Raw genomic sequence first — 48610 nt, 5'->3', positions numbered from 1 at the left:
TTTTGCTGATGCGAATATGAAAACATTAACAATATCATTTTGTGTGCTTTTTCTTTTGATGCGTTCCACTGTTAATCCCACTGCAACAAAAGCCGCAGATGATTCTGCCACAAGCGTTGCAACGGTATCTGGAGGAGAAGCATATGGAGAAGGTGTTGTTGCCGAATCCACAGAAATTGCAGACGAGACTAATGGGTCGTCCGGGGAAGATAATAAGGGTATTCCAGGGTTTCAGTTTACTTGCAGGTTTGCTGGGCTTGTTGATCACAATGCAACTATTGCGGAAAAAGAAATGATAAGATAAGATAGGTCAAACAAAATTATGATGGAATTTTAAATGTTAATAAAGATGTTGATGTATATCATGCTTTATTTGGTGCTTACACAAATGGTATCAGCTTCCGGGGTAGGCGTCACTCCTGGTAATTTGAACTTCAGTGCGCAGATCGGGGGTTCAGATACTAAATCGCTGTTCGTGTTCAATACCGGCACCGAAATTTCAGACTATAAAGTATATGTGGATAAAGATTATGCTGAATGGTTTGATATCTCGCCCGATAACTTCACATTAAGTGCAAATGAGAACCAAGAGGTGATTTTAACATTAAAGCCACCGATTTCTGTTATAGGGGATTTCAATTTCATGGCGTATGTGGCTGTTTCCTCCACATCTTTAGATATTGGTATAGGTCATGGCATCAAGGTACCAGTTCATGCCAACGTATCAAATTCAGGAATTATACTAGCCATATTGATAATATTAATAATCACTGGTGTGGGAGTGTTCTACCGCATTAAAAAAAGGAAAAGCAAGTGACAATTAGAAAATTAAAGCTGCACAAATATCTTGTAATCATCGTGATAGCTGTGCTGCAGCTATTATCTGTTCATCAGGCATTGGCAGAATATAACTTCGACGGTTATCCATCTACTGATAAGCTTGATGGAGTCAAACAAGGTATTGTCAAAGGTGGCGTATATGTGGATGGCGGCCATGGATTACCCGATAAAAATGCTCCTTATACCCAGTCTTTTAATGTCCCTGAAGGTAATGTAACATGGGCAAGACTGTATGTGGGAGTATGGGGAGGCAAACAGACATACAGCGGCACATTGCAGACCACATTCAATGGGGATGATCTTGGCACTCTCATCCTTGAGGGGTCATCAGATTCGAATCCAGATGTATGGTGTGCCGGTAATGGTGTCTACTGGGTGAACTATGATATTACTTCCCTGACCACCAAAGACTCCCTGACTGCAACAGCAACCACTGAGGAAATCAGTACCGGCTTTGACGGCAGGGTGTATGGGATAATGCTTGTGGCAGTATACGAAGCATCGGAGGGAGAGGAGGTAAAATACTGGATTAATGAAGGGAATGTGAATCTGCATGACACGAATGATGAAGCATTAGCAAAATTTACCGGTTCAGTAGATGTGGATAAGTTCCCTGTTGCCAGACTTACAGCAATTTATCTTACAGGTTCACCTTACGAGAACGACTATCTCTATTTCAACGATGAAAAATTATGTGATGGAGACAACTGTGACGACATAGCAAACTCTATGGCAAACTCTATGGATTATTTCGATTTCAAAACCTTTGATGTAATAGACTATCTCGAAAAAGAAGCAAATGAGGCAAGGTTCGAACGGGTTGAAGAAGGCAATTTACATCCTGTGCTGGCTGTGCTGACCTTGCACACAGAAGAAGAAGGAGATACGGATCTTACGGTTTCCAGTGTTAAAGTTCCTATTCTGTATGCAGGCAACAGCAATACCATTACTGCCACCATAGAAAACATCGGTGAATATCCAGCTTATGGTTTCCAGGCAGCTCTATATGCAGACAATGAAATTGTGTCCACAGCTTCCATATCATCATTGGCCGCAGGCAGGAACAGAAGCATTGATTTTAACTGGAAACCGGACAGTGATGGTGAATATATACTGTGGGTCTATGCTGATCCCAATGATAGAAAAACAGAGCTGTGCGAGTCAAATAATAATAACACGCCCCTGATTTTGAATGTCATTGATTTCACACCTCCCGAAATTGAAATCGACCAACCCGAAGATGGGGAAATTGTAGAAACGGATGTTATTACAGTCAGCGGAACTATTGAGGATACAAGCAGGAATATCACAGTTCTGGTAAACGAAGTGGCAGCTGTTGTCTCAGGTTCCGGGTGGAGTGCACCGGTTTCACTGTATTATGGATACAATAAGATTATTGTAAGTGCAGTAGATGGTGCAAATAATTCAGCAACAGAATTCGTTGTGGTAAAATCACTGGTACAACAGAACAGGGAATCGGGCGGCATACCATCTGAGGGAAGAGGGAGTATTATTAATACAGACACTTCAGTTGTCGAATCTCCTGTTGATAAGACCAGGGGATTATTTTCAGGGCCTGCAGTAATAATTTTCATTGTATCAATAGCCGCCTTATATTTGTGGAGGAGGGGATCGAAGTGATAAAAAGGATCCTTTTCCTCGCATTTTTCATAATCACCATTGCATTTCCAACGGCCTCTGCCACTGAATGGGACAGCGCCACCTTCACGCTCAGTCTTGAGAATCCTGCTGTTTCAAAGGGAGATTATACGATAAATGTGGTTGAATTCGATGGATACGGCATGGTTGGAATAAATGTATCCTGCAATGGAGTATTTATCGGGAATACGGTGCTGGCGAATAATGATTCAAATTGGAATTATTTGGATAACAGCAGGATCAGGCTAAAGGGCATTAATGTTACAGACCAGAGGATTTTACCAATGTACGGCAGTGTTTATTCCCCGGGGGCTGAAATCGTGTTTGATACCGAGAAATCGTCGAAAAATCCAGGGTCTCTGGCTCTGAGTATTTCCACAGACAAAGATGAATACCTGATCGATCAGCAGATAATTGCCGCCGTGCTGATCAGAAACATTGGAGAGGTAAAGATGGATGATATTCATCTTGATGTTGTTACAGATGGTTTGACCATTCAAGGAGATCTGCCATCCGGCTTTAGTCTTTATGAAGGGACATACCGGTCTGAGGATATCAAGTTAAGGTTCCCGGCTGCTCTGCAAAAAGGATTCTATAACATATCGGTAAATATGAGCTGGATCGATGCTCACGGGACACGAAATTTCCTGACAGAGTCCAACACAGTCAGGATTACACAGCCTATTAAAATATTTAAAAGCACAACAAACGAAGCACATCCGGGACAGACTGTATATACTTCCATAAGTGTGGTAAATATCCAATCCCGACCGGTCAGGATCAGATTGGATGATGCCCTGCCGATATTTTTCACATTGATCAATGGAACGGTAACAGATAACAAACCGGATCTGGATTGGGAGTTTGTTCTGGCACCCCGTGAGAGAAGAGTGCTTTCATATCAGATGATCCCCGAACAGGTTGGAGCACACCGAGTGCCCCAAGCACATGCAACCTGGAACCTCTGGGGAGAGGAATACACCAATAGTACAGATTCGGATAATGTAATCGCTATTTATAAGGGTGTGTCTTTTTTGGACCGGAATTTTCCTGAGGCCACCCCTGCGTCAGAAGCTGAAGTCGCTTCTCCGGAAATATCAATGAGTGCAAAAATACGTTCGGCTAAACAGATGTAGTTGAAGAGGAGGATATTTTCAAGCGCATGTAGCATTGCATGTTCCGGAAAACTACAAAGGAGTGAATTAGTTAATGGAATTAAATATACTTAAAAGAAATATAATTTTATGCATAATATTGCTGAGCTTACTAACTGTTACGGCAGCAGCGCAGGAACCGGAAGTGAATGGATATATAGCCGATAAACCGCTTTCAACTTTTGGCCATGACACCATAAGAGGCGGATTGGATTATACGATAGGGGACAGTTATTACAGCGGGAAGCTTTGGACTGGTGAAACATATACCGTGCATTATGCCGTATCGTTACCAGAAGGTAGGGTAGTGAAGTTCGCACGGCTCTATAATTACTGGACCTGGAGTGCCAAGGGTTCAACTGGCACGTATCCGGATATGGAACTGACCTTTGATAATAAAAAGCTTGAGCCGGATCAACAGTACAGTGACAGAAAGGGGTGGGGAATATATGACTATCCCGCCGGCACATGGGCGTATGATATTACGAGTATTGTAAGCGGATCTGGCAGTCATACAGCTGTCATTGAGAATATCGGTCCTGATGGTACATATTTCTGCATGAATGGTATTGGTTTGCTCGTGGTATACACTGATGTGAATGGAAAGGATATCGAATACTGGGTCAATGAAGGAAGTGATATGCTCAACTCGCAAGCAGAGGATGACGGCACACCGACCTACACAACACCTGACCAGACCATCACTGAGATGATGAACCCCACAATTTCACATGGTCCGATAAAGAAAGCCACCTTGTGGACCATTGTCCAGTCAGGCAACTGGGATGCGAACATGTTGTATGTCAATGACAGGAACTGGTCGGGCATCTGCAACGGTACACCTTATCCTGACCTGGATATTGATACGCGGGACGTTACCGAGCATCTAACGGTTGGAAAGAACACCATATATTTTCAGGCGGTTGAAGACTATGCTATCCCGTCGGGTTCATTTCTCGTAGTTGAAATAGAGCCAACTGCTGAGGGGGCATCGATGTCTACATCTTCACAACAGTTAGTAAAAGAGGCATCGGGACCGAGAGGGACTCCTGGATTTGAAGCAGTACCCACAATTGCACTGATCATAATTATCTCTTTATTAACATTCAGGAAATACAACTGTTGATCGAGATTAATTATATCTATTAATGAGTGCCTCCTGAATATGAGTCAATTACAGCAATGTTGTGATGGTATGATTCCTCTGGGACTACGTCCGAGGTCTCTTGTGCGTCATATGAAATCTTCGATTTCATGGGTGTTCGAATCTTCAATTTGGAACAAAGCACAACAAAAAATGATAGCCTTTGGATTCTACCCTCACACCCGGAGGTTAAGATGACTTCAGAAGTCATAGTAGTAGGTTCTGGCGCAGGTGGTGCAACAATAGCACGCGAGTTGTCACGAAGAATAAAGGGCAAAATACTCTTGCTCGAATCCGGTAATAGGGTGAACACAAAACAGGCGTATACCCGGTACGAGAACCATTTAACACCCACTGTTGAAGATCCGGTACATGAGGGAATGCCGTTTTGGCCTGGGCAGGGATTAGAAATAGCACGACTAACGTGCCTAGGGGGCACTACCCTCGTTACCGCTGGAACTTGCGTGAGAAAATTAGAAGATGAATTGAAAAAACTCGGAATTGATCTCAGTCACGAGTTTGAATCCCTTGAACATGAGCTAAAAGTGAACAAAACCCCTGACTGGATTTTAGGCAGGGGCACGAAAAAAATCCTGGAAGCAGCAGAATCCCTCGGATATGACGTGACACCAATGCCAAAGTTCATTGACTTTAGTAAGTGCAAGTCCAAATTGTGCGGAAGATGCACCTTGGGCTGTCCTGAAAATGCAAAGTGGAATGCTCTCGAATTCTTGACAGAAGCTGAAGAACACGGATTAATTCTACAACAAAATACACGAGTTGATAGAGTTTTAATAAAAAACAAAAGAGTGGTTGGGGTAAGGGCAAATGGCAGGGATATATTTTCAAGTGAAAATATTAACGCAAAGGGGACTAAAAGTCAAAGAAGAGGATGTAATTGGAATAATGGTGAAAATAGGAGATGAAAACCAAGGTGAAGTAAAAAGTGATGGAACTATAGTCAAATACCTGACAGAAAATGATTTTATTACCCTTTCAGATGGGGTCCGGGCTGCTTCTGAGATATTAGAAGAAGCAGGAGTCAATCCATCAAGCATTGTCTGCACGAACCCAAGGGGTGCACACCCGGGAGGGACTGCAAGAATTGGCGGATTTGTGAGGGCTCCGGAACTTGAAACCGAAATTGAAGGTCTTTATATAACTGACGCTTCCTTATTGCCTGAGTCTACCGGTGGCCCCCCAATACTAACTATAATGGCCCTTGCAAAGAGGATTGCGAGAAATATGCTATCCGATCATTGCAATGAATAATAATATTCACCCAGAGATTTTTGCTCTCTATCAAGTTTTGAATCCGGTTTGTTCACCCTGGGCCTGCGTGTCTCTTCATCCCGTCTGAATGTAATATTAATATTTTTCAGAAAATGGTTCATGCCCTGACGCATATTGAACGGGCCGTGTATCTCGCCTCTTATTGCAGGTTGGCCCATAAATACCATAAGCCTCTCGGCCAGCATATCGATCATATAAATGTCATGATCCACTACCATGGCAGTCACGTTATTGTTCTCAGCGAACCGTCGGATCACTTTTGTGGCCATGGCCCTTTGTTCTACATCCAGGTGTGCACTGGGCTCATCAAAAATATACATATTTGCAGTCTTACCTAAGCAACCTGCAATAGCTACACGCTGGAGCTCACCGCCTGATAGTTCAGGCAGCATCCGGTCCAGCAATCCATCCAACTGTAAGGGTTTAATTATCTCAGTCTGGTAATAACTGGCATCAAATTTCGTATTGATACTGCGCAAAAAATCCCTGACCTTTAATGGATAATCCCCTGTTAAGTACTGGGGTTTATAGGAAATGGTAAGATTTGTCTCAAGTTTACCCGTGGTGGGTGTTTCCGCTCCTGCCAGCATCTTTACAAACGTGGACTTACCAATGCCGTTAGGCCCTACGATCCCAATTACTTCGCCGTGTTTGATCTCATTCCCGAGCGTATCACTACCAACAATCAGTTCGAATCCATTGTCTCCATATTTTTTTGTAAATCGATGGAATTCCAATAGAGTAGGAATATCCTTCTGCTCTCTTGGTGGATGTTCCTCGAATTCAATAGCCTCTGTACGTAGGCGGATGTTCTCTTCAGGCAGGAAACCTTTCAGGTATTCGTTAATGCCCACCCTAACACCTTTGGGATGGGTGGTCACACCATATCCGCCTGGGATACCATATGTTATATGAACAGTATCTGCAAGCAGATCCAATAGTGCCAGGTCATGTTCAATCACCATCACTGCACTATCATGAGCCAGTTCCTGGACAATCCTGGCTGCATTGATTCTCTGGTAGATGTCCAGATACGGGCTGACCTCGTCTATAAAATAGAAATCTGCATCGCGGTTGACACAGGCAGCCAATGCCACCCTTTGAAGTTCTCCACCTGAGAGATCGCTGATATCCCGATCCAGTATATGGATAATCTCAAGTTTGTCAACTGTTTCATCCATAATCCCCCGTTCATCAGTCCTATCCAACAATCTGGAGACCGTGCCTTTGACGACTTTTGGTATATTATCCACATATTGAGGTTTATGTGAGGCTTTTATCGCGCCCTCTGATAGGGTTTTCATATATTCATACAATCCTGTGGAGGAATAAATATCCAGTATCTCATCCCAGGTTGTATCAGGCTTACCCAGATTGGGCATAAGATTTCCACTCAAAATATTCACAGTTGTGGACTTACCAATACCATTTTGACCCAGGATACCGGTCACTTTACCTTTTACAGGGGTGGGCAGGCCGTAAAGAGCGAAACCATTCTGGCCGTATCTGTGGATGGGATCGTCTAATTCCTCTGGCAGCCCTATTATCATAATAGAATGGAAGGGACATTTCTTAATGCAGATCCCACAGCCTACACATAATTCTTCAGAAATAACAGCTTTGCCATCCTCACCCTGGACTATAGTTTCATCTCCGGTCCGCACCCTGGGACAAAAGTGTATACATTCCAGGTTGCACTTCTTGAACTGGCACCTGTCCTTATTTACAATAGCGATCCTCACGATTTCACCTGAAAAATATTGTTTTGGTTAATTAAGTAATAATGTCCAGACCACTAACCAAAAATCAACTGTAATGAATTCCACATACAACCAGTCTTTAGTCCCAAATTCTTTGACATCGATCTTTATTAACGGGTAGATGATCCGTTGAGCATAATACGAGGAAATGATGACCAGAAGCATTATGGAAATCCATGGAAATTCGGTACCGTCCTTTAGTTGGTAAAAACAGAATAAACCAGCTAACGTCCCTATCAAGGCTGGTACAATTGTCTTTATAATACCATTTATATAATTTTTCTTTTTTTCTTCCGGGGTCTTATCAACAACCGGGACTGGTTCTGATACTACTACTTCCTGCTTCTGCTTTTTAGTCTTTCCACGTTCTGCTGTTGCCTGCTGCTGAGAGGCTGCTGCTCTGGCCCTTTCGAGGAATCCTTTCTTAGCAGGTTGCTTTTTCTTACTCAATAATAAATCTCCTGATAATGAGGTTTGACTTTATAGACTTCGTATACTTTATATGTTTAACTCTTTCAAAGAAGAGATTTTATTTTTGATCAATGGTAGATCATTGTCCCAATGCCCAAATCAGTAAACAATTCCAGCAGTATGCTGTGGGATTTGCTGCCGTCTATTATATGTACTTTCTCAACTCCACGTTTAACACCATGTGCTGCAGACCTGACTTTGGGTATCATACCACCGGAAATAATGCCCTCCTGTATCAAGTCATCAATTGTGTCAATCTGAATGCGGGAGATTCGGCTTGACTCATCACCCGTTTTTTGAAGCACACCAGGCACATCAGTCATGAGTATGAGTTTCTTGGCCCTCATAGCAACTGCAATATCACCAGCTACTGTATCTGCATTGATATTCAAACTGTTACCTTTCTCATCAACAGCGATGGGTGCTACGACTGGAATATATCCTTTTCCTGATGCCATCATGAGTATCTCGGGATTTATGAACTCAACGTCACCAACCCAACCCAGGTCAACTTCATGTTCTTTTCCCTCATAGGTAATTCGTTGAAGGGCTTTCTTCCTGGCCATTATGAGCTTTCCGTCCTTTCCAGAGAGGCCCAGACCTTTTCCTCCATTCAGCCCGATCAGGGATACAATTCTAGTATTGATGTTTCCTACAAGTACCATTCGGGCAATCTCTAACGTTTCGTCATCAGTGATCCGAAGTCCTGCCACAAACTCGCTTTTCTTGCCCATAGTCTCCATTTTTTGGGTTATCTCAGGCCCGCCACCGTGGACAATAATGGGATGGATGCCAACATAACGCAGGAGTACAACATCCTTGACTATATCTTCCATGATTTTAGGGTCAACCATTGCATGACCCCCTACTTTGATCACCATGATGGAATCATGGAACTCCCTGATGTAAGGAAGAGCTTCAATTAAGATCAGTTCTCTTGCTATTACCATTATTGGATAATCCTCTTTTAGGGGGTTAATATGTGGTTGTGGCATATAAATGTTTTAATGGGGTATATTCTTCTTAATATATTATTGGTTATCCATCATCACCATCATATTATGGGAAGGTATTTATACTTATATGTTAATAATAATATTTGTCGAGCAGGATTGGAGTCTTTTATTACTAACCCCCCCCTCCCTAACCTCTCTTTTTCTGCTCGACATTCCGAATTGCTGGAATTTACTTATTTCAAGCTTTTTTTTGAAAATTTTATCAAATATAGAAAGATTAAATTACCTTACTGTATAATTCACTTTCCAGGTAAATGAATCGAGGTATAATATTTGTCAACCAGAGATTACCTTACTATTGATGATTTTGATCTTTCGGGAAAAACAGTTCTTTGCAGGCTGGACTTAAATTCGCCCATGGGTCCTGAAAACGGGATACTTGATGATAAACGGTTCAGGAGTTCTCTTACTACAGTAAAGGAACTGGAGGAGTCAAAGCTGGTACTTATGAGCCACCAAAGCCGGCCAGGTAAAAGTGATTTTACTACAATGGAACCCCATGCAAAGCAATTGTCACGACTTCTGGACAGGGACATAACATATGTAGATGATATTTTCGGCTCTAATGCCATTTCAGAGATAAAGAAACTTAAGAAGGGAGACATTCTTATGCTGGAGAATGTCAGGTTCTTTTCTGAAGAGAGTTTGAAACGGTCAGCCCAGGAACATGCCTCGTCTCATATGGTAAAGCGTTTATCCCCTTTTATGGATTTTTATATGAATGATGCATTTGGTGTCTCTCACCGCTCGCACCTGTCTATTATGGGATTTACATGGACTCTTCCTAGCCTGGTGGGCAGGTTGATGGATAAGGAGATCACATCTTTGAGCAGGGGAGAACATGACAGTGACGGACCCACAATATTTGTGCTGGGAGGCACTAAGGTGGATGATTCATTAAAGGTCACGGAATTTGTATTGGCAAATAATAATGCTAACAGGGTACTGCTGACAGGAGTAGTAGCCAATGTTTTCCTCGCAGCCAAAGGTGTGGATATCGGCAAAACTAATTTGGAATTCATTCAGTCACAGGGTTATTTTGACCAGATAAAAATCGCCAAAAAGCTCCTGAAAAGATTCAATGATAAGATCGGACTTCCCATTGATGTGGCTCTGGATAAGAATAATGAACGTATTGAGGAATACATCGATGTGATTAATAAGAACCATAATTCTGGCCTGCCCATCCTGGACATAGGACTGGAGACCATTGTGGCATTCTCAGAAGAGATCAAGGCCGCAGGGACAGTTATCATGAACGGCCCGGCTGGAATGTTCGAGAAGGATGCTTTCGCTTTAGGCACGGTGGAATTGATGCAGGCAGCCACCCGGGCGGGGTTCAGTGTGATCGGGGGCGGCCATAGCGCTGCAGTAGTGCAACAGCTGGGTATGGATTCAAGGTTGGACCATGTATCCACGGGCGGCGGGGCGTGTATCGATTTTCTGGCAGGAGAGAAACTGCCTGGTATCGAAGCTTTGAAAGAGGCTGCGGCCCGGTATCGTTCAAAAAAATAAATATTATTTCCCGGAACCGAACACCTTTCTAAACAGACTGCTTCCTTCCGACTTCTGAGGTTCCTTTCTGGGAGGCACATTCACTGGCTGCATATCAGGTTTAATAACCTGCCGTTTTGGCTCCTCTGCAGATAACTCTTCCTGGATAGGTATCGGTTTTACCATCTTCCCTGCTTCCCCGCCGTGCTTGCTCTTTCTCACTCTGATATCCACAAGTACCGGATGCTCAATATCATTAGAGACAAGCATTGCCACCCCGGGCGGCAGGCGTTTCAATTCCTCCTCCACCTCACTGCTGATACCTTCCAGACCCTTGCTGATTGCCTTCAGATCGTTAGGATTGGTCATCTTCATTATCACCTGGGTATTGCACTGGCTCAGAACGTTCTTATCCACCCTGGCCGGCCTCTGGCTGATCACCAGCAGGCCCAAACCGAATTTCCGGCCCTCTGATGCGATGGTTCGCAGGATCTCAGTACTTGCGGTCTTATCAAATCCCCTTTCAGGACAGAAATTATGGGCCTCTTCCACCACCAGCATTCCGGCCGGGATCTGCCCCAATTTCCTTGCCTCGAATAGGTCAGTGCACAGCTTTGCAACCATCATATTCTGCAGTTTTGGCTCAACACCTTTCATATCGATAATGGCAGCCCGACCCGGGACAAACAGCTCACTGATAGTAGTGGGTTGGTCTGATAAGATATCGGCTTCCCGCAAAGATTCCAGGGATGAGATCACATTCCATTTCATCTTGCTCTTATTATTCCCCACTTCAAAAATAATATCTTCAAGATCATAAGATTCCTGCTCGGCCTTGATCTTAGTAATAGCTTCATACAGCAGTCCCTGCTGATTACTGGATTTCTCATCAGGAAGGATCTGCATAAGGTCCTTTGGAGCCATATTTTTGCCATCCAGCCTGAATAATTCATCAGCATCCGGGTTCAGTACTTTATTTGCCGGAGTATATACAGTGATAACTGACTCATATCCTTTCGGCGATACTCCGTATTTTTCATAAAAAGCTTTCTGGTCAAATGAGCCCGGTTCCTTCAGTGACCCATACTCTCCGTGGGGATCAATGATAAGCAGCGGAACCTTTCTCTCAAGCAATTCCTCAAGTATCACGCTGGCAGTATATGATTTCCCGCTGCCCGTCTTTGCAAGGATACTGCAATGTTTCTGTATCAGGTTGTCCATGCCAAGATATACCTTAATACCCTGCCCTTCCAATAACCCGATATAAATATCACCGTGCGACAATCCAAGGGTCGAGCGTATCAGGTCATGATCTGCTGCAAACACCTTATCCCCGGGAGAAAATGGAGTACGTGGCGCTCTTAATAATCCATCCTTGCTCCGGCTTCCAATTACTGAAGCTTCAGCCACAAGTTTGCTTTCAGGACTTTCAACATTTGCGCCTCCGGCTGCTTCGGAAGCCTGATTTAGCTTAAAATCTTCACTGCTGCTTGTCATTGATATAACTTGTGCCAATGTCCAGCCTTCATTCTCATGCCATACTTTCACATAATCAGTACGTTTTACCAGGCTGCTATCAGGCACAGCAAAACTAAATTCATGTGTTCCGGTTTTCCCGAAAATTACTCCGATCGAATCTCTTGCCAATGTTATTTTCCCCTCATTGTTATTCTATTGAATTATATTCCACATCAATTTAAAGGTATTTAAATAAGAATATATCTTTATAATAATAATAATGTATATAATAACATCGGTAACCTTATATTGTGTTTAATTTATGAGCAAAGATAAATTCATAATTATCAAAAATGCCTGTAAAAAGGTATAATGGGTTTTATCTATGGCACAAGACCTCATATCAAGTTTAACAGAACTGGTGATCAGTTTTAAGACTATTGGGGGAGTTGAAGCCTCGCTTGTCACAACCCGCAGCGGAGTTAATCTTGCGTCATTGCACTGCTGAATGCGTTGTTTGTGGAAATGGATATTCCCGCCGAAAAATTTAAAGAAATAATGCTAGCCTAGAAACCGCTTTATTAATCCTGACCTATGGAATTTATAATAATATTACTGATCGTTTTTTTTGTTTCTATTGTATTTTCCATTGTAGGTCTGGGGGGTGCAATAATTTATGTGCCCTTGTTCTACTGGCTTGGAATTCCTTTTGAAATTGCCATACCCACGGCTTTGCTGCTCAATTGCATCACAGCCGGTTCGGCTTCTGTGACATATTATAAAGAGAAAATGATCGCTTTGGGCTTCGCATCTCCATTGATAATAACATCAGTGTTATTTGCACCCTTAGGGGCATATACATACCAATTCTTGAACGATAATATCATTCTGGCCCTGTTTGCAGTTGTTCTTACAATAGCTGGCATAAGGATGTTCCTACCATTTAAACCAAAATTAATGACCCCCACCTCTACTAACAAAACCATTCTAATAGCAGGAATTTCCGGAATGGTTATCGGTTTTGCGGCCGGTCTATTGGGCCTTGGCGGCGGCGTGTTTGCCATACCTTTACTTTTATTGATTGGATTTAAAGCAAAGACCGCTTCAGCGACCTCTGCCGTTTTTGTTTTTTTCACGTCTCTTTCGGGATTGTTAGGCCATGTTGGAATAGGCAATATTGATTCCGATATTATGGTATATACAGGGATTGCAGCATTTGTCGGTGCACAGATAGGGTCCAGGATTATGGTTTCTCATGTAGAATCAAAAACGATTCTGAAAATATTGGGCATTGTCCTCCTGATAATGGCTGCAAAGATTATTTACAACTTAACATAGATAACAAGTTTACGATCATGCCTGAAACACCTATGAGAATATTTGAAGAAAACAGTGAATGCACCATCCCGTACCAACTCTCACATGATCTGGAAAATAAAGTCAAAAATGTGATGCAAGAAGATATGGACCAGATTTCATCATTATTTAAGGTCTTATCCGATCCTGTAAGGATTCGAATCCTAAAAGCTCTGGAACTATGTGACCTGTGTGTTTGTGTATTGGTGGAAATTACTGATTATAAATATCCTGCTCTTTCATACCATCTTAAATTATTAAAAGACGCCGGGATAGTGGATTCCCGTCGTGATGGTAATTTTCAGATATATTATTTAACTGGATCTGGTATTAAGATCATATCTATGCTTAATATTCTTACTGAATAAAATACATTAGTCACAGGGGATAGGTTGGACAACCTTCAACGATATATTTAATAACGATGAGTATGAATGGTTTTGGAACATGAATACGACGGATAATGGAACATTGGAGATGTTAAAAGCAAGGTTAGGTGAGGGAAATTACCAGAAACTCATTAAAATAGATAATCCTAATCTATATCAATTTATTGCAAAATATATTGAGCTTTGCAACCCTGAGAAAATATTTGTCTGCACAGATTCACCTGAGGATATCCTGTATGTCAGGCAGGAGACGATCAAAGCAGGAGAGGAAATGGAGCTTGCAGTAGAAGGTCATACTTATCATTTTGACGGTTATCATGATCAGGCCAGGGATAAGGATAATTCTAAGTACCTTTTGCCGCAGGGTGTTGAATTAGGACAAAATATAAATGCTATGGACCGAGAGGAGGGGCTTAAGGAAATTCGCCAGAATTTAAAAGACATAATGCAGGGGAACCAGCTGTTCATACGTTTCTTTTGTCTGGGACCACTCAATTCACAATTCTCCATACCCGCAGTTCAAATTACCGATTCAGGTTATGTTGCGCACTCAGAGGATCAGTTATATAGGCAGGGATACGAAGAGTTCGTAAGATTGGGGCGATCGGCACGTTTTTTAAAGTTTGTACATTCAGCAGGAGAGCTGGATGAGAGAAAGACTTCCAAGAACATTGATGAACGCCGGGTTTATATTGATCTTGAAGACGAGATTGTATTTAGTACGAATACACAATATGGCGGGAATACATTAGGGCTTAAAAAGTTAGCTATGCGCCCTGCGATAAAAAGAGCCTCAAAAGAAGGCTGGCTCACAGAGCATATGTTCATCATGGGTGTGCATGGGCCATCCGAAAGGGTAACCTATTTTACTGGTGCGTTTCCTTCGCTCTGCGGAAAAACATCTACTTCCATGCTGCCCGGAGAGTCGATTGTTGGTGATGATATAGCCTACCTCAGGAATATGGATGGCGTAATACATGCAGTCAATCCCGAGAACGGTATGTTCGGGATAATTCAGGGCGTAAACTCAGTAGACGACCCCCTGATCTGGAAAGCGCTTCACAACCCGGGTGAGGTAATATTCTCCAATATACTTGTCACAGAAGAGAAAGACGTCCACTGGATAGGCAAAGATGGTGAAGAGCCTGAAAAAGGGTTCAATTATGCAGGGGAATGGACACCTGGAAAGAAAGACGAAAACGGTAATTTAATAACGACTTCACATCCGAATGCCAGGTTCACACTTGATATGCAATTATTGGATAATGTGGATCCAAAACTCAATGATCCTGAAGGTGTGCTGGTAGGTGGGATAATATACGGTGGACGTGATTCGGACACAAAAGTGCCTGTTGAGGAATCTTTTGATTGGGTACATGGTGTTATCACTATGGGTGCTGCACTGGAATCAGAAACTACTGCTGCTACACTGGGAAAAGAAGGTGTTAGAAAAATCAATCCAATGTCAAACCTGGATTTCCTGTCTATACCTATTGGAAGATACATAGAGAGTCATCTGGATTTTGGTGCTAAATTGAATAATTCACCGTCAATATACTCTGTTAATTATTTCCTTAAAGACAGGGAAGGGAAGTTCACAAATGATAAAACAGATAAGGCTGTGTGGCTTAAATGGATGGAACTGCGTTCGCATAACGAAGTTGAGGCAATAGAAACGCCCACCGGGTTCATACCAAAATATGAGGACCTTAATAAGCTGTTCCTGGAAGTGCTTAATAAAGACTATTCAAAAGAGGATTACATTAAGCAATTCTCTGTGCGTGTACCGGAAAATTTAGCCAAGATCGATCGAGTGCAGGAGTTCTACAAAACAAAAGTAGCTGATACACCACAGACATTATTTGAGGTGCTGGAAAAGCAAAAGCAAAGACTGATTGCAGCACAGGAGAAATATGGTGATAATATATCACCATTACAACTAAAACGTGCCTAAATAATATTCCAAGTTTCATATTTATAAATGCGAGCTTCTGCGAGTATTTTCTCATGAAATAGCAATCCGAAGAGAAGGTTATCTTCTCCTGATGTGATGTTTATTATAATATAATACGGAATGCGTGGGTTGCGGGTGTTGGTGAATAAAATAGTTACATTAATTTCCCCACACATATTACCATAAGTAATATATATGATGCACATTTATTACATCATGTGTGATTGCCATGGGAGAAAAAACTATACAGGATATTAATGCAAGAATCGCAGACGGCAGCGTCCATGTGGTTACAGCCGAAGAGATGCCACATATCGTGGCAGAACTGGGGCCAGAAGGCGCAGCCAGGGAAGTTGATATTGTTACTACAGGCACCTTTGGAGCTATGTGCTCTTCTGGTGCATGGTTGAATTTCGGACACTCTGACCCACCCATCAAGATGCAGAAGGTCTGGCTTAACGATGTTGAAGCATATAGCGGCCTGGCAGCAGTGGATGCTTATATCGGAGCCACCCAGATGAGCGAGACAAGGGGTATGGAATACGGAGGAGCCCATGTCATTGAGGACCTGGTTTGTGGTAAGTCTGTGGATATCCATGCTACAGCGCACGGGACCGACTGTTATCCCAGAAAAGTATTGGATACCACTGTCACTATTGATGACATTAACCAGGCAGTGATGATGAATCCCAGGAATGCTTATCAAAAATATAATGTTGCTACCAATTGTTCTGATAGAACACTTTATACTTATATGGGAACCCTGCTGCCCAACAATGGAAATGCTACATATTCGGCAGCTGGCGTACTCTCACCCATATTCAATGATCCAACCTACCAGACTATTGGTGTAGGTACCAGGATATTCCTGTGCGGGGCTCAGGGGTATATCACAGGGGAGGGGACACAGCATGACCCATCTAACAATTTCGGGACGCTCATGGTTCAGGGTGACCTGAAGAAGATGAACAAGAAATATGTCAGGGGCGCAACCTTCCATAAATACGGAGTATCGCTGTATGTGGGCATCGGCATACCTATACCCATATTGAATGCCGATATTGCAAAAGCCACAGCAGTCACCGACGCAAACATTACTACAAATGTACTTGATTACGGCGTAGCAAGGAGAAGTCGTCCCGTATTGCGACAGGTGACATACGAAGAACTGAAGTCGGGGATGATCGACATTAACGGTAATGAAGTGACCACATCACCCATGTCAAGCTTCCATGAGGCCAGGGGTATTGCCCTGGAATTAAAGGAATCTATCCGGAAGGGGTTATTTTATCCAACTCTGCCTGTTGAAAGGTTGCCAAACGAGGGTGTATCCAAACCCATGAAGCAGATCAAGGAACAGCCCACCGTAGCCGATGTAATGGCTTCAAGGGTCACCACCATCAAACAGGGACTTACAGTAGAAGATGCAGCTAAAGTCATAATGGAAGGCAATTTCAACCACTTGCCAGTGGTGTCAGATGAAGATAAACTGGTGGGCATAATTACAGCATGGGACGTGGCAAAAGCAGTAGCGCAGAATAAACGGGATAAATTGGATGATATCATGACAAGGACAGTGATCACTGCTGATATCACTGAACCTATAGAAACTACAGCACGTAAGCTCGAGCAGCATAATATCAGTGCCCTGCCTGTTATTAATAACAAAAATATAGTAGTTGGGATTATTACTAGCGATGATATCAGTAAACTGATGACAAGGAGGTAAGAATTATGAAGATCACATTATACGCTACTCCGGAAATCACAGCTAAGCCATTAATAGCAGAAGTGATACTTGAGACTAAGGCACTGTTGAATATCGATAGGGCAGATGTTAAACCAAAAGGAGGCGAAGTGGTAATAGATGTGCCACAGGACAGGTATGATGAAGTCACTAAAGCCTTTGAAAAACGCGGTGCAAGGATCATACGACTTGAGCTGCCTGTTATCAAGGACGATGATGAGTGTGTCAATTGCGGTGCATGTATTTCGGTATGTCCTACTGGCGTGATATCCTTCAAGGATGACTGGAGTATCGAGATGGACGTTAGCAAATGCGTCCAGTGCGGGACCTGTGTGACCATGTGTCCCCATGGTGCCCTAACATTGTCCGAATAAATCCAGCCAGAAGGCGGGAGCATCAAATTTTTAATATTTTAGATTTATTTAACCTAAGATGTCTTACCAGGAATACATCACAGTACGTGAAGCTGTGACCACCATAGGTCAGCCCATAATTACTGTAATTTTCCTAATTTCATTGTTCCTTGGTATAATTTCCATTTATCATATATTATCCAATGATACCCGCGCATACATATTTGCAGAAAAGCTCAGGATTGTTGATACACTGTTACTGTTTTTGGGATTTATTATTATTGCATGGTTCCATCTTCGCATCTATCAGGCAATTGAACTTGTCTACCCTGCCGAACTATCCAATTATTTTGCCCAAACCACAGGCGTAAGGATAAACGCCATGAGATTTGCCATTCCCCTCTGGATCGAGACCGAAAAACTCTATTTCTGGACCTTATGTATCTCAATATTCCTGGCAATTTCAAATTTAAGGTATGATTTTCTAAAAACCAAGATGACTGCAATATTCTCATCAAGCCTTAATATAATGTTTGCCGCCTTTGCTGTGCTTACTTATTTCATATCTAATCCGTTCAGGGAACCACTTCCCGGTGTGCATCTGGAGATTACGAACTGGTACCAGGCAAGCAATATGGGAGACCCTGATGTGCTGTTCCAATTTCTCATTCAGATGTATTTCCGTTTAACATATTATTATAATTCAGAATACATGTGGACCCACCCACCCATGCTTTTCATAGCTTATGCATCTCTTGTTGTTACCTTTGTCGGATGTGTATTCATGTTATTCCGGCGTGAGAAGATATTTGACAGGATATCTTACAGCCATGCCAGGGTAGGGTACCTGCTGCTGACCGTGGGGATGCTCATCGGTTATCCCTGGGCTGTAGTGGCCTGGGAAGGTAAGTCGTGGTGGTGGGACCCGAAGGTCAATGGCAGCATCATGATGTGGGTGCTGTACTCTGCTTATCTGCACACCAGGATTTATTTGAAGAAGCGCAACATGTGGCGTGCCACGGCAATAATCGGTATATTATGTTTCATGGCCCTGGTCTTTACATATCTACTTACATATATTGCACCGGGTATACATGCTGTAACACAATAACAACACAATAATAATAGGATGATCAGAAGATGAACCTCAAACTGACCATGAAACCAAAAACCTATAATTTCTATATTATGGTTGTTACCGCAGCAGTGCTAACTGCTATAGGATTAGTGTGCCTATATGGTATAGGATATTACACAATTACAACTGAATCAATGCCCAATTGGATTGAAACACCTCTATACGGGCATTATATCGACAGCATGAACCTATACATTTATCCATTCGTTGTATTATTGTTGGTCATCCTGGGATTATGCATACCAAAAAGGATCGTGCCCCGGCAGACGCTGCTTTCATCTGGAGCAGGAATCCTGGCTTTGAACATCATCATCGCGCTTGTCCTCAATATTGAGGCCAGTCTTGGGTTTTTGCTTGGGATTTCGATCGTTATCCAGACCGCGGTTATGATTCTGACAATAATAAAATGGGGTGGCCTGACCTTTGAGAGGGATGGATATTTTATCCAGGTCGGGTCTGCTATGCTGCATATGGGAATCGTGATTTTTGTGTTTGATTTTGTGATTATGCGCACCAGTGGCCTTCACTTACCATTGTTCTGGGTGGCCACAATTTTAATAACCATTGGTACAGTATTGTCTTTTTATCCTGAAGAAATTGGGAGAATGGTCAGGTTTCATTAGAATATTATTATTATTATCATTCAATCCAAAAAATGCATGTGGGAATATATATGGACAGAACACTTACCTTCGGAGGAAAGACACAGGAACCTGGCATAAGGATGTTATCAGATATGTCTTCCGTCCTGCTTGATCCGGACATTTTGCAGACTGGAGACCGGATACTTTATTACATGTACCGGGACCTGGCCCTCAGCATCAAAGACCGTGAGATAATTCAAGAACACGGTCTTCGGTATGATATTACTATTATTCCTCCTGCCATGCTTGGTAAAGAATATGTAAAGACCCAGGGTCATTATCATCCTATTGTACCAGATACCAACACCTCATATCCGGAAGTATATGAGGTCCTGAACGGCGAGGCACATTACCTGCTGCAGAAACGGGATGCTGGGGTTGTATCTGACGTTGTATTGATAAAAGCTTCAGCCGGAGATAAGGTGATCATCCCACCTGATTACGGACATGTGACGATAAATGCCAGTAACAAGGAACTGAAAATGGCCAATTGGGTGTCCAGAAATTTTTCATCGGTTTATAAGCCATATATTGAGATGCATGGGGCCGCTTATTATTTAACAAAGGAAGGGTTGATACCAAATCCTAATTTTAGGAATGTTCCTGAAGTCCGGAAAATAAAGCCAGGGAATTTTAATGATGTTGGATTGACCAGGTCACAGGAGATGTACGGACTTGTACGTTCCATTAATAATCTTACATTTTTAATTCGTCCCCAGGAATTCAAGTGGTTATTTGAAGAATTGACAGTATAATGCAAAGTAAGAATTAACGCTATTACTTTCACCTCACTTACCCAATATTTTTCTTTATTTTTCACCTATCATTGTATGTGAAATTTTCCAGGTTCGGGACAACTATCAATTCCCATGAGATCGTTAACTCGATCCATCAGCATGGTACGCCGGTCTTTCATACATCAGAGATGCATCTGAAACCCTTCGTGTGCAGAAAGAGTGTATGCAACCTTGCAGACATCATTGCGGTTTTCAGAAGTTCTGAAAGACATTACATAGTAGGTATAGAGATCAAGGAATGGAAGGAAAAAGTGCATCCAAAACTTGCTGTTGAGTATCTGGATACATACGGGCGGACATGCGAATACTTCTACCTTGCAGCGAAACATTTCTCAAGGCATATTCTTGAGATGGAAGGACCTGGGTTGTTCGACCTGAACAGGATGGAGGTCATTAAGAATCCTATATATCTTTTCCCTGAACCAAATTTCAGGGCACATCTGATGAAAAGGATCAAAAAACAGTTTGATATGCTCCTGGAAGTTGTGGATGACCCGTATCAGAGAACGTTGCTGGAGTTTTGAACAAATATCTAAAGAGAAGGGATGAAACGTGGACGTAATCGATCTTACAGATGAGTATAAGCCATTATATTTAATGTGCCTTGAGGATTGGTCAGACGAGATGAAGGAAGCAGGCACTCGTAAGGAACTTTGGTATGACAGAATGAAGAATAAGGGGTTAAGAGTTAAGCTTGCCAGAGATGATACCCAAAAAGTAGGTGGAATGATTCAATACGGTCCCATCGAGCACTCATTTGTAGAAGGGGAAGACCTGTATTTCATTTATTGTATCTGGGTCCATGCTCATAAAGAGGGGAGGGGAAATTTTAAAAAAAAAGGGATGGGAAAAGCATTGCTGCAAGCAGCAGAGACCGATGCAAAAAATCTCGGTGCAAAAGGCATAGTTGCATGGGGTATATTCCTTCCCTTCTGGATGAAAGCATCATGGTTCAAGAAACAGGGATATTCCAACGTTGACAGGGAAGGTATTTCTATGCTGCTGTGGAAACCTTTTGTAGATGATGTCACTCCTCCCAGATGGATAAAACAAAAGAAAATGCCTGATAACATACCAGGTAAAGTGACAGTAACTGCATTCATCAATGGATGGTGCCCGGCCCAGAACTTAACGTATGAGAGGGCAAAGAGGGCCGCAGCAGAATTTGGTGAAGATGTTGTTTTCAGGGAGATTGCTACCAATGAAAGGAATGTATTGGAGGAATGGGGTATAGTAGATGGCCTGTTCATTGATAATAAAAAAGTTAGAACCGGGCCGCCACCTTCATATGATAAGATCATAAAACTTATCGATAAAAAGGTTAAGAAACTCTAGGAATTTACATTCCATCCAGGAGACCTATAAACGGTCTTGTAACCCATTATTTGCTTTACTCCCTGCATCCTTTGGGCTGGTACTCAAAGGAACTGTCTCTATATTAAAAAAGCAATCAAATCTTTGCTTAACTGAGTTTCTTTGCTCAATTGAGATGTTATCTGATCTTTTGAATGTCCAGCATCTTTTAGTTCATTAATTCTTTCAAATACGTTGGGTTTAATCTCATAATATTCATTAATATCTTTTCTATGACCCCACACATCACCTTCCATTAATGTAATATTTTGCATTTCAAGGAACATTAAAGTAGAATTTGATATTGTTTTTTTATAGGAAGTTGGTATGTGAATAGCTTTAAGATTCTTACATCTCTGAACCAGTTGGAAAATATCCTTATTAGATGGTCTGAATGTTAAATGAATAAATTCTTCATTTTTTCCTACAGTACCGATTTCATTTTTTGAACTTACTACTCTTATTTTCATTTTCTTTGCCCCAAAAATTAATATGTAATATTGTTCGAAATCGTATAAAAAAGTTTCTAGAATAAATAAAACATGGACGGAATAATTTAATGTTTATATAAAAAAAATGAAAGGTATACTTCAGAAATAGGGTATTAATAAAAAATGGATTTCAATATCTAATATCATTTATGCTTGTTAACCCGGAATCAATACAAGCGTCGAAGAAAACATAAAACCCTTGCAGATCATCTTTCAGAAGCCGGTCCGCAGGTTAAGAACCAATCCCTAGTACATCGATCAAACCAGGACCAGAAGCAAAGCCCCTGTTGGTAACCTCACCGGCAAACACGTTGTCGGGTCCCCGGGAGGGGCAGCTGTAACCATAGCAGTCCCCAACGCCATGCGGCGCATAGGCTGGGGTGTATGCTAGTGAGAGTGGAGGGAAAACTGTTATTTCATCTTTGTTGTCAGCGGTTTCAAATTATTTTATATCACCACTGCCTTTGATTCAACCAATATGGTTGAAAAAAGTATGGCTTAGCAAAGGTATTATGACTATCAAATCTGAGATTATTAAATAGAAACCTTTTTAAATGTTAAATCTACTTATCAAGTTTACTTGTTATAAAACAAGTAAACTTGATTTGGAGAATCACTATGCATATTATGGAAGGTTTTTTACCCGGTCCCTGGTGGCAATTCTGGTTTGCAGTATCGACTCCTGTAATATTTTATGGTGTCTATAAGTTAAACAAACTCATATCTGATAAACGTGAGATATTACCTTTACTGGCTGTAGCTGGAGCATATATATTCGTACTCTCCTCCCTTAAACTACCTTCAGTAACAGGAAGTTGTTCTCATCCAACAGGGACCGGATTGGCTGCTATTCTATTTGGGCCGGCAATATCAGCGGTTCTTGGAGTTATAGTATTGCTGTATCAGGCCATGTTTCTGGCCCATGGCGGTCTGACAACCCTGGGTGCTAATGTTTTTTCTATGGGTATAGCTGGCCCGGTAGTTGCCTATATTATATTCAAGTTCGGTATGAAATTAAATCTTAATTTCTATCTAACTGTGTTTCTGGCGACCGCACTGGCCGATTGGGCTACATATGTTGTTACTTCCCTGGAACTTGCCCTGGCATTTCCGGCACAAACCGGAGGTGTGCTTGTATCGTTCAAAGCATTTGCAGCCATTTTTGCCTTGACACAGATTCCTCTTGCTATTATCGAAGGAGCTTTTACAGCGCTTATATTCAAATATGTAATCCAGGTCAGAAGTGATGTTCTGGTAAAACTTGAAGTGATCAATGAAAAGACCATTCATAAGATCAAGGAGTTGTGGGTATGAAAGGAGAACTTATTGTCGCTGCAATTATCCTGATATTCGTGGCCCAGTTCCTATACATTTCTTCTTCTACCGATGCTGAGTTTAGTGGTGCAGATAGTCAGGCCGAGGGTGTGATTGAAGAATTGACAGGGGGGGCCTATGAACCAATAGCTGAACCTATATGGGAACCTCCAAGTGGTGAGATCGAAAGTCTTCTATTTGCACTTCAAGCTGCCATAGGAGCTTTGATCATAGGTTACTTCTTTGGATATTATAAAGGGAAAAATCAATCCACATGATTATGGAATTTCAATGTGAGAATTCATTATGAAAAATCTTATTGATGACTATGCGTTAATGAGCCCCTTAAGATATAGCAACAACTGGCTCAAACTGGCTATTGTAGTCTTCGGGTTACTTTTCGGTGTGTCATCCACATCACCCGTAATTATTTTTATTATCGCCATTTGTATGAGTTTCGCAACGGTTTATATCGGAAAAATTCCCATTCGATTTTATATAAAGCTCATATTTGCACCGCTGGTATTTGCCGTGATGGGATCGATCATCATATTGTTATTCTTTGGATCAGGCAATGAAGTATTCCGTATCAGCATTGTAAATACTACTCTATCTGTAAACAGGGAAGGATTCAATATGGCAGTGCTGGTGATATCAAGGACAGTAAGTGGAATGTCCTGTTTGTTCTTTCTTGCTCTTTCAACACCCATGGTCGAGCTTTTTTCTGTTATTAAGACATCAAGGATCCCAGAGCCTTTGATCGAACTATCAATGCTGATGTATCGCTATATATTCGTATTTCTGGATGTAGCTATGAATATTAAGTATGCTCAGACTGTTCGACTGGGATACAAAGATTTTAAAAGTTCAATTCGTTCGATGTCCATGTTGCTGAGCACTCTATTCATACGGTCATGGGAACAGGGAGAAAAAACATATTTGTCTATGAATTCCAGGTGCTATGATGGTAAATTGACCATCTCCACCCCCAATAGACCGGTTAAAATATCTGAAGTAATTCTAACCTCTTCATATTTCGTCTTCATCATGGCCACTTCGTATGTCATAAATTATGTTTCTATTTGAGGAAAAATCATGAATATTTTAGAGACAAAATATCTTACATACTCATATCCGGATGGAACTCTGGCCGTTGATGGTATTAACATTGAAATTAAAAAAGGAAAAAAGATAGCTTTTATAGGACAGAACGGATCTGGAAAATCCACACTATTTTTACTATTGAACGGGACCTTGAAGCCTAAAAGTGGTGAGATTTTGCTAAATGGCATACCATTTGGATACGATGCAAAATCGCTTCGTGAGATCCGGAAAAAAATCGGGGTCGTTTTTCAAAATTCAGATGACCAGATATTTGCACCCACAGTATATGATGACGTGGCTTTCGGTCCAAGGAACCTTGAATTTCGAACAGAAGAGGTCGCAAACAGTGTAAACAGTACTCTTGGATATATGGGTCTTACCAAATTCAAGGACAAACCACCCCATTATTTAAGCGGCGGGCAGAAAAAGAAAGTTGCAATAGCAGGCGTTGTTGCCATGGAGCCGGAAGTGATAATTCTTGATGAGCCCCTATCCAATCTTGATCCGGTGGGTGCGGACGAGGTTGTGGATATGCTAAATGAGTTCAATCATTTAGGAAAGACCATTCTCATCTCGACCCATGATGTTGACCTGGCATCAACCTGGGCTGATATCATATATGTCATCAATCGTGGTCAAATCCGTGCATCCGGACATCCACGCAGCATTTTTTCAGATCGGACACTTATCGAGCAGTCAAAATTAAGACTTCCGACCATTGTTGAGACCTACAGGGAATTCGAAGCCCGGGGGATAGCTGAAGGACATGTTCCCATGACTATACTGGACCTTGTGGATTCCATGGAAGCCCCCATCACGGATGTCAGATGTGCGGTGGCTGACTGCCCCTTACAGGAGGGGCAAAAGGTAGGCCTCATAATGAGTGAAGGTACAATTTTGGCTGTTGCAGATTTTCAAAATCATGTTACAGGCAGAACGCTGTCGGATGCAGCAGCAGGCAACGAAGTGCTGGTAGAGGATGTTACTGGATCACTGATATCTAAAACAGGGACTATCCATGTGCTGAAAATCCCACGTGTCATTGAAGGCGGGTCTAATCAGGTTAACATTGAAATGATCTGTGGAATGATGTTAGGATTTGACAGGGTGGGTGCTATGGGTACATCTGCCAAGGTAACATCCAGAAAGGCAGCTATTCACCTGAATTTTGAGGTGGATGTTATACAATCTGCCATGCTGTCTGCACTGAGGGGGCTTAACTGCCTGGTATTGGCCAGCGGTGGTATGGCCGAACTGGTGATGGAACGGGTAAGTGAGCGCAATAAGAAAGGTATTCGCCAGATATACTGTTCAATTGAAAACATCTGATTTCTGTTGCTACCGCCTGGATTCCTGAAATGTCCAGTGCGAGATCGATGACGTCAGCTACTTCAGCCGGATGAGTGGTGACCGCATCTACTGGCGGCCTGGGTGCCAGAAGGTTGACCTTAAGCAATACCCGATCACCCGGGAAAACAATACTTTCCGGCCGCAGTGTATAAATGGACACTTGTGTGTCTTCAAAATTCGATGCCATCTTTCTCATTTTCCCTGAACAAGCATAATTTTGAAAAATTAAATATTTTTCCAGCAAGGCATTTCAAATATGCTTAAATACGAGTATTTCAATATATTTTGAAATGATGAGTGTAGACATATTATTCTATGCAGGTATCAATGCTTTGAAAGAATATCTGGCCCTTCATGTAATCCTGTGCCTGGTGCCGGCTTTTTTTCTGGCAGGTGCCATTGCCTCCCTATTTTCCAGAGAATCAATACTAAAATATTTTGGTGCTGATTCCCCAAAATACATCACCTATTCAGTAGCCGCAGTAAGTGGAATACTATTAGCGGTATGCAGCTGCACTGTCCTGCCTTTATTTGCCGGGATCTACAAGAGGGGAGCAGGGATCGGCCCAGCTACTACCTTCCTGTATTCAGCTCCCGCCATCAATTTGCTGGCTATTGTATATACTGCCCAGATACTGGGTCTGGATATCGGGGCTGCCAGAGCCATTGCAGCTATAGGACTGTCCATTATTATCGGTTTGGTCATGTCGGTTGTATTTGAGAAGAAGAAAAATAAGTCAAATTTCAGTTTTTCAGGAGATGATAAACACCTGAAGACTACAATAATTTTCCTGCTTCTGGTAGCCATACTGGTATTTGCAGGTACGGTTCAAACACTAATTGGAAAAGCTGGTGTGTTATTAATTGTGCTTTTGACAATTGTTCTTTCCTGGCGCTGGTACAGCCATGAAGAGTTAAAGCACTGGATGCAAGAGACCTGGTTCCTGGTTAAACAGATCACTCCGCTACTGTTAGTAGGCGTGTTCATGGCCGGGGTTATTGTAGAACTGCTGCCCGGCTCATTGGTGGCTGCGCTGGTTGGAGGGAACAGTATTTCCTCTAATTTGATAGCCTCGGTCTCGGGTGCGTTAATGTACTTTTCAACACTTACCGAAGTGCCCATTATCAGTGCTTTGACAAAGCTGGGAATGGGAAGGGGACCGGCCCTTACAATGCTGCTGGCAGGCCCGGCACTCAGCCTTCCAAATATGCTGGTGATAGCCAGGATCATGGGTACCAGAAAAACAGTTCTTTATATCTCGCTTGTGATCGTGGCGGCAACAATTTCAGGATTCATTTTTGGAATAATTGATTGAGGTGTTATATTTGAAAAATATCGAAACAATATCGGTCATTTGCGATTTGGGAAAAAAATAATCAGAAAAAGACAGATGAATCAATGGTGGGACAGCGCGGATTCGAACCGCGGTCCAAGCGTCCCAAACGCTCGAGGATCGGCCAGGCTACCCTACTGTCCCATTGTGAAATGTAGCCTTCTGTAATCGTTACTCAATTAAAAGCCTTTCCATTAGAAAAACGAAAATCCTCACATTAAATGAATTTTGGTCTGGTTGACAGATGCACAGGCAATGCCAATCCTTTATAGGGCAGTCCGGCAGTTTCGGCCTGTATCCTGGCAGACAGGTCCCAGGGCTTAATTTTTACCTGCTTCGGTTTCTTTGGTTCACTTTCTGAGCGGATGGTAACGGTCAGTTCACCCTTTTCAAATTCTTCGTCACCAAGCACCGCAACATAAGGGATCCATTCCATACCTGCGTCTCGTACCTTTTTACCCACGCTCTCGTCCCTGTCATCAATATCCACCCTGCAACCCAGCATCATGGCCACCTCCTCTGCCGCTTCCCTGTGCCTGTCTGCTATGGGGATCACCCTGACCTGGGTTGGTGACAACCACACCGGGAACATGGGCACTCCTCCTGCCTCGGTCCGCATATAGTTCTTCTCAAGCAGTCCATAGATTATACGCTCAATAGCGCCGCTGGGCGAGCAATGCAGAATAGTGGGACGCTTTGCCTCCCCGTCCTGGTCAATGTAACTGATATCGTACCGTTCTGCATTCTCTACATCGATCTGGACCGTTGATAGTGCACTGGCTTTATCCAGGGCATCAATGTAATTGAATTCGAATTTAAGTACGAAATAAAAGAATCGCTGGTCCCACATCTCGATAATTACCGGTTTATTAACTGTACGGGCCAGTTCTGTTATGAATTCCTTGTTTTCCTCATAGAAATCGCGAGTAAACCGAATGGCTACCTCATAATCATCAAGTCCCAGGCCCATGTCATTCAACACGCTGATACACATATCATACTGCTGTCTGAACTCAATTATGGCTTGCTCCATTTCACCAGCAAGGGTGTGCATATCTGGCATGGTAAAAGCACGAAGACGCCTTAAGCCTACCAGCTCCCCACTCTGTTCCTTACGGAAACTGTAGCGGGTCATCTCGATCATCTTCAGGGGCAGGTCCCTGTAGGATATGGTCATATCGTGGTTCATAAGGAACTGACCGAAACATGCGGCGAAGCGCAGGAACAGACTCTTCTTGTCTGCATCAATGGAATACTGCCTGGCCGGAAAGCGGTCCAGGTATTTTTTCAGGGTAGGGTGATTCATGTCATACATGATCGGAGTTTCCACTTCCATAGCTCCCATTGCCGCCGCCCTGTCCAGCACATAGGTCTCGAGCAAACTTTTGATAAGACGACCCTTGGGATAGAAACGCATGTTACCGCTATCACTTCCCGGTTCATAATCAGCGATCTCAAGCCGCCTCATCAGTTCCACGTGGGGAGGTGTGCGGTCCACGGCACGACTTTTAGATACTTCATAGTCCCTGAACTTACTAAGGTTGTCATGGCCTGAAAAATCAAAATCCTCAAAGCTGTGCAATTCCCCGTCAGGGGTCAGGATATGCCAGTATGATTTTGCTTTTTCCTCGGCTTTGATGGCCTCGCTTATCACTTCTTCTTTCTCTTTGCCGGGAGTAGCTGTCGTTTCTGCAGATTCATCAACCTTGATGGTTCTGGAAAGTTCAGACAATGGATGACCTTTACATTTAATTTCAAAGGCCTTGTAAAATCCGAATGGTGCCCGCTTAACATTGAACTCATCCTTCAAGGCGGCTTCCAGGTCCTTTAAGACTTTGACTGCTACTTTTGGCGAAGACAGGGAACTGCTGAGATGGGCGTAAGGATAGAGCATGATATTTTCAGCTTTTACCTGTGCTGCCACCTTTTTTATCTCTTCAAGAGTTAGATTGACAGCTTTTTCAGGGTCTGATTCATCTGCTTTTTCAACTGCTATAAACACTGTGAGAGCTTCGTCAAGTCTGCCATGGCGCATTTCATCCTCTATCTTCTCAGCCACGGGAGTTTCTTTTTTGACCTCATATTCTATATAATCTGAATGGATGAGTAGTATCTGCATAATATTGTCACCGTAATTTTGGTATGAGATACTGTTTAGATTAAATAAGGATTTTGTTTAAGGCTATGGTATTGAATTCAAATTGAAGATGTGTTGAAAATCTTGTTCTTACCAACAGTACGAATTAAAAAAGAATAAATCGATATATAGTTCCAGTTATTAACGCTTCTGTCCCAGGTATACCCACTGATCATATATCCCGTTATTATCAGTGTTGTCAATCAATTCACCCACTGCCCCTAAGCTGTCCAGCACCTCTTTTAAGATATCCATTTCTTCCCGCTTGTTAACAGTGAACAACAGCTGTCCACCAGGCTTGACCACTTTCATGGACTCCCTCATAATGGTTATCCAGATATCTTTATTGAAAACGTATATGGTCCCGAGCATGAATCCGATAACCGAATCAAAGGAATCCTCTGAAAAGAAATGTGTTAACCTTGTAGCATCCATCACAACCGAGCGTTCAGGTTTCAACACCATATGCTCAAGTCCCTGGCATATTTCGCAGCGGTCATAATCTGTTGTCAAAGGAAAGATGCCCAGTTTTTCCAGCGACATGGTTGCCATCCCATTCCCGCAGCATATTTCCAGAACCTGACCCGAAGTATCAAATCTACTGCCCAATTTTCCGAAGAGTTCAACGAGTCTTAGAACCCGGTTCTCAAAAAATACCATCTCATATGTTTCAGGCCCCTTTACGCACCCATCGCATAACTGGCGATTAACAAGGTTTATAGAAAAATATTCTCTTAGAGCAGTGTCCAATTCCTCTGATGTGGTTTTCATCGTTTTCAGGGAATTAACAGGATTAATTATTTTCTCAGCCAAACTGGAAAAATGTTCTGCAGCAGGAGATCGAATGCCGTTTCTTGCCACCTGATTGGTGAATATTGCCCAGAAAGCAGGATATTCTTTTGTTTCAGAATTAAAAATCGCCAGGCATACAATCTCATCCTCCTGTGTCTTCAATACCCGAATCTCTGAGTTCACCTCTCCTGATTCTATGATCTGGTGCATGAACCCCAGAGTCTGGTTAAGTTCATTTAGACTGCTGCAGCCATCTTCCGGTAAAAATAAGTTCTCATCCTCGGAAAGTTCCAGGATATTATGAAGCAGCACAGTATCCTACCTTTAAATATTAAAACCTGAAAAGATCGTTATTATTCATCAGGTTCGTCGAATTTGTAACTGTCATCCCCCATCATGGCTGCTGCCAATGAATCCAGACCGTCCATCCATTCTGCCACCAGACCATACGGAATATCCGATATCATTTCATCTGATATCTCAGCCCCTTTCAAAACGTTGGCTCCAAGGACTGCAATATAACTAAGGGCCGCACCGGGGTCATTCTTCTCTTCTGAAGAAACAGCATTTTTAACAAGTTCAACCAGATCAACAGAATTATCGGCACCTTTTTCGATATAATATTCGCAGGAGGCAAACACACCGATAAGTGAGGTCTGCAATGAATCGACCATAAGGTCTATGGATTCACTTATTGGATCGAGGGGTTTTAACACAACGTCCCGGATCTCAGTCAATGCATCGAAGGCCCCATCCAGTGAGAGTTCTTTACTATCGAATTTAGCGATTAGTTTCAAGCATGCAAGTATGATATCATCTCCCATGTTGACAAATATCTCACCTGATTTTCCCGCATCCTCATCATCTTCCTTGAGTTCAAACCCACTTTCTTTGACCTGTTCTATCCAGTTGTTCCATCTTTCGTTTGAATAAAATGGGAATATGATCTTAGACTTGGGGCTAACTGCTGGCTCTTTTTCTGCTTTTCCTTTTTTCTTTTTTTTCGCCATAATTGTAATGCTCCTGCAATTTGCTATTCAACCTGGACCATATTATATTTTGCGACTCACCATGGTGAATAGATTGAACCTTCCTTCTTTAGTTTAAATGCCATATAAAGCCCGAACAGTAGTCCGGACAGGTGAGCGCCATGTGCGATCATATCGTCGGCACCAATAAATAAGAGATCATATAGACTGAATAATATCAACGCATTTATAATTTTCATTGGAAAGAAATATACCCTTATTTCAGGGTCAAGAACTGCCAGGCATGCAAAAATCCCGTATATTGCTCCGCTTGCACCAAGCACTGGTGAAGGGGAGAGGATCATATGTCCGATAGCAGATAACAGTCCCGCACCAAAATATACCTGCAGGAATTTTATACTGCCGATCTTTCTCTCAAGTGTAGGGCCAAAAAAGAACAATACCAACATATTAATTAATATGTGGCGAGTTCCTCCATGTAGAAACATGTATGTAACTATAGTCCAGGGACGGTTAATGATTAATTGAGGAATTAACAAAAATAAATTGGTAAAACCAGGAATCAATAATTGAAGAAAGAACATCACAACTGAAATTATAATAAGGTAAATGGAATAATTCCTGGATATGGGAATTGCATAAGGAGATTTTGACCTTCGTTCAAAAAATGGAAGTCCAATTTTTCGCTTTCTGAATGTCTCTGAAACCGGCTGGTAAATGATCTTTCCGCTTTCTTTTGAATGTTCTTTAAATTTTTCAAGACCAATACAATCATGATTCTCTGGCAGGCGGTGTTCAGAGCAGTATGTCCACCCACAGAATTTGCATTTGTATGGCAGCATCTCTTTTTTTCCACAAATGGTGCATAGATTTGCCATTATTGGTTCGCCTCGCTGTCTTGGTTACGCACTGCTACCACATATATTTCTCTCTTTTGCGGCTCGATTACATGCTTTATCGTAAGTTCCAGTTCTTTTATCCTGCTCAGGTAATTATCATGTCCCGATCTGTTTGAAAGTTTTAATACCTGCAAAAGTCGTCCATCCGGTTTTAATAAAGGCAGCACTTTTTCAAGCACTTTGATAGAATCCTCTGGTGCTACAGTAATATCATTCAGGATCACATCTACTGGCTTTTCAGACATTTCAGATATTGGCATAGTGAACACATCACCTTTCATTATTGTGATATTATTCCTGGAAGCTGACAATTCTTCAAGCAAGTGTATGAAATCATTACTGTATTCGATACCTTTTACACGTGCGGCAATCTCTGATGCGTACTGAAGGAAACCTCCTGCACTGGAACCCAGGTCCAGTACATAGTCCCCTGGATGAATAATATTTGTCGTATCCTGAATGGATTTTAGTTTCAGGTATCCTGCTGGCACATCAATGTTTTTAACAACCTCGATCTTATTTGAATAACTCACCTGTTTGGAGGGTTTGTTTACAGGTTTGCCGTCAACTCTTACACCACCTTCAATGATGGCCTGCTTTGCCCTGCTCCTGCTTGCTACTTTCCCCAATTCAACTAAAAAGGAATCCAGTCTCATAATACGCCCGGTTTCAATACTTTCATAATAATGTCATTAATTTTATATAAATATCTATAATCTTATTTAATGCGTCTGCTTTATCCTTGGTCAGAGATCAGAATAAAACCAATATGCTTTTAAGCCAGTAAAGATTCAATACTTTTACAGTTAATGGAGGACATTTAATGTTTGGGATAGAATTTGTACCTAGCGATCCTGTTTTAAAGTTGGCTCATTATACGAAGCTGGCTGAAACTCAGGGTTTTGACAATGTGTGGATTACGGACCATTACAATAACAGGGATGTATATACTACCCTGGCTGTATTGGCCATGAATACTAATAAAATAAAACTAGGGACGGGAGTTACAAATCCCTACACTAGAAATATTGCAGTTACTGCTTCAAGCATAGCAGCAATTAACGAAATATCAGGGGGAAGAGCAATCCTGGGTATAGGACCCGGAGATAAAGCCACTTTTGATGCCATGGGTATCGAGTGGACAAAACCACTGTCCACTTCAAAGGAATCCATCCAGGCATTAAGAGAATTCTTTGCAGGTAAAAAGGTCAACCTGGACGGAGAGATGGTTAAGATCGCAGGCGCTAAAATGGCGTTCAGTGCTGGTAAAATACCCATCTATCTGGGTGCACAGGGACCCAAGATGCTGGAATTAGCAGGCGAAGTGGCAGATGGTGTACTGATCAACGCATCCCATCCAAAGGACTTTGAGATTGCTATCGCAGCCATTAAGAAAGGAGCCGAAAAAGCAGGCAGAGATCCAAAAGAGGTTGATGTTGGTGCATATGCATGTTTCTCAATAGATAAGAATGAAGAAAAGGCCATTAATGCTGCCAAGATCGTAGTGGCATTTATTGTAGCCGGTTCACCTGATGTGGTACTTCAACGACACGGTGTCGATGTTGCTGCAAAAGGAACAATCGGAGCAGCCATTGGAAAGGGTGACTTTGGTACTGTTATGGGTGCAGTCACTCCTGGAATGATGGATGCCTTCAGTATCTGCGGCACACCAGAGGTCTGTAAAGAGAAGGTCGCTGCATTGCAGAAGATCGGTGTGACCCAGATCGTTTGCGGATCCCCAATCGGCCCTGATAAAGAAAAATCCATAAAACTAATAGGAAAGGAAATAATCGGAGGAAATTAATTGAGCGCTGAGATCCCGGTTCCTCAACTGGGGTTCCCGAAGATATATCAAGTAGTGAAAAACGTGCTGTGTACAGCATGCGGCGGATGCGAGGCCATCTGCCCCATGCAGGCAGCCCGGGTGAATTTATACGACGAAGCAAACTATGATAAGTTCAGTCCAACAGTAGATGAACCCTCTATTATCAAGCTGTTCAGCGAGATAAGCAGGGAGGACAATTACTGTGAACACAGGCAGTGCTATGTGGATTGTAAAAATTGTGTCACCTGCCAGAACTGTCTTGCATGCCAGCGGATCTGCCCAATTCTGGATGGTTTCCCTGGTGATGATGAGTTCGATAATATCATCGAACAGCGGGTAGGTAAGAGTTCCCTGCATGGTCAGGATGGTGCTGTAGTTACCGGTATACTGAAATCTCTGTTCGAACAGGGCGAGATCGATGCTGCTCTCAGTGTATCCCGAAACGAAGATTGGGAGACCGAGGTTGTGGTGCTGACAAGAGCTGACCAGGTTACCAGTGTTGGTGGTACCAAATATACCTATGAACCGGTCATCTCAAAACTGCGGGATGCTCTTAAGGATTATGAAAAGATAGCTGTAGTTGGCACTCCATGCCAGGCACATGCAGCGTCCTTGCTCCGTGAGAACCTGACCGATAAGATAAAACTGGTCATTGGACTGATCTGTATGGAGAGCTTCACCTATGATGACATGGGCGAAAATATTATCCCTAATGTCATGGGACTGGATCGAAAAGCTGTCAGAAAACTTGACTTTGCCAAAGGAAAGTTCGTGGCAGAGACTGCTGATGATAAAAAAGCGGTCCCCATTAAGGAAATAGCTCACATGGCCCGTAAACCCTGCCATCACTGTATGGATTACACATCCTATTATGCAGATATCAGTGTGGGTAGCGTAGGCAGTCCTGACGGCTGGAGTACCATATTTATCCGCAACGAGATCGGTAAGGAATACCTGGATAAGGTTCAGGGAATGGAATATGACGAAAAACCCATTTTCATGGAGATCATCCAGAAGCTCGCAGCCCAAAAACACAAGAACAATTCTTGGGACTACCAAAAGTTCAATGAAGTGGTCTGGGCTGGCGGAGAATGGACTCCAGAAGAGCATTCTACATAGGACGATTCCAACCGTATCATTTGGGACACCAGACAGTACTTGAATCCATCGCACATGAAGTAGATGAAATCATAATCGGCATCGGAAGTGCCCAGGCCAGTCATGAGCCGGATGATTTATTTACTGCAGGTGAGAGGGTACTTATGATGACAAAGGCACTCCAGGAACTGGGTGTCAGGCATTATATTATACCCATTGAGGATATCAAGCGCAATTCTGTCTGGGTATCCCACATTATTTCTATGACCCCTCCTTTTCAGATTGTATATTCTAATAACCCGCTAGTAATACGCTTGTTCGAAGAGGCCGGATTTGAAGTAAGGCAATCACCTCTGTACCAGCGCGATAAATATTCCGGTACTGAAATTCGCCGCAGAATGCTGAACGAAGAAGAATGGGAATCTCTGGTGCCGCCTTCTACTGCAGACATCATTAAAGAAATAAGCGGCGTTGAGAGATTAAAGATAATTTCTGGTAAAGACTCTGTTTAAGGATCTTATTAATTTTTGATTAACTAAATCCCACGTGAAAAAAAAAGGAAAAGAGGCCTATTTTTTAAATTGTGCGTATGCAACAACCGCCTCTTTTACTCCCCATCTAAATGCCACTACTATGGCGAATCCCCAGGCCAATGGTCCCAGGAATATATAGAATATGCTGGTATTCACCAGCATGACATCCAGGGCCATCAGGATGATGATGATGAACAAAAATCCTTTTAATAATGGTGTAAACACATCGGCACCTTCTACCTTCATGCCTTTCATTATGGAACTGATATAATCCATAAAGAAGTCTATTGCTAGCATTCCTATGATTAATATGATTATACCAGTGAAAAGACTTGGCAGGTAGTTCATTACCTGGATCATGAAATTTGTTATCATGTTAAACTGCAGGATCTCTACAGATGCTGTGATAAATAGCAGGTATCCAAATAATTTAACCAATCCTGCTATTATGGATGATGGGGTCAACCCGCTTGCAGATAGGGGCTTTCCAATATCACTTTTCACTATCTGATCATCAATACCTGTGGCAATTAGTACATTTTTAATTAAGCCTGATATAAAATCAACTAGTAATAATCCAATAATCAATACTATTAAAGCAGTAATAATAAGAGGAATGTATTGAATTAGCGTTGTAATAAATTCAGCAACCACTTGTATATCTAACAGCTCAATAATGATCACTGCAAAGATCAGATAAATAAACCATTTGATTACAGCACCGAAAAATCCGACAGTACTATATCTCCGATCATGGTTTTGTTAATTAGATCGTCAAGGCCGATTTTGTCCAGGATTCTTGATCCAATCTTACCAAATAATTTTCCTAAAAACAATCCTAAAATTAATAGAATGATGACTGCGACCAAAACCGGAATAAAGGCAATGAACTGATCAATCATTCCATATATACTATTCAATATCTGTGAATCTACCATAATTAACCCTCCTTTCAATATTAATTATTCCCAATATACAGGGAAACCCTATACAAATATTCAATTTAATTGTATTTTAATTTACCTCTTACCAGTGAGGTCAAAACACCAATACCACAAATAAGTGCGGCTACCATAAGGGCATCATGAAACCCACCTAAAAATGCCGATTCTGGGGTAAATCCAGCGGTCTTAAGGGTTTGGGAGCTTCTGGTAAATATTACTCCAGCGATGGCAATACCGGTTACCATTCCAAGATTGCGGACCATTGCAAGCATGCCTCCTGCTATACCAAGCCTGTTTTTGGGCACAGCTCCCATGACTATACTGTTATTTGGGGATTGGAATAATCCCATACCTAAACCAACAAGAGCAAGCCTGATAATAATATCATAGAAACTCGACCCCATCCCCAGATCGCTAATAAGCCACAGGGCCAGACTTGTGATACCCATCCCAGCACTGCTAAGTTTGAATGAATTCGTCTTATCAGAAATCCAGCCGCTGACAGGTGCCACCAATGCCATGACCAGAGGAATTGCCATATATATCACACCTACATGCGTGATATTGTAGCCTAATATATTCTCCAAATAATAAGGGATGAGAAGAGTTACGCCAGACATTGCCACGAAACTGAGGAAACCGCTCATATTTGAAGCTGAAAACGGTCTGTTCCTGAAAAGAGACAGTTCAACCATAGGCTGACTGGTTCTGTTTTCCACGATTAAGAACAACAGTAAAAATACAGTAAAAAGAATAAATAATCCTAATATCTCCAGAGATCCCCATCTCAGTTCCTCTCCCTGGGTAATTCCCAAAAGCAGTGCAGTCAGGCTAATGAACATAAAAACAGCACCCAGAACATCGAATTTCTGTTCAGCTTGAACCTCATCCGGATGTAACGTCTTTAAAGCATAAACCGTTCCCAATAAACCGATCGGGATATTGATATAAAAAATACTCTGCCAGCCTATCCAGCCTATCAAGAAACCGCCAAGTGCCGGTCCTGCCATAAAACCGATGCTCACCACAGTACCTATTAGTCCCAAAGCCTTGCCTCGTTCTGTATGGGGGAAGACATGCGTGATAATTGCCGGACCATTGGCCATGATCATGGCGGCTCCCAGACCCTGTACTACACGAAATGCGATCAACTGGCCAGCTGTAGCAGAAAAACTGCATAGCCCGGACCCCAATGTAAAGATCAAGAGACCAAGAATAAATACGGGTTTTCGGCCATACATATCCGAAATCCGTCCCAGGGTGAGCAGCAGGGCCGTTATGGTCAATAAATATGAAAGTATCACCCATTGAATAGTGGTAATATCAGTCAGGAAGTATTTTGTTAATGTAGGCAATGAAATATTTATGATACTGCTGTCAAGAGTGGCCATGAACACTCCGATAGAAACCACGAACATGGCCTTCCATTTATAATTAGGATTTTCGTTCATTGAAATCTCGATCTCAGGATGATTTAATTGTGCTTTATTGTTTTCTTAATTCTGTTTACATAATTGTGGGCAAGAAAGCACGGTTCAGGCAGTTTGTGACCTTTTAACATATTCTGAGTTATCTCAAGTGATCCTTTCATGCTCACCCGGTGACCTGGTGCTACCACAATGGACCTGCACCTCTGGCATGATTTGATGAGCCAGCCCACCTGCTGTGCTTTGAACATCAAAGGATTCACGTCCCCGACCTGTATCGGCTCATCTCCCTCTCCGCATAATATATTCTTTGCTACTCCGATGGTAGGTAAGTCCAATGCCACTCCCACATGAGTGGCAAGCCCGGCGCCCCGGGGATGGTTGATTCCGCATCCATCTACCATCAGGATATCTGGTTCATGGTTCAATTTGGAGAAGGCAGATGTGATGGCTGGCCCTTCCCTGAAGGAAAGAAAAGTGGGAATGTAAGGATATTGAGCAGTGTCTTGATGATAAACTTCCTCAATAATCTCCAATGATCCATAATCAATTACCACAATACCGGATATAATGTTGTTTTTATAGAATGCCTGATCCACACCACCCACAATAGCAAGATCAGGATAATCATCATATAAGATGACCTTCTTTCTGACCAGTTCCTGTGCATGGATAAGGGATGGAGTTGAAAGGTCATCCGGAAATAGTGAAGTGCTCATAATTACATCACTTTATCTATTGTTTATGTGATCATTATAAAAGGACAAGCTTCATTTTCTAATTATTTCTTTTAATTTCATAACAGGACTAAAAATGTATAATCCAATCAGGATACACGTAATACCTGCTATTGCATGTGTTTTTTCTAGATCCCCTAAATAGAAAAATACAATTAACAATAATAATAAGAATAAAGTTGAATACATTACCCTGAAATCTTTGATCTTTGTATATGGTACCCTGCTCACCATCAATCCACCAAGAAGTACCATTAATCCCAGGAGACCATAGGAAAATAACTTAAAGTTAAGTCCTTCGAATGTTAGTATATATAATGTAACTGCAAGACCAGATGTTGTAATGGGCAAACCTCTGAATCCGGATTTATAATTGATAGCATTAAACCTGGCCAGTCTTAAAATGCCGCAGGCCAGGAATGTCCCTCCAACTATACAGATCAAATAATGGTATTGTGTTGCAAGTAAAGAATATGCAATAACAGCAGGTGCAACTCCAAATGAGATCATATCGGCCAGTGAATCAAGTTGTTCGCCCAATAATCCATATTCTAATCTTCTGGCAATTGCACCATCAATACCGTCTGTAATCACAGCCATTACAATCAGGATCGAGGCATTGGAGGTATTTGAATTATCCTGGACAACCATTAGGATGGCAGTAAAACCTAACAGTGCATTCACCAGGGTTACAAGGTCAGGAAGCTTGATCAATCGAAATATGCTGTCATTCAAGTTATTCACCTTTATTATTATCAGGAATTGCCCCCGAAGCTTCATCCACTTTCCTGGCTACTATAGATATGGCCGCTTTGACCCTATCGCCTTTTTTTATTGTTAATGCATATCCCTCTGGGGGTGTTATGTCCACACGGCTTCCGAACCTGATCATTCCGATCCGCTCGCCTCTGACCACTCTATCCCCCACATTGAAATATGTATCAATCCTTCTGGGCACGGTACCAGCTATTTGTGTCATTTTTACCAAACCGTAATCTGATTCGATACATATTGTATTGCGTTCATTTTTAAGCGAATCCTTGAAAAATGCAGGTAAATAACCGCCATCCCTGTGATGCATCTTAACAATCTTTCCAGAAACAGGGGCCCTATTGACATGTACATTATGGAAGTTCATAAAGATACAAGCCGTATTTCCCCTGATATCCACTACTTTCCCATCAGCCGGAGATACGATTCCCTCATCAATTCCCCCAACTGGTCGTTCCGGGTCCCTGAAGAACCATATAAAAAGCAAATCCAAAAGAAAAACAAGAGCAGATTCCTTTGCCAATAATTCCGAATCCAGGAAGAAAGCTGCAATTGCCAGGATAATTGCAACTACAAAAATCCCGCCTAATAGCGTATCTGTATTCCGGGCAAGAATGGCTAATCACTCCTGAAAATATTCCTGACATCCTCCTTAATTAACAGCCAGAGGTTGTCGATAAGGTCGAGAAGTTCGGGAAGCAGCTTTAATACTGCATAAGCAATGAATAATAATGCAACTCCTGATCCTCCTTTTGCGATGATATGATGCCCAATATAGAAACTGGCCGATTGGTGCAGGAAATATTCATTTCCAAATAAATGTACTATCATCGGGCCGGTTCCAAACCACTTATATCCATATGCTCCTATTACAAACGTGTTCCTGATTAGGTTTAAGATGTAGATTACTGGAATTGAAGCCATTAATGCCATTAGTACTTTTTTTCGATCTGCTTTTATTCCCAGGATCAATCCAAAGAACAGGGCAATGCTCTCGATGGCTGTACAGGCAAGAATGATCTCTACTCGATATCCTTCAAGCATTATCATATTCCAATCCAATCTGATTACAGGAAATCCTGCCTGCTGGGAAAGCCAGAAGGTTTGTGATGTAACAGTAGAAATTAAAGAATGGTTCAATGATTCAATCTGCGCAAAAGGAAAATAGAACAGCGCACCGATAGCAGTTACAGTTGTAGCTGCCATCAATGTTTTTGTTATATTAGTTTGATTGTCCTGCAGCATACCTTTATTGGATTTTAAGTAAGTAATGAACATGAGATGAGCGATGATCAAACAGATCAAAGCCACAACAAGCATTAAAATTACCATTGAAAAATCACCTTCTTTTAGGTAATAAAACGGTTGAAGAGCCCAATACGCAGCAAAAAATATCCATCCCATACCACCGATTGGCATCCTATAAGATTTAAATTTGCTGGGTAGTATGGCTGCAAGGATAAAAAAAATCAATGCCATCCAAAGAAAATTAACAATCATAATAAATTAGCCCTTTTTTTCATTATTTTTCTTTCTTTATGGTGATACCAGTATATAATATTCCATTATACTTGATATATTTATAATTACAATCGAATTATTTAATAAATTGATAACTATTTAAATAATTATTTGTATTAGTTTATGCAAATGGTTTTGCATATGGGGTATAGTATCAGAAAAACGATTAACAATATTCTGTATTCTGGATACGAACGTCTCCTCACTTCAGAGATCAGAGAATTCAGAGTCCCTGAACATATCGCAATTATTATGGATGGGAATCGTAGATTTGCCTGCAAAAGTGGTAAGTCTACCCAACAGGGATATATCCAGGGTGCAAACACTACAGAAAATGTGCTTGACTGGAGTTATGAATTTGGTGTTAAACAACTTACACTCTATGCCTTCTCTACAGAAAACCTGAACAGGCCAGAGGATGAAAAGAAAAATTTGTTCGAATTGATCGGAATCAAATTAGAGGAACTTATTGATGATGACCGCACCCATCAACGAAAAATGCGAGTTCGGATTCTGGGTAATCTAAACTTGCTTCCTTTATCTCTTCAAAAAACTGCTCGCCAGGTAGAAGATATCACCAAACATTATGGCAATTTTTATTTGAACATTGCCATGGCCTATGGAGGGCGCCAGGAGATTGTGGATGCTGCAAAGATAATAGCAAATAAGATTCGAATACGGGAACTTGCTTTATCAAACATTGATGAGAACATCATTTCGGCCCACCTTTACCCTTCAGATAGTCTGGCGGTTCCTGATGTGGATCTTATTATCAGGACTGGAGGTGATGAGAGGATATCTAACTTCCTGCCCTGGCAGGCCAATGGAAACGAATGTGCTGCCTATTTCTGTGCACCGTACTGGCCCGAGTTCAGGAAAATAGATTTTCTGCGCTCAGTTCGTACATACCAGACAAGAGAGCATGAACGGCAAAAAAATACAGTACTCCGTATTATAAAGCTCCTGAGCAGCACTGGATCTGTTGAAGTAGACCAGGTGGTCAACATGAGTCGTAAAGCAGCTGACATTACATCTGAAGAAGTATTTACCATCCTGAATGAATTATCTGGCAGTGGCGAAATGGAGCATGTTGCCCTGGTATGGTAATCCGGGAATGGTCTGTATTTAATTTTTTTTTAAAAAACTTTAATAATCAATATCTCATCATTTAGGTGATGGACATTGAAGGTTATGCTAAACGGGCTCTATTACTTGGTGAGAATACAGATCAAATTGAGGAAAGACTTACAGAAAGGATACTTGAGATCAAAGGTAAGAGGATTACTCAACTTTATGCAAGAAAACTTGCTCACGCCGTACTTGTGGAATCACAGGCAACCCTGAGATTAGAAAAAGGAATTCTAAGACCAGTAGAATCAAACGTTACCATGGGCCAATTCGGAGTGGGCAGCCGGGGTGCAGGTGATTTTTATGCTCATGAAAAGATCGCCCAGGTAATCGGTAAGACCAAGGCTGAGGTGGACACTTCTCATCTTGATGACTCTGGTGTAGTTAAGACTGATTCCGGAGAGTATCTGGTTGTAACAGTGGATGGGATCCACAGCCGGTTAAGCGATTATCCGTTCCTGGCAGGTTTTCATGTGGCTCGGGCAGCACTTAGGGACATATATGCTATGGGAGCGCGACCTCTGGCTATGCTGTCTGATATCCATGTGGCTGATGACGGGGATGTAGGTAAAATATTTGATCACATTGCCGGGATTACTGCAGTATCTGAATTGACAGGTGTGCCCTTAATCACAGGCAGTACACTGCGTATCGGGGGAGATATGGTCATTGGGGAGCGCATGACTGGTGGTGTGGGTGCAGTGGGAATTACTCAAACCATTTCTTCCAGGATAAAGGCTAAACCCGGAGATGTGATATTAATGACTGAAGGAGCCGGGGGCGGAACGATCTCAACTACTGCGCTGTATTTCGGCATGCATGATATTGTGAATGAGACTATAAATATCAAGTTTATTGAGGCTTGCGAAGTTATCATGAAGGCTGGATTACTTGAGCAAATCCACGCCATGACTGATGTAACAAATGGCGGTGTGCGTGGAGATGCAAAAGAGATTTCCAGGACAGCCGGCGTGGAACTGATTTTCCATGAAGAACGGATCAGGCCATTGGTACATCCTAAAGTACTATCCATGTTGGAAGGACTGGAGATCGATTATCTGGGTGTGTCCCTGGATGCACTGCTTATCATTACACCTCCTGAATCTGCTGAAGCTATCCTCGATGAATTGAAAGAAAATGGGGTGTCTGCTGATATTATCGGCGAGGTCAGAAAAGGTAGCGGCGCGAGACTGGAGATTGATGGCAAGATTATAGATTTTTCACCAAGGTTCAGGGAATCGGCCTATACCCCAATTAAAAAACTGGTAGGGGAAGTGGAACCACTTGATTTTAAAGATATGTGTGAAAAGATCGATAAGGCGGCATTAGATGCTATTAAAAAGAAGGAAAAAGTAATTGAACGAATATTATCAAAAAAATTTTAATATATATGAAATAAATCATTAAGCGGTGATAAAATCATGTGTTTTAAATTAATATTTACTTTATCTATTTATTTATTTTTATTTTCACCATTTATTGTATATGCAGACACAGCTACACCTGTCCAATGGGAACTAAACCTGGGTGATAATTTAGAAGATACAATATATGATATTGCCCGGACTTCTGATGGTGGTTATATTGCTGCAGGTAAAAAATATTCTGTAAATACCTCTGAGGATATTTATGTGGTAAAACTTACTGCATCAGGAGAAGTGGAATGGGAAAACAAGTATATAGCATCTAAAGAGGATTTTGCAAATTCTATCAAGCAGACATCTGACGGAGGATATATTGTCTGCGGTGGAACCTATACTGAGACTGAGGGAGTTAATGATTTTTATATGTTAAAATTGGATTCTGCCGGAAAAGTTGAGTGGGAACAAAAGTCTGGTGGGAACCAGAGGGATGTATGTGAAGCTATCATCCAGACCAAAGATGGCGGGTATTTGGCAGCAGGGGATACCTGGCTGAATTTTTATGATAGTGATATTTCACTCATCAAATTTGATCCAAATGGTAATATTGAATGGGATCTGGGTATTGGCATGGGCGAGGAAGATGGTGCATATGACATCCAGCAAACTCCTGATAATGGATACATCATTGGAGGTTATACCCGGTCGGTCAGCGATTTGAGTTATGATGCATACATAGTTAAGACTGATCATGAAGGGACTGTTAAGTGGAAATCAGATTTTGGTGGCAGCGGCGATGATCAGTTCTATTCCATTACCCAACAGGATAATGGATACGTAGCAGCCGGATACACCAAATCTTTCAATGAATTTTCTGATATTTACGTAGTTAAGGTGAACCTGGATGGAGAAAAAGTCTGGGAGAAAGTCTATGGCGGGGATGATACACAGGACGATGCCAGGTCAATAAAAAAGACATCTGATGGCGGGTATATATATAGCAGGAAAAACCAACCAGTATTCATACGGATTATATGATATGAATCTTTTAAAACTTAACAGGGATGGTGATCTTCAGTGGACCCAGGTTTTCGGAGGGCAAAACAGTGAGATGGGATATTCCGTACTACAGAGTTCAGATAAAGGGTATGTTATTGCCGGTCAGACCAAATCGTTGGGCGGCGGAGGAGATGCATATATTGTCAAGACAGAAGGTTCTGAAACCGGCACTTCCGGCCAGGAAATTGTAAACACGATTACCTCTATTTATTTTCATTTTGATAAATTCCGCTGTAACCTTCATCAACCCTGCTGCTGAGTTTGAAAAAGATCAGCTGTACGACCCTTGCATTTCGTTTTAACCTGAAACCATCCGGGTTATGTACTACTAACAGACTCTCACTTCGACCGCTATAACCTGCATCCCAGACCGCGGTCTCCAGGGCGACACCACAGCGCAGCAGGCTTGAACGAGCCCGGGCAATGGCTGCGATACCGTCGGGAATGTTCACTACCTCGTTGTAGATGATCTTGTAGATGCCTGGTTCAAGGTTGAGCCAACCATTTTCGTCGAATTCCAAGGCATAAGTATCTGGCAATTGCCTTTCAGCATTATCAAAGGCAATGGAGCCAGCCCCTTCTAATCGATGGACACTTTGCAGTGTCATCTCGATGCCGTTGGGCTGGGTCTGGACGGCAGGGTCGATCATATGTTCGATTAATGAAGGACTGGTGTTCTGTGCTTCTATGAGTTCCTGTTTTGAGAGCATTGGTGGTACCTCAATAAGTATTGTTATTTTAGCACTTATCAATATCGATATTAATTACTGCTCCTTTGCAGTGATCATGGTGTAATGCCATGTGCACGGTGAGAGTATCTGCCGGCAAATTACACAAATCCTATTTAACTGCACTGAACTCCTTCCTCACTCTCTCAACCAGCTTCCTCTTCCCCTTATTCTCAGCAGCAAATCCCCTGATAAACCCTGACCATTCAGATTCCTTCCCTATTGATACGTAAATATCTCTGATCGCCAAAAGCAGCATTATCGCTTTATCATAATGGACATGGGAACGCAAAATATCCTCGTTTATCCTCATTCTGCATAGAGCTGCCCCCTCCTCAGGTGACTTCTCTGCCGCCGCCATTGCGACCTGTGCTACAAGTTCCACAGGCATATCGTTCAAGAACCTGCCTGCCAGCACGGCAGCAAGTTCCGGCTCTTTTTTCATGAGATACGGCAAAAGCAGGACAGCTGTCCCTGCCATTTTCATTTTCAAAATGCGCTCTGTCAGATTGCACAGTTCCTCTTTACCTGATACATCCATCATCACATCAAGAAGCACACCAATGGGAGGGCGCCCGTCGATCCATCCCCGCTTAAGTGCCAGTCTTGTAAGTATAGCGGACTCGTGCCTCATCCCTTTATCTGCGGCGGCAGTGGATGCTTCAATTATGACGCTTGAAGATACAGGTTCTGCCAGGATCATTTCAGCTGCAGCATTCAATTCACCGTCATGCAGAAATGCCCTGACCGCACTGTCCCTGTTCACATGACCTGTGCGCAGCGCCGATCTGAACTCATCAAGCTTACCTGTGGTACGGAAGACCGCATTTGCTTTCTCGTATTTTTTTGCGTCAAAGCGACGCGACATCATTTCAAGTGCGGCAGCAAGAGACGTCTTGAAGTCTATGAGTTGTGGCTTATCTTTCACCATTACTTCAGCAATATCAAAATAAAGTTCACTCAAATGTGTTGTTCTCTCTCCTGGCAGTGCCATACCTTTTTTGACAGCGTCAAGTGCCTCCTCGAACTTCCCTTCCTGTGCCAGTACCTCTACCAGCCTGATATAATCCTCCCTGTCCTCAAGTTCATATTGAGCAAGCCGCAGCTTTTCATCAGGCTTTCCGAGCAGGTCATACAGCTCGACCAGTAATCCTATAATCTTATTCTTATTATACGTATAACTGAAACCGGCGCTGGTTTTTCTCAGTTGCTTCACTTTTTCCAGAAGATATGCTTCCACCCTAGGTATATTTTCCAGAGAAATGACATCTAAAAGCATTTCCTGCGTATCCAGACCGTAGTCTTCATCCTCAATAATAACAAGTATTTTTTCCAGAAGCTCATCTTTATAAGAGCGATCTGTAATCATTTTCATGCATTCTTTGAAATCTTCAACGCACCCTGATACAAAATCGCCCAGACCGCCGTCCGAGTCATCAGCACCTTCATCATATGCCGCCACCCCGCCTTTTACCAGCGCCAGATATATTTCAGATGCGCTTTTGTAAGACCCTTTCTCCATGAGTCTGTCGGCAGACTTTTTTATCTCTTCAAGTTTTCTGGCGGCATCCCAAATATGATAATAATCAAGTTCTCCGCTCACTATCCACCTGATTCTATCTGTCACTGCATCTATATTTATCTCAGGCTTTTCCCCGGCCTCAAAGGAAAATTCGGCAACAGAATCTGGATACAGTGTAATAAAAGTTTTTATAATGTTGATCAGTTCATCTCGGCTCATTTTTTCAAGGGAATGCAGGAAAACATCGGCATCGATGAATGATGAGGGTTCATCCGCCCATTGCAGAAGAAGGGCGGTCCCGTGCTTGCACATATTCCCCACAGGACATGAGCACTGGGTGCTTATATTCTGATCATCGATATAAGCTCTCGTCTCGTATGGTGCTGCCGCACTTCCCAGCACCTGAGCGTATAGCGTGTTCGCCATTTTTACAGGTCTGTGGACATGACCGCTGTCGTAGTAATCCAGTCCCCTGAAAAATGTTTTATCGCTAAAGATTTCCCTTATCGCATCTTCAGTCAGTTCTGTCATACTTCACCACAATTTAGTCTGACTGCCCGGTATTTCGCAGTTTGCGCATGTTTGATGGTTTTATGGCAATCCCACTTTTTTCTAATACTTCTTCCAAATTTTTTCCACAGTCTTCGCAGAAAAATGCTACAATACTGGAAAGATCCTCTTCACATAGTATCTCTGTGTATTCCCTTCCACAGTGACTGCAGGTTACGATTTTATCGATATATTTCTTGCACCCCATCAACATCACTGTATGTAAGAATTATCGCAAGCTATTAAGATTTGTGTATTTATTTCTTTTTGATGCCCGTTTTCACATAAAAGATGATGTTGTAATGGAACACGGATTGCACGGATGACACAGGCGTGCCGAGCTAAGCTCATATTCGCCAGCTGGTGAAAATCCAGCCTGAGGAAAGGCTAGCCACCACCTCAGAACTGAACCCCACACCCAGACTGGTAACAGGCTGATGTGAAGCTGGGGGGATGGGACAATAGGCCACAACGGAAGTGAAGGTTATAAGCCCCGAAATTCTGATGATCTTGGAAGCCGACGTTATCTGTGTAACGGAAGGCAGCATTCATACCACCATTAGTCAGCACCTCCAGTCTTGGAATATAGCAGAGAGCTCTGGGACACGGCAAGGTGATGTGAGTCCAACGGGGTCTAAGACCGTAGCATGTTATCAAACGGAGAATATGGGAACTCGGGAGGCCCAGTATGCTCTCCCTACAGGAGTATGCACTGTCAAGCCTATGGACGGTAAGATGGCGCAAATGGCATACTGGGAGTCGGATCAGTTCATAGTACTGATGAAGCAGGGTAATGCCTGTGGAGGGAAGGGACTGACAGAAGTACGATTGACATCAGGGGCACATCTACCACACTCAGAGGTGGGGAGTAGATGACAACAAAACTGGTGTCTAAGACTTTAGAAGCTATACTGGTTATAGCTTTGAAAGCTAAGGAAGATCCAAAATGTAAGTTTACGTCATTAGTACACTTACTT

Annotated in this window: 48 protein-coding genes, 1 tRNA gene and 2 pseudogenes; 30 read left to right on the top strand and 21 right to left on the bottom strand. The window is 42.2% G+C overall.

The genetic code is table 11. From position 1 onward, the window contains the following. Positions 1-16 precede the first annotated feature (16 nt). The 6 genes and pseudogenes from IBX40_00525 (at position 17) to IBX40_00500 (ending at position 6069) form a co-directional block, all read left to right on the top strand. The gene (locus IBX40_00525) at positions 17-304 is read left to right on the top strand and encodes a hypothetical protein (GenBank protein MBE0522813.1); all 288 of its coding nucleotides are present in this window, start codon (positions 17-19) and stop codon (positions 302-304) included. Between the two features lie 60 nt (positions 305-364). Then, complete coding sequence (locus IBX40_00520; protein ID MBE0522812.1) at positions 365-817, top strand: hypothetical protein; 453 nt, start codon at positions 365-367, stop codon at positions 815-817. After that, positions 814-2481 carry a DUF3344 domain-containing protein gene (locus IBX40_00515; GenBank protein ID MBE0522811.1) on the top strand — a complete coding sequence of 556 codons (1668 nt, stop codon included), beginning with the start codon at positions 814-816 and terminating at the stop codon, positions 2479-2481. The genes IBX40_00520 and IBX40_00515 overlap by 4 nt, the downstream gene beginning before the upstream one ends. After that, the gene (locus IBX40_00510) at positions 2478-3635 is read left to right on the top strand and encodes a hypothetical protein (protein MBE0522810.1); all 1158 of its coding nucleotides are present in this window, start codon (positions 2478-2480) and stop codon (positions 3633-3635) included. The genes IBX40_00515 and IBX40_00510 overlap by 4 nt, the downstream gene beginning before the upstream one ends. A gap of 73 nt (positions 3636-3708) precedes the next feature. Beyond that, a complete protein-coding gene (locus tag IBX40_00505; GenBank protein MBE0522809.1) occupies positions 3709-4779 on the top strand; it encodes a DUF3344 domain-containing protein in 1071 nt (356 codons plus the stop codon). A gap of 212 nt (positions 4780-4991) precedes the next feature. Beyond that, positions 4992-6069 (top strand): annotated as a pseudogene (locus IBX40_00500) (GMC family oxidoreductase). Here the strand turns inward: IBX40_00500 and IBX40_00495 are convergent. From IBX40_00495 to argB, 3 genes are all read right to left on the bottom strand, one after another. Next, a complete protein-coding gene (locus IBX40_00495; protein ID MBE0522808.1) occupies positions 6054-7832 on the bottom strand; it encodes a ribosome biogenesis/translation initiation ATPase RLI in 1779 nt (592 codons plus the stop codon). The pseudogene IBX40_00500 and the gene IBX40_00495 sit on opposite strands and share 16 nt — an antisense overlap. Positions 7833-7859: 27 nt before the next feature. Continuing rightward, positions 7860-8300, bottom strand: coding sequence for a hypothetical protein (locus tag IBX40_00490; protein ID MBE0522807.1), 441 nt, complete (start codon positions 8298-8300; stop codon positions 7860-7862). 89 nt (positions 8301-8389) lie between these two features. Next, the gene (argB, locus tag IBX40_00485; GenBank protein ID MBE0522806.1) at positions 8390-9271 is read right to left on the bottom strand and encodes an acetylglutamate kinase; all 882 of its coding nucleotides are present in this window, start codon (positions 9269-9271) and stop codon (positions 8390-8392) included. Positions 9272-9610: 339 nt separating this feature from the next. Here argB and pgk point away from each other — a divergent pair, with 339 nt between their 5' ends. Then, on the top strand, positions 9611-10852 hold the full coding sequence (gene pgk / locus IBX40_00480; GenBank protein ID MBE0522805.1) for a phosphoglycerate kinase: 1242 nt from the start codon (positions 9611-9613) through the stop codon (positions 10850-10852). 3 nt (positions 10853-10855) lie between these two features. On the opposite strand, the gene IBX40_00475 is transcribed toward pgk, so the two are convergent. Continuing rightward, complete coding sequence (locus IBX40_00475; protein MBE0522804.1) at positions 10856-12478, bottom strand: ATP-binding protein; 1623 nt, start codon at positions 12476-12478, stop codon at positions 10856-10858. Between the two features lie 405 nt (positions 12479-12883). Here IBX40_00475 and IBX40_00470 point away from each other — a divergent pair, with 405 nt between their 5' ends. The 10 genes from IBX40_00470 to IBX40_00425 all read left to right on the top strand — a co-directional run bounded on the left by IBX40_00470 (position 12884) and on the right by IBX40_00425 (position 22002). Further along, a complete protein-coding gene (locus IBX40_00470; protein MBE0522803.1) occupies positions 12884-13627 on the top strand; it encodes a sulfite exporter TauE/SafE family protein in 744 nt (247 codons plus the stop codon). A 32-nt stretch (positions 13628-13659) separates the two neighbouring features. Next, positions 13660-14013: a winged helix-turn-helix transcriptional regulator gene (locus IBX40_00465; protein MBE0522802.1), complete on the top strand. Its 354-nt coding sequence runs from the start codon at positions 13660-13662 to the stop codon at positions 14011-14013. A gap of 79 nt (positions 14014-14092) precedes the next feature. Then, entirely contained in the window at positions 14093-15988 is a 1896-nt protein-coding gene (locus tag IBX40_00460; GenBank protein MBE0522801.1) for a phosphoenolpyruvate carboxykinase (GTP), read from the top strand. 229 nt (positions 15989-16217) lie between these two features. Beyond that, the gene (locus tag IBX40_00455; GenBank protein MBE0522800.1) at positions 16218-17717 is read left to right on the top strand and encodes a homocysteine biosynthesis protein; all 1500 of its coding nucleotides are present in this window, start codon (positions 16218-16220) and stop codon (positions 17715-17717) included. A gap of 5 nt (positions 17718-17722) precedes the next feature. Continuing rightward, entirely contained in the window at positions 17723-18109 is a 387-nt protein-coding gene (locus IBX40_00450) for a 4Fe-4S binding protein (protein MBE0522799.1), read from the top strand. Between the two features lie 58 nt (positions 18110-18167). After that, on the top strand, positions 18168-19199 hold the full coding sequence (gene ccsA / locus IBX40_00445; GenBank protein MBE0522798.1) for a cytochrome c biogenesis protein CcsA: 1032 nt from the start codon (positions 18168-18170) through the stop codon (positions 19197-19199). A 29-nt stretch (positions 19200-19228) separates the two neighbouring features. After that, entirely contained in the window at positions 19229-19849 is a 621-nt protein-coding gene (locus IBX40_00440) for a hypothetical protein (protein MBE0522797.1), read from the top strand. A 50-nt stretch (positions 19850-19899) separates the two neighbouring features. After that, complete coding sequence (locus tag IBX40_00435) at positions 19900-20625, top strand: glucose-6-phosphate isomerase (GenBank protein ID MBE0522796.1); 726 nt, start codon at positions 19900-19902, stop codon at positions 20623-20625. Between the two features lie 77 nt (positions 20626-20702). Next, the gene (locus IBX40_00430; protein ID MBE0522795.1) at positions 20703-21191 is read left to right on the top strand and encodes a hypothetical protein; all 489 of its coding nucleotides are present in this window, start codon (positions 20703-20705) and stop codon (positions 21189-21191) included. Positions 21192-21219: 28 nt separating this feature from the next. Next, complete coding sequence (locus IBX40_00425; GenBank protein ID MBE0522794.1) at positions 21220-22002, top strand: GNAT family N-acetyltransferase; 783 nt, start codon at positions 21220-21222, stop codon at positions 22000-22002. Between the two features lie 98 nt (positions 22003-22100). Here the strand turns inward: IBX40_00425 and IBX40_00420 are convergent, their stop codons facing one another. Further along, on the bottom strand, positions 22101-22490 hold the full coding sequence (locus IBX40_00420; GenBank protein ID MBE0522793.1) for a DUF1699 family protein: 390 nt from the start codon (positions 22488-22490) through the stop codon (positions 22101-22103). Between the two features lie 639 nt (positions 22491-23129). Here IBX40_00420 and IBX40_00415 point away from each other — a divergent pair. The 5 genes from IBX40_00415 (at position 23130) to IBX40_00395 (ending at position 27595) form a co-directional block, all read left to right on the top strand. Then, positions 23130-23825: an energy-coupling factor ABC transporter permease gene (locus tag IBX40_00415; GenBank protein ID MBE0522792.1), complete on the top strand. Its 696-nt coding sequence runs from the start codon at positions 23130-23132 to the stop codon at positions 23823-23825. After that, positions 23822-24103, top strand: coding sequence for an energy-coupling factor ABC transporter substrate-binding protein (locus IBX40_00410; protein ID MBE0522791.1), 282 nt, complete (start codon positions 23822-23824; stop codon positions 24101-24103). The genes IBX40_00415 and IBX40_00410 overlap by 4 nt, the downstream gene beginning before the upstream one ends. A gap of 28 nt (positions 24104-24131) precedes the next feature. Continuing rightward, positions 24132-24911, top strand: a complete 780-nt coding sequence (gene cbiQ, locus IBX40_00405; protein ID MBE0522790.1) for a cobalt ECF transporter T component CbiQ — start codon at positions 24132-24134, stop codon at positions 24909-24911. 9 nt (positions 24912-24920) lie between these two features. Then, a complete protein-coding gene (locus IBX40_00400; protein ID MBE0522789.1) occupies positions 24921-26258 on the top strand; it encodes an ATP-binding cassette domain-containing protein in 1338 nt (445 codons plus the stop codon). 314 nt (positions 26259-26572) lie between these two features. Next, the gene (locus IBX40_00395; GenBank protein MBE0522788.1) at positions 26573-27595 is read left to right on the top strand and encodes a permease; all 1023 of its coding nucleotides are present in this window, start codon (positions 26573-26575) and stop codon (positions 27593-27595) included. Positions 27596-27679: 84 nt separating this feature from the next. Here IBX40_00395 and IBX40_00390 read toward each other — a convergent pair. From IBX40_00390 to IBX40_00365, 6 genes are all read right to left on the bottom strand, one after another. Continuing rightward, positions 27680-27757: transfer RNA gene (locus tag IBX40_00390), tRNA-Pro, on the bottom strand. Positions 27758-27830: 73 nt separating this feature from the next. Continuing rightward, a complete protein-coding gene (locus IBX40_00385; GenBank protein MBE0522787.1) occupies positions 27831-29732 on the bottom strand; it encodes a threonine--tRNA ligase in 1902 nt (633 codons plus the stop codon). 159 nt (positions 29733-29891) lie between these two features. Further along, complete coding sequence (locus tag IBX40_00380) at positions 29892-30854, bottom strand: class I SAM-dependent methyltransferase (protein MBE0522786.1); 963 nt, start codon at positions 30852-30854, stop codon at positions 29892-29894. 41 nt (positions 30855-30895) lie between these two features. Next, positions 30896-31552, bottom strand: coding sequence for a DUF2150 family protein (locus IBX40_00375; GenBank protein ID MBE0522785.1), 657 nt, complete (start codon positions 31550-31552; stop codon positions 30896-30898). A 56-nt stretch (positions 31553-31608) separates the two neighbouring features. Continuing rightward, positions 31609-32409, bottom strand: coding sequence for a rhomboid family intramembrane serine protease (locus IBX40_00370; protein MBE0522784.1), 801 nt, complete (start codon positions 32407-32409; stop codon positions 31609-31611). Next, on the bottom strand, positions 32409-33086 hold the full coding sequence (locus IBX40_00365) for a methyltransferase domain-containing protein (protein ID MBE0522783.1): 678 nt from the start codon (positions 33084-33086) through the stop codon (positions 32409-32411). The genes IBX40_00370 and IBX40_00365 overlap by 1 nt, the downstream gene beginning before the upstream one ends. Positions 33087-33253: 167 nt before the next feature. Between IBX40_00365 and mer the strand changes: the two genes are divergently transcribed. From mer to IBX40_00350, 3 genes are read left to right on the top strand one after another with little or no spacing between them, the layout of a single operon-like run. Further along, positions 33254-34234 (top strand): 5,10-methylenetetrahydromethanopterin reductase, encoded by a 981-nt coding sequence (gene mer, locus IBX40_00360; GenBank protein MBE0522782.1) that lies wholly within the window; start codon positions 33254-33256, stop codon positions 34232-34234. Further along, positions 34235-35374 (top strand): Coenzyme F420 hydrogenase/dehydrogenase, beta subunit C-terminal domain, encoded by a 1140-nt coding sequence (locus IBX40_00355; protein MBE0522781.1) that lies wholly within the window; start codon positions 34235-34237, stop codon positions 35372-35374. Next, positions 35347-35865: a nicotinamide-nucleotide adenylyltransferase gene (locus IBX40_00350; protein ID MBE0522780.1), complete on the top strand. Its 519-nt coding sequence runs from the start codon at positions 35347-35349 to the stop codon at positions 35863-35865. Before IBX40_00355 ends, IBX40_00350 begins: the two co-directional genes overlap by 28 nt. A 57-nt stretch (positions 35866-35922) precedes the next feature. Here the strand turns inward: IBX40_00350 and IBX40_00345 are convergent. The 6 genes and pseudogenes from IBX40_00345 to artA all read right to left on the bottom strand — a co-directional run bounded on the left by IBX40_00345 (position 35923) and on the right by artA (position 41265). After that, positions 35923-36824, bottom strand: a pseudogene (locus tag IBX40_00345) (hypothetical protein). A 65-nt stretch (positions 36825-36889) separates the two neighbouring features. Continuing rightward, entirely contained in the window at positions 36890-38281 is a 1392-nt protein-coding gene (locus IBX40_00340; GenBank protein ID MBE0522779.1) for an MFS transporter, read from the bottom strand. A gap of 23 nt (positions 38282-38304) precedes the next feature. Further along, a complete protein-coding gene (locus IBX40_00335; protein ID MBE0522778.1) occupies positions 38305-38976 on the bottom strand; it encodes an endonuclease V in 672 nt (223 codons plus the stop codon). Positions 38977-39027: 51 nt separating this feature from the next. Continuing rightward, positions 39028-39729, bottom strand: coding sequence for a CDP-diacylglycerol--serine O-phosphatidyltransferase (gene pssA / locus IBX40_00330; protein ID MBE0522777.1), 702 nt, complete (start codon positions 39727-39729; stop codon positions 39028-39030). Position 39730: 1 nt separating this feature from the next. Beyond that, a complete protein-coding gene (locus tag IBX40_00325) occupies positions 39731-40381 on the bottom strand; it encodes a phosphatidylserine decarboxylase (protein ID MBE0522776.1) in 651 nt (216 codons plus the stop codon). Positions 40382-40383: 2 nt separating this feature from the next. After that, positions 40384-41265, bottom strand: coding sequence for an archaeosortase A (gene artA, locus IBX40_00320; GenBank protein MBE0522775.1), 882 nt, complete (start codon positions 41263-41265; stop codon positions 40384-40386). 162 nt (positions 41266-41427) lie between these two features. Between artA and uppS the strand changes: the two genes are divergently transcribed. The 4 genes from uppS (at position 41428) to IBX40_00300 (ending at position 45093) form a co-directional block, all read left to right on the top strand. Next, complete coding sequence (uppS, locus tag IBX40_00315) at positions 41428-42393, top strand: di-trans,poly-cis-decaprenylcistransferase (GenBank protein MBE0522774.1); 966 nt, start codon at positions 41428-41430, stop codon at positions 42391-42393. 68 nt (positions 42394-42461) lie between these two features. Continuing rightward, the gene (locus IBX40_00310) at positions 42462-43799 is read left to right on the top strand and encodes a hypothetical protein (protein MBE0522773.1); all 1338 of its coding nucleotides are present in this window, start codon (positions 42462-42464) and stop codon (positions 43797-43799) included. A gap of 36 nt (positions 43800-43835) precedes the next feature. Next, entirely contained in the window at positions 43836-44813 is a 978-nt protein-coding gene (locus tag IBX40_00305; GenBank protein ID MBE0522772.1) for a hypothetical protein, read from the top strand. Between the two features lies 1 nt (position 44814). Then, positions 44815-45093: a hypothetical protein gene (locus IBX40_00300; protein MBE0522771.1), complete on the top strand. Its 279-nt coding sequence runs from the start codon at positions 44815-44817 to the stop codon at positions 45091-45093. Here the strand turns inward: IBX40_00300 and IBX40_00295 are convergent. From IBX40_00295 to IBX40_00280, 4 genes are all read right to left on the bottom strand, one after another. Beyond that, positions 45038-45544: a deoxyuridine 5'-triphosphate nucleotidohydrolase gene (locus IBX40_00295; protein MBE0522770.1), complete on the bottom strand. Its 507-nt coding sequence runs from the start codon at positions 45542-45544 to the stop codon at positions 45038-45040. The two genes, IBX40_00300 and IBX40_00295, sit on opposite strands and share 56 nt — an antisense overlap. Before the next feature lie 130 nt (positions 45545-45674). Continuing rightward, positions 45675-47615: a hypothetical protein gene (locus tag IBX40_00290; protein ID MBE0522769.1), complete on the bottom strand. Its 1941-nt coding sequence runs from the start codon at positions 47613-47615 to the stop codon at positions 45675-45677. 13 nt (positions 47616-47628) lie between these two features. Then, positions 47629-47841, bottom strand: a complete 213-nt coding sequence (locus IBX40_00285; GenBank protein ID MBE0522768.1) for a hypothetical protein — start codon at positions 47839-47841, stop codon at positions 47629-47631. 139 nt (positions 47842-47980) lie between these two features. Continuing rightward, a complete protein-coding gene (locus IBX40_00280; protein MBE0522767.1) occupies positions 47981-48181 on the bottom strand; it encodes a hypothetical protein in 201 nt (66 codons plus the stop codon). Positions 48182-48299: 118 nt separating this feature from the next. On the opposite strand from IBX40_00280, the gene IBX40_00275 reads away from it, so the two are divergent. Further along, positions 48300-48509, top strand: coding sequence for a hypothetical protein (locus IBX40_00275; GenBank protein ID MBE0522766.1), 210 nt, complete (start codon positions 48300-48302; stop codon positions 48507-48509). Positions 48510-48610: the final 101 nt, after the last annotated feature.

The sequence above is a fragment of the Methanosarcinales archaeon genome (assembly GCA_014859725.1).
Lineage (GTDB): Archaea > Halobacteriota > Methanosarcinia > Methanosarcinales > Methanocomedenaceae > Kmv04.
The sequence above is the reverse complement of the archived record's forward strand: the minus strand, read 5'-3'. Positions and strand labels throughout refer to the sequence as shown.

What these genes read in the sequence shown, in the direction of transcription:
- IBX40_00525 (MBE0522813.1), top strand. Translation starts at nt 17, where the DNA reads ATGAAAACATTAACAATATCATTTTGTGTGCTTTTTCTTTTGATGCGT.
- IBX40_00520 (MBE0522812.1), top strand. Translation starts at nt 365, where the DNA reads ATGCTTTATTTGGTGCTTACACAAATGGTATCAGCTTCCGGGGTAGGC.
- IBX40_00505 (MBE0522809.1), top strand. Translation starts at nt 3,709, where the DNA reads ATGGAATTAAATATACTTAAAAGAAATATAATTTTATGCATAATATTG.
- argB (MBE0522806.1), bottom strand. Translation starts at nt 9,271, where the DNA reads ATGGTAATAGCAAGAGAACTGATCTTAATTGAAGCTCTTCCTTACATC.
- IBX40_00470 (MBE0522803.1), top strand. Translation starts at nt 12,884, where the DNA reads ATGGAATTTATAATAATATTACTGATCGTTTTTTTTGTTTCTATTGTA.
- IBX40_00465 (MBE0522802.1), top strand. Translation starts at nt 13,660, where the DNA reads ATGAGAATATTTGAAGAAAACAGTGAATGCACCATCCCGTACCAACTC.
- IBX40_00460 (MBE0522801.1), top strand. Translation starts at nt 14,093, where the DNA reads ATGAATACGACGGATAATGGAACATTGGAGATGTTAAAAGCAAGGTTA.
- IBX40_00455 (MBE0522800.1), top strand. Translation starts at nt 16,218, where the DNA reads ATGGGAGAAAAAACTATACAGGATATTAATGCAAGAATCGCAGACGGC.
- IBX40_00450 (MBE0522799.1), top strand. Translation starts at nt 17,723, where the DNA reads ATGAAGATCACATTATACGCTACTCCGGAAATCACAGCTAAGCCATTA.
- ccsA (MBE0522798.1), top strand. Translation starts at nt 18,168, where the DNA reads ATGTCTTACCAGGAATACATCACAGTACGTGAAGCTGTGACCACCATA.
- IBX40_00440 (MBE0522797.1), top strand. Translation starts at nt 19,229, where the DNA reads ATGAACCTCAAACTGACCATGAAACCAAAAACCTATAATTTCTATATT.
- IBX40_00435 (MBE0522796.1), top strand. Translation starts at nt 19,900, where the DNA reads ATGGACAGAACACTTACCTTCGGAGGAAAGACACAGGAACCTGGCATA.
- IBX40_00420 (MBE0522793.1), bottom strand. Translation starts at nt 22,490, where the DNA reads ATGAAAATAAGAGTAGTAAGTTCAAAAAATGAAATCGGTACTGTAGGA.
- IBX40_00415 (MBE0522792.1), top strand. Translation starts at nt 23,130, where the DNA reads ATGCATATTATGGAAGGTTTTTTACCCGGTCCCTGGTGGCAATTCTGG.
- IBX40_00410 (MBE0522791.1), top strand. Translation starts at nt 23,822, where the DNA reads ATGAAAGGAGAACTTATTGTCGCTGCAATTATCCTGATATTCGTGGCC.
- cbiQ (MBE0522790.1), top strand. Translation starts at nt 24,132, where the DNA reads ATGAAAAATCTTATTGATGACTATGCGTTAATGAGCCCCTTAAGATAT.
- IBX40_00400 (MBE0522789.1), top strand. Translation starts at nt 24,921, where the DNA reads ATGAATATTTTAGAGACAAAATATCTTACATACTCATATCCGGATGGA.
- IBX40_00395 (MBE0522788.1), top strand. Translation starts at nt 26,573, where the DNA reads ATGAGTGTAGACATATTATTCTATGCAGGTATCAATGCTTTGAAAGAA.
- IBX40_00385 (MBE0522787.1), bottom strand. Translation starts at nt 29,732, where the DNA reads ATGCAGATACTACTCATCCATTCAGATTATATAGAATATGAGGTCAAA.
- IBX40_00375 (MBE0522785.1), bottom strand. Translation starts at nt 31,552, where the DNA reads ATGGCGAAAAAAAAGAAAAAAGGAAAAGCAGAAAAAGAGCCAGCAGTT.
- IBX40_00370 (MBE0522784.1), bottom strand. Translation starts at nt 32,409, where the DNA reads ATGGCAAATCTATGCACCATTTGTGGAAAAAAAGAGATGCTGCCATAC.
- IBX40_00365 (MBE0522783.1), bottom strand. Translation starts at nt 33,086, where the DNA reads ATGAGACTGGATTCCTTTTTAGTTGAATTGGGGAAAGTAGCAAGCAGG.
- mer (MBE0522782.1), top strand. Translation starts at nt 33,254, where the DNA reads ATGTTTGGGATAGAATTTGTACCTAGCGATCCTGTTTTAAAGTTGGCT.
- IBX40_00350 (MBE0522780.1), top strand. Translation starts at nt 35,347, where the DNA reads ATGGACTCCAGAAGAGCATTCTACATAGGACGATTCCAACCGTATCAT.
- IBX40_00340 (MBE0522779.1), bottom strand. Translation starts at nt 38,281, where the DNA reads ATGAACGAAAATCCTAATTATAAATGGAAGGCCATGTTCGTGGTTTCT.
- IBX40_00335 (MBE0522778.1), bottom strand. Translation starts at nt 38,976, where the DNA reads ATGAGCACTTCACTATTTCCGGATGACCTTTCAACTCCATCCCTTATC.
- artA (MBE0522775.1), bottom strand. Translation starts at nt 41,265, where the DNA reads ATGATTGTTAATTTTCTTTGGATGGCATTGATTTTTTTTATCCTTGCA.
- uppS (MBE0522774.1), top strand. Translation starts at nt 41,428, where the DNA reads ATGGGGTATAGTATCAGAAAAACGATTAACAATATTCTGTATTCTGGA.
- IBX40_00310 (MBE0522773.1), top strand. Translation starts at nt 42,462, where the DNA reads ATGGACATTGAAGGTTATGCTAAACGGGCTCTATTACTTGGTGAGAAT.
- IBX40_00305 (MBE0522772.1), top strand. Translation starts at nt 43,836, where the DNA reads ATGTGTTTTAAATTAATATTTACTTTATCTATTTATTTATTTTTATTT.
- IBX40_00300 (MBE0522771.1), top strand. Translation starts at nt 44,815, where the DNA reads ATGAATCTTTTAAAACTTAACAGGGATGGTGATCTTCAGTGGACCCAG.
- IBX40_00295 (MBE0522770.1), bottom strand. Translation starts at nt 45,544, where the DNA reads ATGCTCTCAAAACAGGAACTCATAGAAGCACAGAACACCAGTCCTTCA.
- IBX40_00290 (MBE0522769.1), bottom strand. Translation starts at nt 47,615, where the DNA reads ATGACAGAACTGACTGAAGATGCGATAAGGGAAATCTTTAGCGATAAA.
- IBX40_00285 (MBE0522768.1), bottom strand. Translation starts at nt 47,841, where the DNA reads ATGGGGTGCAAGAAATATATCGATAAAATCGTAACCTGCAGTCACTGT.
- IBX40_00280 (MBE0522767.1), bottom strand. Translation starts at nt 48,181, where the DNA reads ATGCTGCCTTCCGTTACACAGATAACGTCGGCTTCCAAGATCATCAGA.
- IBX40_00275 (MBE0522766.1), top strand. Translation starts at nt 48,300, where the DNA reads ATGGGAACTCGGGAGGCCCAGTATGCTCTCCCTACAGGAGTATGCACT.